General features: G+C 70.6%; 37 protein-coding genes and 3 tRNA genes (1 of these 40 running past the window's edge). 27 read left to right on the top strand and 13 right to left on the bottom strand.

Going from position 1 to position 41,851, the window contains the following annotated elements; genetic code table 11:
* Positions 1–124: 124 nt before the first annotated feature.
* A complete protein-coding gene (locus HF999_RS13200) occupies positions 125–1,339 on the bottom strand; it encodes an MFS transporter (protein WP_168546321.1) in 1,215 nt (404 codons plus the stop codon).
* Between the two features lie 95 nt (positions 1,340–1,434).
* On the opposite strand from HF999_RS13200, the gene HF999_RS13195 reads away from it, so the two are divergent.
* Positions 1,435–2,208, top strand: a complete 774-nt coding sequence (locus tag HF999_RS13195) for a fumarylacetoacetate hydrolase family protein (RefSeq protein ID WP_168546320.1) — start codon at positions 1,435–1,437, stop codon at positions 2,206–2,208.
* A 6-nt stretch (positions 2,209–2,214) separates the two neighbouring features.
* On the opposite strand, the gene HF999_RS13190 is transcribed toward HF999_RS13195, so the two are convergent.
* Positions 2,215–2,568 carry a universal stress protein gene (locus tag HF999_RS13190; protein WP_168546319.1) on the bottom strand — a complete coding sequence of 118 codons (354 nt, stop codon included), beginning with the start codon at positions 2,566–2,568 and terminating at the stop codon, positions 2,215–2,217.
* 28 nt (positions 2,569–2,596) lie between these two features.
* Positions 2,597–4,051, bottom strand: a complete 1,455-nt coding sequence (locus tag HF999_RS13185) for a sugar porter family MFS transporter (protein ID WP_168546318.1) — start codon at positions 4,049–4,051, stop codon at positions 2,597–2,599.
* A gap of 275 nt (positions 4,052–4,326) precedes the next feature.
* Here HF999_RS13185 and HF999_RS13180 point away from each other — a divergent pair, with 275 nt between their 5' ends.
* The 5 genes from HF999_RS13180 to iolG all read left to right on the top strand — a co-directional run bounded on the left by HF999_RS13180 (position 4,327) and on the right by iolG (position 9,463).
* Entirely contained in the window at positions 4,327–5,349 is a 1,023-nt protein-coding gene (locus HF999_RS13180; RefSeq protein ID WP_168546317.1) for a substrate-binding domain-containing protein, read from the top strand.
* The gene (locus HF999_RS13175) at positions 5,349–6,407 is read left to right on the top strand and encodes an ABC transporter permease (protein WP_168546316.1); all 1,059 of its coding nucleotides are present in this window, start codon (positions 5,349–5,351) and stop codon (positions 6,405–6,407) included. The genes HF999_RS13180 and HF999_RS13175 overlap by 1 nt, the downstream gene beginning before the upstream one ends.
* Positions 6,408–6,411: 4 nt before the next feature.
* On the top strand, positions 6,412–7,224 hold the full coding sequence (locus HF999_RS13170) for an ATP-binding cassette domain-containing protein (RefSeq protein WP_168546315.1): 813 nt from the start codon (positions 6,412–6,414) through the stop codon (positions 7,222–7,224).
* Positions 7,225–7,293: 69 nt separating this feature from the next.
* The gene (locus HF999_RS13165; RefSeq protein WP_168546314.1) at positions 7,294–8,469 is read left to right on the top strand and encodes a Gfo/Idh/MocA family protein; all 1,176 of its coding nucleotides are present in this window, start codon (positions 7,294–7,296) and stop codon (positions 8,467–8,469) included.
* Between the two features lies 1 nt (position 8,470).
* Positions 8,471–9,463 (top strand): inositol 2-dehydrogenase, encoded by a 993-nt coding sequence (gene iolG, locus HF999_RS13160; protein ID WP_168546313.1) that lies wholly within the window; start codon positions 8,471–8,473, stop codon positions 9,461–9,463.
* 10 nt (positions 9,464–9,473) lie between these two features.
* Here iolG and HF999_RS13155 read toward each other — a convergent pair whose 3' ends face one another.
* From HF999_RS13155 to HF999_RS13145, 3 genes are read right to left on the bottom strand one after another with little or no spacing between them, the layout of a single operon-like run.
* Positions 9,474–10,886 carry an MFS transporter gene (locus HF999_RS13155; RefSeq protein WP_246207750.1) on the bottom strand — a complete coding sequence of 471 codons (1,413 nt, stop codon included), beginning with the start codon at positions 10,884–10,886 and terminating at the stop codon, positions 9,474–9,476.
* Between the two features lie 40 nt (positions 10,887–10,926).
* Positions 10,927–11,718, bottom strand: a complete 792-nt coding sequence (locus tag HF999_RS13150) for an SDR family oxidoreductase (RefSeq protein WP_312854136.1) — start codon at positions 11,716–11,718, stop codon at positions 10,927–10,929.
* Complete coding sequence (locus HF999_RS13145; protein WP_168546312.1) at positions 11,715–12,902, bottom strand: phytanoyl-CoA dioxygenase family protein; 1,188 nt, start codon at positions 12,900–12,902, stop codon at positions 11,715–11,717. Before HF999_RS13145 ends, HF999_RS13150 begins: the two co-directional genes overlap by 4 nt.
* A gap of 147 nt (positions 12,903–13,049) precedes the next feature.
* Between HF999_RS13145 and HF999_RS13140 the strand changes: the two genes are divergently transcribed.
* Entirely contained in the window at positions 13,050–14,084 is a 1,035-nt protein-coding gene (locus HF999_RS13140; protein WP_168546311.1) for a LacI family DNA-binding transcriptional regulator, read from the top strand.
* Here HF999_RS13140 and HF999_RS13135 read toward each other — a convergent pair.
* Complete coding sequence (locus HF999_RS13135) at positions 14,081–14,821, bottom strand: GntR family transcriptional regulator (RefSeq protein ID WP_168546310.1); 741 nt, start codon at positions 14,819–14,821, stop codon at positions 14,081–14,083. The two genes, HF999_RS13140 and HF999_RS13135, sit on opposite strands and share 4 nt — an antisense overlap.
* Before the next feature lie 280 nt (positions 14,822–15,101).
* Here HF999_RS13135 and iolC point away from each other — a divergent pair, with 280 nt between their 5' ends.
* From iolC to HF999_RS13080, 11 genes are all read left to right on the top strand, one after another.
* Positions 15,102–16,079, top strand: a complete 978-nt coding sequence (iolC, locus tag HF999_RS13130; RefSeq protein ID WP_168546309.1) for a 5-dehydro-2-deoxygluconokinase — start codon at positions 15,102–15,104, stop codon at positions 16,077–16,079.
* Positions 16,072–16,986: a Cgl0159 family (beta/alpha)8-fold protein gene (locus HF999_RS13125; RefSeq protein ID WP_168546308.1), complete on the top strand. Its 915-nt coding sequence runs from the start codon at positions 16,072–16,074 to the stop codon at positions 16,984–16,986. The genes iolC and HF999_RS13125 overlap by 8 nt, the downstream gene beginning before the upstream one ends.
* Positions 16,987–17,020: 34 nt before the next feature.
* Positions 17,021–18,529, top strand: a complete 1,509-nt coding sequence (locus HF999_RS13120; RefSeq protein ID WP_168546307.1) for a CoA-acylating methylmalonate-semialdehyde dehydrogenase — start codon at positions 17,021–17,023, stop codon at positions 18,527–18,529.
* A gap of 56 nt (positions 18,530–18,585) precedes the next feature.
* Entirely contained in the window at positions 18,586–19,527 is a 942-nt protein-coding gene (gene iolB / locus HF999_RS13115; RefSeq protein WP_168546306.1) for a 5-deoxy-glucuronate isomerase, read from the top strand.
* Positions 19,524–21,482, top strand: coding sequence for a 3D-(3,5/4)-trihydroxycyclohexane-1,2-dione acylhydrolase (decyclizing) (iolD, locus tag HF999_RS13110; RefSeq protein WP_168546305.1), 1,959 nt, complete (start codon positions 19,524–19,526; stop codon positions 21,480–21,482). The genes iolB and iolD overlap by 4 nt, the downstream gene beginning before the upstream one ends.
* Before the next feature lie 42 nt (positions 21,483–21,524).
* Entirely contained in the window at positions 21,525–22,469 is a 945-nt protein-coding gene (locus HF999_RS13105) for a sugar phosphate isomerase/epimerase family protein (protein WP_168546304.1), read from the top strand.
* Positions 22,470–22,495: 26 nt separating this feature from the next.
* Entirely contained in the window at positions 22,496–23,518 is a 1,023-nt protein-coding gene (locus HF999_RS13100; RefSeq protein WP_168546303.1) for a Gfo/Idh/MocA family protein, read from the top strand.
* Between the two features lie 98 nt (positions 23,519–23,616).
* Positions 23,617–25,131, top strand: a complete 1,515-nt coding sequence (gene gltX, locus HF999_RS13095; RefSeq protein ID WP_168546302.1) for a glutamate--tRNA ligase — start codon at positions 23,617–23,619, stop codon at positions 25,129–25,131.
* Positions 25,132–25,224: 93 nt separating this feature from the next.
* Positions 25,225–25,296: transfer RNA gene (locus HF999_RS13090), tRNA-Gln, on the top strand.
* A 37-nt stretch (positions 25,297–25,333) separates the two neighbouring features.
* Positions 25,334–25,406, top strand: a tRNA-Glu gene (locus HF999_RS13085).
* A 70-nt stretch (positions 25,407–25,476) separates the two neighbouring features.
* Positions 25,477–25,549 (top strand) — tRNA-Glu (locus HF999_RS13080).
* Between the two features lie 64 nt (positions 25,550–25,613).
* On the opposite strand, the gene HF999_RS13075 is transcribed toward HF999_RS13080, so the two are convergent.
* The gene (locus HF999_RS13075) at positions 25,614–26,660 is read right to left on the bottom strand and encodes a substrate-binding domain-containing protein (protein WP_168546301.1); all 1,047 of its coding nucleotides are present in this window, start codon (positions 26,658–26,660) and stop codon (positions 25,614–25,616) included.
* Positions 26,661–26,801: 141 nt separating this feature from the next.
* Between HF999_RS13075 and HF999_RS13070 the strand changes: the two genes are divergently transcribed.
* The 4 genes from HF999_RS13070 (at position 26,802) to HF999_RS13055 (ending at position 30,074) form a co-directional block, all read left to right on the top strand.
* Positions 26,802–27,155: a MarR family transcriptional regulator gene (locus HF999_RS13070; protein WP_168546300.1), complete on the top strand. Its 354-nt coding sequence runs from the start codon at positions 26,802–26,804 to the stop codon at positions 27,153–27,155.
* Between the two features lie 106 nt (positions 27,156–27,261).
* Entirely contained in the window at positions 27,262–27,876 is a 615-nt protein-coding gene (locus tag HF999_RS13065) for an AmiS/UreI family transporter (protein ID WP_168546299.1), read from the top strand.
* 55 nt (positions 27,877–27,931) lie between these two features.
* On the top strand, positions 27,932–28,969 hold the full coding sequence (locus HF999_RS13060) for an aliphatic amidase (RefSeq protein ID WP_068521441.1): 1,038 nt from the start codon (positions 27,932–27,934) through the stop codon (positions 28,967–28,969).
* A gap of 175 nt (positions 28,970–29,144) precedes the next feature.
* Positions 29,145–30,074 carry an AAA family ATPase gene (locus tag HF999_RS13055; RefSeq protein WP_168546298.1) on the top strand — a complete coding sequence of 310 codons (930 nt, stop codon included), beginning with the start codon at positions 29,145–29,147 and terminating at the stop codon, positions 30,072–30,074.
* A 21-nt stretch (positions 30,075–30,095) separates the two neighbouring features.
* On the opposite strand, the gene HF999_RS13050 is transcribed toward HF999_RS13055, so the two are convergent.
* Positions 30,096–30,818, bottom strand: coding sequence for an IclR family transcriptional regulator (locus tag HF999_RS13050; protein WP_168546297.1), 723 nt, complete (start codon positions 30,816–30,818; stop codon positions 30,096–30,098).
* An 86-nt stretch (positions 30,819–30,904) separates the two neighbouring features.
* On the opposite strand from HF999_RS13050, the gene leuC reads away from it, so the two are divergent.
* From leuC to HF999_RS13035, 3 genes are all read left to right on the top strand, one after another.
* Positions 30,905–32,338: a 3-isopropylmalate dehydratase large subunit gene (gene leuC, locus HF999_RS13045; protein ID WP_168546328.1), complete on the top strand. Its 1,434-nt coding sequence runs from the start codon at positions 30,905–30,907 to the stop codon at positions 32,336–32,338.
* Between the two features lie 29 nt (positions 32,339–32,367).
* On the top strand, positions 32,368–32,955 hold the full coding sequence (gene leuD / locus HF999_RS13040; RefSeq protein ID WP_168546296.1) for a 3-isopropylmalate dehydratase small subunit: 588 nt from the start codon (positions 32,368–32,370) through the stop codon (positions 32,953–32,955).
* Between the two features lie 167 nt (positions 32,956–33,122).
* Positions 33,123–33,848 (top strand): HU family DNA-binding protein, encoded by a 726-nt coding sequence (locus HF999_RS13035; protein WP_168546295.1) that lies wholly within the window; start codon positions 33,123–33,125, stop codon positions 33,846–33,848.
* Positions 33,849–33,884: 36 nt separating this feature from the next.
* On the opposite strand, the gene HF999_RS13030 is transcribed toward HF999_RS13035, so the two are convergent.
* Entirely contained in the window at positions 33,885–34,553 is a 669-nt protein-coding gene (locus HF999_RS13030) for a hemerythrin domain-containing protein (protein WP_246207747.1), read from the bottom strand.
* A 113-nt stretch (positions 34,554–34,666) separates the two neighbouring features.
* Here HF999_RS13030 and HF999_RS13025 point away from each other — a divergent pair, with 113 nt between their 5' ends.
* Positions 34,667–37,957 carry an ATP-binding protein gene (locus HF999_RS13025; RefSeq protein ID WP_168546294.1) on the top strand — a complete coding sequence of 1,097 codons (3,291 nt, stop codon included), beginning with the start codon at positions 34,667–34,669 and terminating at the stop codon, positions 37,955–37,957.
* A 22-nt stretch (positions 37,958–37,979) separates the two neighbouring features.
* Positions 37,980–38,654 carry an LpqN/LpqT family lipoprotein gene (locus HF999_RS13020; RefSeq protein ID WP_168546293.1) on the top strand — a complete coding sequence of 225 codons (675 nt, stop codon included), beginning with the start codon at positions 37,980–37,982 and terminating at the stop codon, positions 38,652–38,654.
* Here HF999_RS13020 and HF999_RS13015 read toward each other — a convergent pair.
* The 3 genes in view from HF999_RS13015 to cofC are tightly spaced (each overlapping or abutting the next) and all read right to left on the bottom strand, a layout consistent with a single transcriptional unit that may run on beyond the window.
* Positions 38,637–39,590: an NUDIX hydrolase gene (locus HF999_RS13015; RefSeq protein ID WP_168546292.1), complete on the bottom strand. Its 954-nt coding sequence runs from the start codon at positions 39,588–39,590 to the stop codon at positions 38,637–38,639. The two genes, HF999_RS13020 and HF999_RS13015, sit on opposite strands and share 18 nt — an antisense overlap.
* Entirely contained in the window at positions 39,587–41,797 is a 2,211-nt protein-coding gene (locus tag HF999_RS13010) for an RNA degradosome polyphosphate kinase (protein WP_168546291.1), read from the bottom strand. The genes HF999_RS13015 and HF999_RS13010 overlap by 4 nt, the downstream gene beginning before the upstream one ends.
* Positions 41,776–41,851, bottom strand: the final stretch of a protein-coding gene (gene cofC, locus HF999_RS13005) for a 2-phospho-L-lactate guanylyltransferase (RefSeq protein ID WP_168546290.1). It continues 626 nt past the right edge of the window; only the last 76 of its 702 coding nucleotides appear in the window; the start codon falls outside the window, past its right edge; the stop codon is at positions 41,776–41,778. Before cofC ends, HF999_RS13010 begins: the two co-directional genes overlap by 22 nt.

Below are 41,851 nucleotides of genomic sequence, written 5' to 3'. Positions count from 1 at the left end.
CTGAGGGCACGGTCTTAACAAAGGGCTCCAGAACACGCCCGGTCAGGTTGAGTGCTCACCCAGCAGCGGCTACCGATACCAAGTCTGCCGAACTGATGTCGACTGACCTAGTACTTCCCATTAGTCATGTGGGGGTGTTCGACGGTGACTGCTCCGGCAGGTCCGCGGGCTTCGCGTCGGAGGGGACCAGCGGGTAGGCGAGCAGCGGCGCCAGCGCGACGATCGCGAACGCGGCGCCGAAGCTCGTCGCATGGATCAGGGCGCCGAGGATCGGCCCGGAGGCGGTCGTCGCGACGAACTGTCCCGTGTTCTGGATGCCCAGCGCACGACCGCTGTAGAACGGGCCGGCCTTCTCCGCGATGGCGGTGAACGCCAGCCCGTTGTCGGCGACCGTGACCACCGATGCGATCAGGAACACCACGACGGCGACGGGGGAGCCGATCGCGGTCAGCGCGCCCAGTCCGCCCATCGCCGCCGCGGCGGCGAGCGCGATCCACTTGATCGGGGCGGTGCGCGATCCCAGCCGGTCCGACCACGCGCCCGCGGCGATCCGTCCGAGGGCGCCGAAGAGCTGACTCGCGGACACCAGGAGTCCTGCGGTGGCCGGTGCCCAGTGCAGACCGACGATCAGCCAGGTGATGCCCCAGGTCCAGATCGCGCCCTGCGGCAGGACCAGCAGCAGCGAGACGGCGTGGATGCGGGCGAGGAAGGAGTCCTCCCGGTAGGGGTTCGACTGCGCCGCGGTCGCCGCCGGCCCGGCCTCGGGGCGGGGCGGGTCGACGATGAACGCCCACACCAGGATCAGGGACACCAGGGCCACCACCAGTGGGACCGTCATCGCTGCGGCGAGGCCGATCTTATTCGCCAGCAGGGGCATCGTCAGGGACAGGATCGCGATGCCCAGGGGTTGCGAGGTCTGCCTGATCCCCATGGCGGTGCCGCGGCTGGACGCGGGGAACCAGCCGACGACGATCCGCCCGCTGGCGCCGTTCCCACTGGCGGCCATCGCGGAGGCGAAGAAGAGGCCGATCGCCGACAGGTACAGCGGGGCGTGCGCCGCGAACGATGCGACGGTGGCCGCGAGCCCGATCACCGCTCCCGCCATGCTGATCAGCAGGATCCGCCGCTCGCCGTACCGGTCGATGAGGGCGCCCCACAGGATCGTCGTGAGCAGCAGGCCCGCGGGTGCGGCCGCGGCGAACAGCCCCGCGTTCTGCACCGGGAGACCGTTGCGGATGAGCTGCGGGATGAGGAACGCGGCGCAGTTCACGGTGGCGGTCGTGGTGATCGCGGCGGTCATGGACACCACCAGGATCCACCAGCGGCGGGCGGCTGACATCTCCGTATCAATCCCAATCAGTGGAACGAGAAGCTTACATTGTGAGATGAAGCCTAGCTGATCGAAGTAGTGCCGTCGACCGGTAGGCTCGCCCTATGCGCCTTGCACGAATCGCCAGCAGTGACGGGGTCGCGTTCGCGGCCATCGAGGGTGACCCGGAGGACGGTGCCCGGGCCCGTGAGATCTCCGAGCATCCCTTCGGCACACCGGAGTTCACCGGCCGCAGCTGGGCGCTCGACGATGTGCGCCTGCTCGCCCCGATCCTCGCCAGCAAGGTGGTGTGCATCGGGAAGAACTACGCGGCGCACGCCGCGGAGATGGGCGGCGAGGCGCCGAAGGACCCGGTGATCTTCATCAAGCCCAACACCTCGATCATCGGACCGCTGGCGCCGATCAAGCTGCCCCGCAGCTCGCAGCAGGTGGACTACGAGGGTGAGCTCGCCGTCGTCATCGGCCAGCCCTGTCGCGATGTGCCCGCCGCCCGTGCGAAGGACGTGATCCTCGGCTACACCGTCGCGAACGATGTCACCGCGCGCGATCAGCAGCGGCACGACGGTCAGTGGACCCGCGGCAAGGGCTACGACACCTTCTGCCCGCTCGGCCCGTGGATCGAGACGGACTTCGACCCGTCGGACGCGCGGATCTACACCGAGCTCGACGGCCAGATCAAGCAGGACTCCCGCACCTCGCTGATGATCCACTCCATCGGCGACATCGTCGAGTGGATCTCCTCGGTGATGACGCTGCTCCCGGGCGACGTGATCCTCACCGGCACGCCGGAGGGCGTCGGCCCGATCACCGCCGGCCAGCACGTGGCCGTCACCGTCGAAGGGATCGGCACGCTGACCAGTCTCGCTGAGGACCGCTGACGCCGTTCAGTCGGCCTTGACCGCGAGCACGGGGATCGGCGAGTTCAGGATCAGCCGCTGACTGACGCTGCCGAGAACGGCCTTGCTCACGAGCGAACGGCGGCGGACCGCGATCACCAGGCGGGTCGCGCCGCGCCGATCGATCTGGTCCAGTACCGCGTCGACGGGGTCGCGGTCGCCGCGCCCGGTCCGCTCGACGACGGTGATGCGGACGTCCGCATCGACGTCCGAGACGTCGAGCTCGACGATGCCGAGATTGACGGCCACGAGGTCGGTGCCGAGGGATCTCGCCTCCTCGATGCCGGCCCGCAGCGCGACGGGGCCCTCACTGGTGCCGGGGACCGCGACGATGATGGTCATGATGCTCCTCGTGTCGAGAACGATCCGGTCAGCGGAAGTCGCCGCGGGAGAAGGACTCCTCCAAGTCCTCCAGCGAACGGCCGCTCGTGTTGGGCAGGGTCTTGTGGATCAGGAAGCCGAACAGGGCGCACACCACGAAGAAGGTGCCGTACGTGCCGACGATGCCGCCGACCTTGATCAGGGTCGGGAAGAGTTGCCCCACCAGGGCATTCGTCAGCCACAGGACCAGTACGGACAGGCCCATGCCGAAGGCGCGCAACCGTAGTGGGAAGAGCTCGGACAGGCACACCCAGACGGGGACGTTCAGCGCCGTCTGCATGACGAGCACGAACAGGGCGACGAAGATCAGGACGGCGTACGCCTGGATCCTGCCCTCGGGCAGGAGCAGCGCCGACAGCACGGTGAGACCGTGGCAGAGCGTCACCCCGATCATGCCCAGGATGATGAGTTTCCGGCGCGGGATGCGGTCGATGAGGAAGAACAGGCAGACCGCGCTGCCGACGACCGCGGAGACGCCCATGAAGATGTTCGCGATCGGCGCGGCGGTGTCGCTGAAGCCGGCGGTCTTGAGCATCTCGGTGCCGTAGTACATGACCGAGTTGATGCCGGTGAGTTGCTGGGCGATCGCGAGGATCACGGCGGCGAGCATGATGTGACGGACCCACGGGATCGCCAGGTCCGCCCAGCCGCCGGTCTGGGCGGCCTCCTCCTCGCGGGCGAGAACCTCGACCTCCGCCATCTCGGCTCGGGCGCGGTCCTCCGTGCGGACCTGCATGAGCACGGTGAGCGCCTCGGCGTCGCGGCCCTTCGAGATGTACCACCGCGGCGACTCCGGCATCCGCAGCATGCCGATGAACAGGAACACCGCGGGGACGGCGCACACGGCGAGCATGATCCGCCACACCCCGGGGTGCCCGTCCGGGTTGGCCTCGGTGAGCGGGGGCCACACGCGCGCGATGACCGCGTTGATGACGAAGGCCAGGAGCTGGCCGACCACGATGGCCAGCTCGTTGCGGCCGCCGAGGGTGCCGCGCCGCTCCGTGGGCGCCAGTTCCGACAGGTAGACGGGGACGACGACCGAGGCGCCGCCGACCGCGAGGCCGAGGACGAACCGGGCCGGCAGCATCACCGCCAGGTCGTCGGCGAACACCGCCCCCAGCGTGCCGAGGAAGAAGACGACCGCGAGAATGATCATCGTCCTGCGGCGCCCGATGGCATCGGCGAGCCGACCGCAGACCAGCGCGCCGAGCGCGGCGCCGATGAGCAGGGTGCTGACCACGAGTCCCTCGGTCGTGGTGGTCAGCCCCAGATCGTGCTTCATGGGCTCGAGGGCGCCGTTGAGCACGCCGGTGTCGTAGCCGAAGAGCAGCCCGCCGAATGTCGCGACGACCGCGACCAGGTCCATCCGCCGCTGGTGGGGCCCGGGCCGCAACCGCGGGAGGGGTGTTCGGCCCTCCGGTGTCCTGGTACTTCCGTGCGTCATCGTCGAAGTCCTTCCCACTATCGCCGTGAGGTACATCACAGCAGATCGCAAGGGGTTTGACAAGTAGTTAGTCAAGATTGAAATGATGTCCGGACATATATGCGACGCCGGGGCGGTCCGGCGGCATCGCGCGGCGGACTGCCTGCCCGGCGACACCGCGCGACCTCGGCAATGTGCATATGTCTGAACAAACACTAGGCAAGCGCTGTGATCTGTACTACATTCAGCTCAGCGAGTGGGTCGTCTCACTCGGTCGAGGTCGAAGGGACACAGTAATGAAGAAGACCATGCAGCGGGCACGGAGGCTCCGCACGGCCCTCGCCGCCACCGCGGCCGGCACCGCGGTCCTCCTGACGGTGGTGGGTTGCTCCAGTACGGGGGGCGCGCCCCGCGGCGACGGTTCCGGCGGCCCCGGTGTCGGTTCCGCGGGGACCAAGCATCTGACCATCGCGATGGTCACCCATCAGCAGCCCGGCGACACCTTCTGGGACCTGATCCGCAAGGGCGCGGAGATGGCGGCCAAGAAGGACAATGTCACCCTCCGGTACTCCAACGATCCGCAGGCGCCGAACCAGGTGAACCTCGTGCAGGCCGCGATCGACAGCAAGGTCGACGGGATCGCGCTCACGCTCTCGACCCCCAACGCCTTCCAGGCGGTGGTGCAGAGCGCGCAGAAGGCGGGAATCCCGATCTCCGCCTTCAACGCCGGCTACAACGACTACGCGCGGATGGGTATCCAGCAGTACTTCGGTCAGGACGAGACCACGGCGGGCACTGCGGTCGGCGCGCGACTGTCCAAGGAGGGTGCGAAGAAGGCCATCTGCATCATCCAGCAACAGGGGCAGGTCCAGCTCGAATCCCGCTGCGCCGGCGTGCGAACCGGACTCGCGGACGGCTCCGTCGAGAACCTCAACGTCAATGGCGAGGACATGACGGACGTGCAGTCCAAGGTCAACGCCAAGCTCCAGCAGGACCCGAGCATCGACACCGTCGTCGCCCTGGGGGCCCCGTTCGCGCTCACCGCGAGCAAGGCCGTCGAGGGGGCCGGTAGCAAGGCCAGGGTCGTGACCTTCGACACCAACGCCGCGCTCGTGAGCGCGATCCAGAACGGCAAGGTGGCGTGGGCCGTCGACCAGCAGCCCTACCTCCAGGGCTACCTGGCGATCGATTCGCTCTGGCTGCAGATCATCAACGGCAACACCATCGGAGGCGGCCAGGCGGTCTTCACCGGTCCCGCGTTCATCGACAAGACGAACGTCGACAAGGTCGCCGAGCTCGCGAAGGGCGGGACGCGCTGATGACCACGGACGAGGCTCTCGACCTGAGCACGCACACCGCGGTCACGGACGAGCGGGTCAAGAAGCAGAAGCCCCTGCAGCGGCTGATCCTGCGCCCCGAGGTCGGCGCGCTCATCGGCGCGATCGCGATCGTGATCTTCTTCCTCATCGTCGCGCCGCCCTTCCGCAGTCCCGAGGCCTTCGCGACGGTGCTCTACGCCAGCTCGACGATCGGCATCATGGCGTGCGGCGTGGCCCTGCTCATGATCGGCGGCGAATTCGACCTCTCCACCGGTGTGGCGGTCACGTCGTCGTCGCTCGCGGCGTCGATGCTCGCCTACAACCTGCACCTCAACACGTGGGTGGGTTCGCTGCTGGCGCTCGTACTGTCGCTGGCGGTGGGCGCGTTCAACGGATACATGGTGATGCGCACCAGGATCCCCAGCTTCCTCATCACGCTGGCGACCTTCCTCATGCTCACGGGGATCAACCTGGCCGTGACGAAGATGGTCACCGGCCAGGTGGCCACCCCGTCGATCGCCGACATGCAGGGCTTCCCGTCGGCGCAGGCCGTGTTCTCGTCGACGATCCACATCTTCGGTGTGGGCCTCAAGGTCACGGTGCTGTGGTGGATCCTGTTCACCGTCGTCGCCACGTACGTCCTGATGCGCACGCGCGTCGGCAACTGGATCTTCGCCGTCGGCGGCAATCAGGATTCCGCACGGGCCGTGGGCGTCCCGGTGACCAAGGTCAAGATCGGCCTGTTCATGTTCGTCGGCTTCTGTGCCTGGTTCGTCGGGCAGCACCTGCTCTACGCCTATGACACGGTGCAGTCCGGCCAGGGCGTCGGCAACGAATTCCTGTACATCATCGGCGCCGTGATCGGCGGCTGCCTGCTCACCGGTGGCTACGGCACGGCCGTGGGCGCGATGATCGGCGCGTTCATCTTCGGCATGGTCAACCAGTGCATCGTCTACGCCGGCTGGAACCCCGACTGGTTCAAGTTCTTCCTCGGCATCATGCTGCTGTTCGCAGTGATCGCCAACAACGCATTCCGCAACTTCGCGGCGAAGAGGTGACTCCATGACAACGGACGACATTTCGGTTCAGACCCCCGAGACCGGCGACGAGAAGGTCGCGCTGATCGAGTTCAAGGACGTCGGCAAGCAGTACGGGAACATCATCGCGCTCAAGGGGATCAACCTGCGGGTCTTCCCCGGTGAGGTGACCTGCGTGCTCGGCGACAACGGGGCGGGCAAGTCCACGCTGATCAAGACGATGGCGGGCCTGCACAAGCCGAGCGAGGGCGAGGTGCTCGTGGACGGTGTGGTCACCACGCTGGACTCGCCCAAGGACGCGCTCGCGAAGGGCGTGGCCACGGTGTACCAGGATCTGGCCGTCGTCGGCCTGATGCCGGTGTGGCGCAACTTCTTCCTCGGGCAGGAGCTGCGATCGGGGTTCCTCAAGAGCCTGGACGTGCAGACCATGCGCGCCACGACGAAGGAGGAGCTGTTCAAGATGGGCATCGACCTGCCCGACGTGGACGCCCCGATCAGCTCGCTGTCCGGCGGACAGCGGCAATGCGTGGCGATCGCCCGGGCGATCTACTTCGGCGCCCGAGTGCTCATCCTCGACGAGCCCACCGCCGCCCTGGGCGTCAAGCAGTCCGGGATGGTGCTGCGGTACATCACCGCGGCGCGGGATCAGGGCTTCGGGGTCGTGTTCATCACGCACAACCCGCACCACGCGTACATGGTCGGCGACCACTTCGTGCTGCTCAATCGCGGGCGGCAGAAGCTCGACTGCACCTACGACGAGATCACCCTCGAGGAGCTCACCTCACAGATGGCCGGCGGTGACGAGCTCGAGACCCTCAGCCACGAACTGCGCAGGTGAGTGGGTGAGCGCAGCCTTCGGCCCGGGTCTCCTCGACCCGTGGTCCCGCACCGAACGAATCGAGCATCGATGACCGAGCCGATCCGCGTGGCCGTCGTGGGCTGCGGGAACATCGCCCTGGGCTTCCATATTCCCGCGTACCTCGCCGCCGACGACCGGTTCCGCATCGTCGGTATCGCCGACCCCACGCCGGAGCGCCTGGAGCTGGGCCGCGTCGCCGCCGGACTGACACAGGAACAGGTGCATGCGGACGTCGCGGACCTGCTCGCCCGCGACGACGTCGACGCGCTCGACCTGTGCACGCCGCAACACCTGCACCGTGACGTCGCGGTCGCGGCGGCCCGCGCCGGCAAGCACGTGTTGTGCGAGAAGCCGATCGCGGCCGTCCCCGCCGACGCCGAGGCCATGCGGGTTGCGGCGGAGGAGGCGGGTACCGTGCTCGCCGTCGTGGCGAACTACCTGTTCTTCCCGGAGGTGGTGGCACTCGAGGAGATCATCGACTCCGGCGAGCTGGGCGAGGTCCGGACGGTGCGCGTCGACATGCTGGGTGTGCTGGACCTGCCGGGCGCGGCCGGGTACCGGCCCACCTGGCGGCACGATCCCGCGCAGGCGGGCGGCGGCGTGCTGGTCGACATGCTGCACGGCGTGTACCTCGCCGAGGCCTTCCTCGGCGCACGCGCGGAACGCGTCTCGGCGTTCGTGGACAGCGCGACCGACGGTGACGCCGTCGACGGGCTGGCGCTGTGCCGCCTCGAGGCGGGACGCCGCAGTGCGCTGGTGAACATCGGCTGGGGAATGGGCCAGGGCGGCATCGCGGTCGAGGGCAGGCTGGGGCGTGCCGTCGCACACTATCGGGCGGACGGGACGATGCCCTGGGCGCCGTTCGAGTCGCTCACGGTCACCACGCAGGCGGGGACCCGCACCGTCGAACTCCCGGCGGGCGACGAGCTCGAGCCGCTCATCGCAGCGTCCATGCGGGCCACCGTGATCGACTTCGCCGACGCGATCACCGAGGGGCGGGCGCCCGCGGTCGACGCCGCGGTGGCCCGCCACATCCTCGAGATCACCCTGGCCGCCTACGCCTCCGGTGCCCTCGGCGCGAGCATCCCGCTCCCGCTCGACGGTGCGCTGTTCGCCGCGGGCGTGGCGGGCCTCGCCGAGATCGGGGTGCCCGACGATTCCTTCCTGCGCAGCCGCGGGTTGTTCGGGTTGGCGGCGCCGTCGAGCGCGCGGATCGGGGGCTGACGTGCGGATCGCGGTGCTCGGCTGCGGCCGGATCGGCCGGGTGCACGCGGACTCGGTGGCCGCCAGTGCCCGTGCGGAACTGGCGTGGGTGTTCGACCCCGTCGAATCCTCGGCGCGCGAGGTCGGCGAGCGCTACGGCGCGGCGTGGGCGACCGATGTGGAGACGGTGCTCGGCGCGCCCGATGTGGACGCCGTCGTGGTCGCCTCGCCCACGCCGACGCACGTCGACCTCCTCACCCGGGCGGTTCGCTGGGGCCGGACCGTCCTGTGCGAGAAGCCGATCGACCTGGACATCGCCCGCGTCGACGCCTGCCGGGCCGACCTGGGCGACCTGACCGCGAAGGTGATGCTGGGCTTCAACCGCCGATTCGACCCCTCGTTCGCCGAGGTCCGGCACCGCGTCGCGGCCAGGGAGATCGGGAAGCTGGAGCAGCTGACGATCATCAGCCGCGACCCCACCCCGCCGCCCGCGGAATACGTCGCGGTGTCGGGCGGGCTGTTCCGCGACATGATGATCCACGATCTCGACATGGCCAGGTTCTTCCTCGGCGAGGTGGTCGCGGTGTCGGCGCAGGGCGCGAACCTGGTCTCGACCGTCTTTCGCGACGCCGGTGACGTCGACGGTGCCGTCGTCACCCTTAAGAGCGCCGACGGCCGGCTCGCGACCATCACCAACTCGCGGCGCTGCGCGTACGGCTACGACCAGCGCCTGGAGGCCTTCGGCGAGCTGGGCGCCCTCAGCGCGGCCAACCAGCACCGGACATCGGTCTCCTTCTCGGGCGCGGCCGTGACGGGGGCCGAGGGGCCGGTGCTGAACTTCTTCCTCGACCGCTACGCCCCGGCCTACCGGGCGGAGCTGGAGGCCTTCGTCACCATGACCGAGACGGGTTCGCCTGCGTCCCCGGGGTTCGACGACGGCCGCGCGGCGCTGCTCCTCGCCGACGCCGCCGCCCTCTCGCTCCGGTCCGGCGCGGTCGTGGAGGTCCGGGGCTGACGGTGCGGGGTCACCGTCGGGCAGTGGCGTGTCCGCCGGCGGATGCGGGAAGTCGCAACGCGCCGACCAGGGGGATCACCAGCAGCGCGGCGAGCGGGATGAACGCGAGGCGGTAGCCGAGCTCCACCGCATCCGAGCCGGCGATGCCGATTCCCAGGCTCGCCGCGGCGGCGGCCGCCGCCACCCCGAGAGCGGTGCCCACCTGCTGCAGCGTCGCGGACAGGCCGTTCGCGGCGGGGAGCAGGCCGCGGGGCACGTCGGCGAACATGACGGTGTTGTAGGCGCTGAACCCGATCGAGCGGACCGCGCCGGAGACGACCAGGAGGATCACGATCACGGGAGCCGGGGTGGATCCGTGCACCCCGGCGAACGCGAGCAGGACCGCCGCGCCCGCCACGATCGACCACACCAGGGTGCGCCGGAAGCCGAGCAGTCGGATGATCGGCGTGGTGAGCGGCTTGACGCCCAGGTTGCCCGCGAACACGGCGGTCACCATCGCGCCTGCCGCGGCGGCGCTCCACCCGAAACCCGCCTGGAACAGCAGCACGAACAGGAAGGGCGCGCCGGTGATCACGAGCCGGTACACCGAGCCGCTCACGTTGCCCGCGCGGAAGGTCCGGATCCGCAGGACCTCGGGGGCGAACAGCGGATGCTCGCGGCGGGTCATGCCGCGGGTCGCGGCGGCGGCGAGAGCCACCGCCAGGAGGAGGAGCGCGGCGACCAGCCAGGGCCGGCCGTCGCTGAGCAGCTCGACGCCGCCGGTCAGGCACACCACCGCGCCCGCGGTCAGCAGGTAGCCCCAACGGTCGAGCGGGGTCCGCACGCGTTCCTCGATCCGCGGAATCAGGTTCGCTCCACCGATCGCGAGCGCCAGCCCGATCGGGACGTTGAGCGCGAAGATCCAGCGCCATCCCAGGACGTCGGTGATGACGCCGCCGAGGAAGGGGGCGATCACCGGGGCGATGAGGGAGGGCCAGGTGAGGTACGCCATCGCGGCGAGCAGGTCGGTGGGGTGCACCGACCGCAGCACGGCGATCCGGCCGACCGGGATCATCATCGCCCCGGCGATGCCCTGCACGACGCGGAAGATGCACAGCCACAGCAGGTCCGGTGCGAGTGCGCAGGCGATCGACGCCGCCGTGAACCCGGCCACCGAGATGAGGAAGGTGCGCCTGGTGCCGAACCGCTCCGCGACCCACCCCGCGACCGGGACGGCCACCGCGACGGCGAGGAGGTATCCGACGATGGCCGGGCTCACGCCCTCCGGGGCGACCCCGAACTCCCGTGCCACCGCGGGCGCGGCGGTCTGCAGCACGGTGCCGTCCAGGTTCTCGAGGAACAGTGCACCCGCCACCAGGAGCGCCAGCGGTCGACTGAAGCTCGCGGGCTCGGGCGACCGGATGCGATCCATGATCCAGGACATGTCAATATGTTCGGTCAAATAACGAGCTGGTGCAAGTCCGTCAGTCGTACGCGCCGCTGACCTGCTGGTCCCAGTCGATGATCGAGCCGGTGACCACGCCGCTGCGGTCCGAGAGGAGGAACACCACCGCGCGTGCGGCGTCCTGTGCGGATGCCAGGCGACCCGCGGGCAGCTCCCGCCCGGCGCGCTCGGCCCAGTCGTCGGGTGCGTCATGGAAGCGCTTCTGCACCAGTGCCTCGCCTTCCGTATCGGTCCAGCCGATGTTGAGCCCGTTGATCCGGATCCGGTCGAAGCGGTGCGCGTGCGCGGCGTTCTTCGTCAGTCCGACGAGTCCCGCTTTGGCCGCCACGTACGGGGCGAGGTAGGGCTGGCCGCCGTGCGCCGACATCGAGATGATGTTGACGACGGTGCCCGGCGCGTTGCGCGCGCGCATGTCCCGCACGGCGGCGGCCATGGTGAAGAAGGGCGCGCGCAGATTGATCGCGATGTGCTCGTCGAACAGCTCCGGCGTGGTCCCGATCAGGGTGCCGCGTGAGGTGAGTCCCGCGGCGTTGCACAGGCAGTCGATGCGGCCGTAGGTGGCGACCACCTTCTCCACCGAGGCGGTCGCCTGCGCCGGATCGGCGACATCCGTGGGGATGAACAGCGCCTCGGCGCCGGCGCCCACCAGCTCGTCGAGCAGCGCCCCGCCGGCCGCCGCGTCCCGGCCGGTGAACGCGACGATCGCGCCGCACGCGACCGCCTCCCGGGCCACCGCGGCACCCACGCCCCGGGTGCCGCCCGACACCAGCACCACCGCGTCCGCCAGCTCCGCGCCGGCCCGGGCCGTCACGGGCGGTGCCGCTCGTCGAGCGCGGCCAGCTCGCGCGCGAAGGTCTCCGGGGGCATTCCCGTGGCCAGCGCGCGGCGGGTCAGCTCCGCCTGGGTCTCGCCGTGCATGCCACCGACGGGCGGATCCCGGTCCAGGTTGGACGGGAAGGCGTAGCCCTCCGCGGCGGCGGCGATCACGTTCTCCACCGCGCCGGACGCGCCCGCGGCCGTCATCGCCTGCAACTGCGGGTAGACCGACCGCAGGATCGCCGAGCGGTCCACTGCGTCCATCGCGCGACCGAACGCTGAGCTCACCTGCAGCAGGTTCGCCATACGGCGGATGCCGGCGGACCGGTTCGAGCCCGCGGCGTGGAACAGCGCGGGGTTGAAGAACACCGCGTCGCCGGCGCGCAGCGGCAGCTGCACGTGGTGCTCGTCGAAGTACGCCCGGAACGCGGGCAGGGTGAAGGCCAGGTAGCCGGGCTCGTAGCGCTGCGAACCGGGAAGGTACAGCGTGGGCCCCGATTCCAGGGGCATGTCGACCTGCGCCACCGCGCCCTGCAGCGTGAGCACGGGGGAGAGCAGGTGCGCGTGCCGGGGGAAGCGCTGCGCCGTCGCCGGATCCATGAATCCGAGGTGGTAGTCGCGGTGCGGGGACTGTGCCGTCCCGCCGGGATTGACCGTGTTGATCGCGGAGGTCACCTGGTACATCGGACCCAGCCAGGCGGTCGCCACGAGCGCCAGCACGTCGTTGGCGTAGTACCGGGCGAACGACTCCGGGTCGCGGACCGCGTGCTTGCGCAGGGCGTTCCAGATCCGGTCGTTCGCGCCCGGCGCGGCGAAGTGGTCGCCGCCCCCGGATCCGGTCGCACGCTGCTCGGTGATCATCGTGGTGAACAGCTCCGTGGCCGCGCGCAGGCCGTGCCGGTCGTCGAAGGCGCCCTCGAAGACGACGATGCCGGGCCCGGTCAGCAATGCCCGCGCGAGCTCGTCCGAGAGGTCCTGGCGCGCACGGGGGTCGGCCGCGGCCGCGGTAGCGGCGCCACCGTAGAACAGCACGTCCCGCTCGGTCCGGTCGGCGTGGGGGTACTGCGCGATGTCCGTCCCGGACTCGAGTAGCGCGGCGAACTCGTCCAGGCGGCAGTCGGCCTCGGTGATCCGGCCCGCCCGGGAGGTTCCGGCTCGGGTGGAGGAGATGGTGGACATGGATCGTTCCTGACGTCGATGTGCAGCGGGAGTGGGGAATCGGTGTGCGCCGCGCTGTCCATGGTGTCAAGCTGATGGGGTCGTGAACACCTCACGAATCCCTCAACAATCCCTCATTCCCGCCCCGCAGCCCAGGGAGGCCGGACGGTGCGCAACCCCCACCCGATCCGCGACATCGCGCAGCAGGCGGGCGTCAGCGAGGCCACCGTCGACCGGGTCCTGCACGGCAGGCCCGGTGTCCGGGCGGGAACGGCCGCGCAGGTGCGGCAGGCGATCAGCGACCTGGATCGGCAGCGGTCCCAGCTGCGGCTGTCCGGGCGCCGGTTCATGCTGGACCTGGTCATGGAGACGCCCCGGCGGTTCTCCGACCTGACGCGCGCGGCCCTGGAGGCGGAGCTCCCGACGCTGCGCCCCGCCGTGTTCCGGGCCCGCTACCAGGTCCGCGAGGCGTGGCGGCCGGGCGAGCTGGTCTCCGCTCTCGACGGCATCGCGCGCCGGGGGAGTCACGGCGTGGTCCTCAAGGCCCCGGACGTCCCGGAGGTCGCGGCCGCCGTCGGGCGGCTCACGGCGCGCCGGATTCCCGTTATCACCGTTGTCACCGATGTCCCGCAGAGCACGCGGCTCGCCTATGTCGGCATGGACAACCGCGCGGCCGGCGCGACGGCGGCGCACCTCGTCGCGCAGTGGGCGGGCGGGTGTCCCGGAGCGCTGCTCGTGGTGACCAGCGGTCATCTGTTCCGGGGCGAGGAGGAGCGGGAGACGGGTTTCCGCACCGAGATCCGCCGGACCGATCCCACGCGCCGGATCGTCGGAATCCAGGACACGGGCGGTCTCGACGAGGTGTGCCGCCGGGAGGTGAGCGCCGTACTCGCCGCGGAGCCCGAGATCGCGGGGGTCTATTCGCCGGGCGGCGGCAATCGCGGCGTCGTCGCGGCCTTCGACGACGCCGGCCGCGCCTATCGCGCGTACATCGGGCACGACCTCGCCGAGTCGAACCGCGAACTACTGCTGGCCGGCCGGATCTCGGCTCTGCTGCACCACGACCTGCGCGCCGATGTCCGGGGTGCGGCGCACGCCGTCATGGCCTTCCACGGCGCGATCGACGGCCCCTACCGCCCGCGGCCCAGCGCCGTCCAGATCGTGGTGCCGCCCAACCTCGCCGGTGTCGACGCGCTGTTCTAGCGGCTGAACACCGAGACATCGAAAAAGTACCGCGACGCGCGGTAGACGTGGCGGCCCAACTCGATCGCGGTACCGGACTCGTTGAAGGCCACCCGCTGCATGGTGAGAACGGCCCCGCCGACCTGCTCGTCGAGCAACCGGGCCTCGTCGTCGTCGGAGATCCGGGCGCCGATCCGCTGCTGCGCGTGCGCGATCGTGATGCCGCGGCCGCGCAGGCACTGGTACAGGCCCTTGCTCAGGAGCTCGTCCGGGGCGGGGGCGAGCTCCGCCGGGATGTGATTGGTGAGGATCGCGAGCGGCACGCCGTCGGCGCTGCGCAGCCGGCGGATCGACACCACCTGGGCGTCGTGCTCGATCCCCAGCTCGTCCGCGATCTCCTCATCGGGGCGACCGAGCCGGTAGTCCAGGAGTTCGGTCGACGGGGTCTGGCCCGCCGCGATGAGGTCCTCGTAGAGGCTGGTCAGCTCGACGGCGCGGTGCACCTCGTTCCGTACCACCTGGGTGCCGACGCCGCGCTTGCGCACCAGCAGTCCCTTGTCGACGAGCGCCTGGATCGCCTGCCGCGCCGTCGGCCGGGACAGGTTGAGCCGCTTGGCGAGGTCGATCTCGTTCTCGATCCGGTCACCGGGGACGAGTTCGCCGTTGAGGACGGACCGTTCGAGCGCCTGGGCCAACTGGTAGTACAGCGGCACCGGGCTGGTGCGGTCCAGTTCGACCGAGACCGGAGCAGGGGACATGCGCTGCAGTCTAGTGCACCGATCGCCGAAAAGCGGGTGCTGATCGATGCTTGTTCGTACAATCATTCCTTGCAGCCATGGTCGCGGTATGTCAGCACATATGGACGCGGGGTTCATTCCAAACTCGGGTGTGTTCGTCGCCGGTGATCGCGGCGATCTCGCAGAATCCCCAGGTTATGGGCTATTGAACAAGATCGCCGCCATCTGTTAGATTGACAGGACAAATGAGCGGGAGTGATCCACGTCTCGTTCGGGACCAGGGCTAAGGAGGGCCTCCCACATGACTGACGCCGATACCCACGGTGCGCCGTTCGACCTGATCACCATCGGGCGAGTGGGTATCGACATCTACCCGCTGCAGGACGGGGTCGGGCTCGATCGGGTCGAGACCTTCGGCAAGTACCTCGGGGGCAGCGCCACCAACGTGGCCGTCGCCGCGGCCCGGTACGGCCGACGGTCCGCGGTCATCACCGCAGCCGGGGCCGATCCGTTCGGGCGGTTCGTGCATCAGGAGCTCACCCGGCTCGGCGTCGACGATCGGTACGTCGGCGAGGTCCCGGGGCTCAACACTCCCGTGACCTTCTGCGAGATCTTCCCGCCCGACGACTTCCCGCTGTACTTCTACCGCGATCCGATCGCACCGGATCTGATGCTCGACGATGCCGCGCTCGACCTCGACGCGATCCGCGCGGCGAGGATCTTCTGGGCCACGGTCACCGGGCTCTCCCGGGAGCCCAGCCGCTCCGCGCACCACACCGCGTGGAACGCGCGCGGCAGGTCGCCGCTCACGGTGCTCGATCTCGACTACCGGCCCATGTTCTGGGACTCCGCCGAGATCGCGAGCCAGGAGGTCGGCAAGGCGCTCGAGCACGTCACCGTCGCCATCGGCAACCGTGAGGAGTGCGAGGTCGCCGTCGGCGAGACCGAGCCCGACCGCGCCGCCGACGCGCTGCTCGAGCGCGGCGTCGAGCTGGCGGTGGTCAAGCAGGGCCCCAAGGGCGTCCTGGCGAAGACCCGCGACGAACGGGTCGAGGTCGCCCCGCACTTCGTCGACGTCGTCAACGGCCTCGGTGCCGGCGACGGCTTCGGCGGCGCCGTCTGCCACGGACTGCTCGCGGGCTGGCCGCTCGAGCGCGTGCTCCGCTTCGCCAATGTCGCGGGCGCCATCGTGGCCTCGCGCCGCGAGTGCTCGACCGCCATGCCCACCACCGCCGAGGTGGAATCCGTCATCGAGGAACGGGACAACGACCATGTCTGACACCGCCCGGATCACCGCCGGACCGCTCGCCGCCGGCGACTTCGAACGCCTGCGCGCCGCTCGGCACGAGAACCCCGACGCGATCGCCGACGTGCTCGCCGCGCGCACCCGTCGCCCCGTGGTGCGCGGCGACCGGCGGCTGCTCATCGTCGCCGCCGACCATCCCGCCCGCGGGGCCCTCGGCGTCGGCTCCGACGCGATGGCGATGGCCGACCGCTACGAGCTGCTGCAGCGGATGGCGCTGGCGCTCTCGCGGCCCGGCGTCGACGGCGTGCTGGGCACCCCCGACGTGATCGAGGACCTGGCGCTGCTGGGGCTCCTCGACGACAAGATCGTCGTCGGGTCCATGAACCGCGGTGGCCTGCGCGGCGCCGCCTTCGAGATGGACGACCGGTACACCGCGTACGACGTCCCCGCGATGCGACGGGACGGCCTCGACTTCGGCAAGCTGCTGGTGCGCGTCGACCTGGACGACCCGAGCACCGTCGCCACCCTCGAGGCGACCGCGCGGGCCGTCGACGCGGCCGCCGCGGCGAAGCTGCCGATCATGTTGGAGCCCTTCATGAGTCGGCGCACCGATGGCAAGATCGGCAACGATCTGTCGACGGATGCCGTCATCAACTCGGTGGCGATCGCCTCCGGGCTCGGCAACACCTCCGCCTACAGCTGGCTCAAGTTGCCCGTGGTCGAGGACATGGAGCGGGTGATGGCTGCGACCACGCTCCCCACATTGCTCCTCGGCGGCGATCCGGGCGGCGATCCCGCCGCCGTCTACGCGTCCTGGGCGAAGGCGCTCGCCCTGCCCGGCGTCCACGGCCTCGTCGTCGGCCGGACCCTGCTCTACCCCCGCGACGGCGACGTGACCGCCGCCGTCGACACCGCCGCCGCCCTCGTGCACGGCGCCTGAACCCGCCCGCCACTCCTGCAGAAGGACACTCTCCATGACCACCACCGAGACCCTCACCGTCGTCCCGCACTGGATCGACGGCACCGAGTACCCCTCCACCAGCGGCCGCACTGCCGACGTCTACGACCCGGCGCTCGGCGTCGTCACCAAGCGCGTCGCCCTCGCCGACCGCGCCGAGATCGACGCCGCCGTGGCCTCCGCCGCGCGGGCGTCCGAGAGCTGGGGAGACCTCTCGCTCGCCAAGCGCCAGTCGGTCCTGTTCACGTTCCGCGAGCTGCTCAACGCCCGCAAGGGCGAGCTCGCCGAGATCATCACCTCCGAGCACGGCAAGGTCCTCTCCGACGCGCTCGGCGAGATCAGCCGCGGCCAGGAGGTCGTCGAGTTCGCGTGCGGCATGGCCGATCACCTCAAGGGCGAGTACAGCGAGCAGGTCTCCACCGGGATCGACGTCTACTCCACCCGCCAGCCCCTCGGCGTGGTCGCCGTGATCAGCCCGTTCAACTTCCCGGCGATGGTGCCCGCGTGGTTCTTCCCGATCGCGATCGCCGCCGGCAACGCCGTCGTGCTCAAGCCCAGCGAGAAGGATCCGTCCGCCGCGATCTGGATCGCTGAGCTCTGGCGCGAGGCCGGCCTGCCCGACGGCGTCTTCACCGTGCTCAACGGCGACAAGGAGGCGGTCGACGGGCTGCTGACGCACCCCGATGTCGCCGCCGTCTCCTTCGTCGGCTCGACCCCGATCGCCCGGTACGTCTACGAGACCGCCACCGCGCACGGCAAGCGGGTGCAGGCCCTCGGCGGCGCGAAGAACCACATGCTGGTGCTGCCCGACGCCGACCTCGCGCTGACGGCCGACGCGGCGATCAACGCCGGCTTCGGCTCGGCGGGTGAGCGGTGCATGGCGATCTCGGTCGTCGTCGCCGTCGAGCCCGTGGCCGACGCCCTGATCGAGGAGATCACCGCCCGCATGGCGGGGCTGCGGATCGGCGACGGCCGGCGCGGCTGCGACATGGGCCCGCTGGTGACGAAGGTGCATCGCGACAAGGTCGCCTCCTACATCGACATTGCGCTCGAGGACGGGGCCGAGGTCGTCGTGGACGGCCGGGACGTGCACCCCGACGGCGATGCGAACGGCTTCTGGCTCGGCCCGACCCTGATCGACAGGGTGCCGACCAGCTCCCGCGTGTACACCGAGGAGATCTTCGGCCCCGTGCTCGCGATCGTCCGCGTGGCGAGCTACGAGGAGGGCGTCGCGCTGATCAACGCCGGCGCCTTCGGCAACGGCACCGCGATCTTCACCAACGACGGCGGCGCGGCGCGCCGGTTCCAGAAGGACATCCGGGTCGGCATGGTGGGCATCAACGTGCCGATCCCGGTTCCCGTGGCCACCTTCAGCTTCGGCGGCTGGAAGGACTCGATGTTCGGCGACACCAAGGCGCACGGCGCCGAGGGCGTCAAGTTCTTCACCCAGCTCAAGGCGATCACCAGCCGCTGGCTGGACCCCAGTCACGGCGGGGTCGACCTGGGATTCCCGCAGAACGACTGACGCGGCCCCGCCCGGGCAGCAGCATCGATACCTCACCGCAGGCGAAGGAGAACGGCGTGGCGACACCCAACGAGTGGTTCCACCCCCGTGGCGCACTGGCGCGCGAGGAGTGGGAATCGGTGGTCGACGGATCCCTGCCCGGCTGGGCGCACACGGGCATCCGGGTGGCGGACCTGTCCGGTGAGGTCCTCGCCCTCCCCGCGGGCGACATCGAACGGATCGTCGTGCCCCTCGCGGGCGGCGTCACCGTCGAGCTCGACGCGGCCGCTGCCGCCGGCTTCGACGGCGGACCCGTGGTCGCGCTCGCCGGCCGCGCGTCCGTCTTCGACGGTCCCACCGACGTCCTGTACGTCGGCGCCGGAGGCGGATTCACCGTACGCGGGCCGGCGCGCGTCGCCATCGCCGAGGCCCCGACCTCGCAGCGTCGTCCCACGCGGCACGTCGCCGCGGCGGAGGTCCCCGTCGAGGTGCGCGGGGCGGGCCGCGACACCCGCCAGGTGCACAACTTCGGCACGCCCGGCACCCTCGACGCGGCGGCGCTCATCGTGTGCGAGGTGATCACGCCCGGCGGGAACTGGAGCAGCCATCCCGCCCACAAGCACGATGAGCACGTCCCCGGCCACGAGTCGCGCCTCGAGGAGATCTACTACTTCGAGGCGGCGCCCGCCCGCGGCCTACCAACAGGGACCGTGCCCGAGACGACCGACGCCTTCGGGAGTTTCGTCACCTATTCGTCCGCGGCGGGGGAGATCGACACCAACGCCCTCGTACGCACCGGCGACATCGCCCTCGTGCCCTTCGGCTACCACGGGCCCGCGATGGCGGCGCCCGAGTACGACCTCTACTACCTCAACGTGATGGCCGGTCCCGATCCCGAGCGGGTCTGGCTGATCAGCGACGACCCGCGGCAGGCGTGGCTGCGGGACACCTGGCCCGCGCAGGGCCCCGACCCCCGGCTGCCCTACGCGGCGGCACCGATCGAAGGAGACGTGCGATGAGCACCCGGCGGATGACCGTGGGCCAGGCCCTCATCGAGTTCCTGGCGCACCAGTGGACCGTCGACGAGGTCCCGGTACCGGGGGCCGACGACGGCAGTACGGTCACGGTCCGCGAGCGCACCGTGCCGGCGACCTTCGGGATCTTCGGCCATGGCAATGTCGCCGGCGTGGGCCAGGCGCTGTTGCAGTGCGCCGCGACCGATCCCGGCCTGATGCCCTACCACCAGGCCCGCAACGAGCAGGCGATGGTGCACCAGGCCGTCGGCTTCGCGCGCATGCACCGGCGCCGGGCCACCTACGCCTGCACGGCGTCGGTGGGGCCGGGAGCGGCCAACATGCTCACGGGCGCCGCGCTCGCCACCGCGAACCGGCTGCCCGCCCTGCTGCTCGTGTCCGACACCTTCGCCACGCGCGTCGCGGACCCGGTGCTGCAGCAGCTCGAGCACCCGCACGACATCGGCATCCAGGTCTCCGACGCCTTCCGCCCGCTCTCGCGGTTCTTCGACCGCGTCCAGCGGCCCGAGCAGCTCTTCTCCATCGCGCTCGCCGCGATGCGGGTGCTGACGGACCCCGCCGAGACCGGTGCCGTGACCATCGCCCTGCCGGAGGACGTCCAGGCCGAGGCCCTCGACGTCCCCGAGGAGTTCCTCGCGGACCGACAGTGGCACGTCCGCCGGCCGCTGCCCGAGCGCGGCCCGCTGGCGCGCGCCGTCGAGGCGATCCGCGGCGCCGAGCGGCCGTTCATCGTCGCCGGCGGCGGCGTCATCTACTCGGGCGCCGAGGAGGAGCTGCGCCGGTTCGCGGAGGCGACGGGGATCCCCGTCGGGACCACGCAGGCCGGCGGCGGCGCACTGCTGTGGGACCACCCGCTCAACCTGGGCGGCGTGGGGGCGACCGGCACGGCGGCCGCGAACGCGATCGCCGCGCAGGCCGACGTGATCATCGGGATCGGCACTCGCTACAGCGATTTCACCACCGCCAGCCGCACCGCCTTCCAGGACGCCGGGGTGCGGTTCGTGAACCTCAACGTGGCCTCGTTCGACGCCTACAAGCACGGCTCCCAGTCGCCGCTCATCGCCGACGCGCGCGAGGGGATCGCGGCACTGCGCGCCGGCCTCGACGGATTCCACGTGCCGGACGGCTTCGCCGCCCGCGCCCGGTCGGTCAAGGCCGAGTGGGACGCGGTGGTCGACGCCGCGCTGGCACCCACCGGCGCCGACCTGCCCGGCCAGCCCGAGGTGATCGGCGCGGTGCACGCGGCGATGGATCCCGCGGACGTCATCGTCCAGGCCGCGGGCTCGCTCCCGGGTGACCTGCAGAAGCTCTGGCGCGTGCGGGATCCGCTCGGCTATCACGTCGAGTACGCCTTCTCCTGCATGGGCTACGAGATCGCCGGCGGGCTCGGTGCCAAGCGCGGCCTGCTGGCGGCGGGCGACGACCGCGATGTCGTCGTCATGGTCGGCGACGGCTCGTACCTGATGCTCAACAGCGAGCTGGTGACCGCGGTAGCCGAGGGGATCAAGCTGATCGTGGTCATCGTCGAGAACCAGGGCTACGCCTCGATCGGCCACCTGTCGGAGACCGTCGGCTCACAGCGATTCGGTACCCGGTACCGCACCGCCGACGAGACCGGCGGTGTCCCGGCGCCGGACCTCGAGCGCGGCGAGTTCCTCCCCGTCGACCTGGCGGCGAACGCCCGCAGCTACGGGGCCGCGGTCGTCGACATCGCCCCCGGGCCGGACTCGCTCGGGCAGCTGACCGACGCCCTTCGCGCGGCCAAGAAGGCGAACGGCCCCACCGTGATTCAGATCCACAACGACCCCTTCGTCTACGCCCCCGAGGGCGGCGGCTGGTGGGACGTACCCGTCGCCGAGGTGTCCACGCTCGACAGCACCGGCACGGCCCGCGCCGAATACCTCGATCAACAGAAGGCGCAGCGGCCCCTCCTCGGCTGAGCCGCCCGCACCGCATCCACCAACCGACGTTAGGACCACCGCATGACCGACACCCTGGGCACGACCGCCGCCGCCTCCGCGCACACCGAGGGGCTCCGCATCGGCACGGCCCCCGACTCCTGGGGCGTGTGGTTCCCCGATCACCCGCGCCAGACCCCGTGGGAGCGTTTCCTCGACGAGGTCGCCGAGGCCGGCTACCACTACATCGAGCTGGGTCCGTACGGGTACCTTCCGACGGATCCCGAGCGCCTGCGCGACGAGCTCGACAAGCGCGACCTCGAGCTGTCCGGCGGCACCATCTTCACCGGCTTCCACAAGGGCGCGGACCAGTGGGAACGCGCCTGGCAGCAGGTCAGTGACGTCGCGACCCTGGTGCGCGCCATGGGCGCCGAGCACATCGTGGTGATTCCCGACCTCTGGCGTTCCGACCTCACGGGCGAGGCCCTCGAGTCGCGCACCCTCGACGACGACCAATGGAAGGCGCTCGCGGCCGGCCACGACCGCCTGGGCAAGGCGCTCGCCGAGGAGTACGGGATCAAGCAGCAGTTCCACTCCCACGCCGACAGTCACGTCGGAACCACGGGGGAGGTGGAGCGCCTTCTCGCGGAGACGGACCCGCGCTACCTCAACCTCTGCCTCGACACGGGGCACTTCGCCTACTACGGCGGCGACAGCGTGGCCCTCATGCAGCGCCATCCGGAGCGCATCGGCTACCTGCACCTCAAGCAGATCGACCCGGCCCTGATCTGGGAGGTGCTCAAGAACGACGTCCCGTTCGCCGACGCGGCCTCCGCGATCATGGTCGAACCGCCGAACGGCATCCCGGATTTCGCGCCCGTCATCGCCGCGGCGCTGGAGATCGACCAGGACCTGTTCGCCATCGTCGAACAGGACATGCCCGGCTGCGACATCGACCTGCCGGCGGGCATCGCGACCCGCACGCGGCAGCACATCTTCGGCTGCCACCCGCTCACCCGTACCCGCTGACCGACCCGCAAGGAGTGACCACCCCCATGAGCAACGACTTCCGCGTGGCCGTCGTCGGCGCCGGCGCGATGGGCGCCGACCACGTCAAGCGCATCGCCACGACGATCGCGGGCGCCGGCGTGTCCGCCGTCGTCGAACCCGACGAGGGCCGTCGTGCCGCGGCACTCGAGCTCGCCCCCGGCGCAGCCGGATTCGCCGATCTCGATGCGGCGCTCGCGTCGGGCACCGTCGACGGTGTCCTGGTCGCGACCCCCGGGCAGTTCCACGAGAGCGCGCTGCTGACGGTGCTCGACGCGGGTCTGCCCGTGCTGTGCGAGAAGCCGCTGACCCAGGACCCCGAGTCGTCCTGGCGCGTCGTCGAGGCCGAGATGGCGGGCGGGAAGCAGCTGATCCAGGTCGGATTCATGCGGCGCTTCGACCGCGAGTACGAGGAGCTGCGCAAGGTCGTGGCCGCGAAGCCCGCCGGCGAGCTCGTGATGCTGCACGCGCGCCACCGCAATGCGAGTGTGCCCGCGAGCTATGTGCAGTCGATGCTCATCAACGACTCCGTCGTGCACGAGTTCGATGTGGTGCCGTGGTTGGCGGGCGGCGTGGTCACCTCCGTCGAGGTGAAGTACCCGCGGCGCAACTCGCTGAGCCCCGAGCACCTGCGCGAGCCGATCCTCGTGCTCATGGAGCTCGACAACGGCGTCCTCGTGGACGTCGAGATGAACGTGTCGATCCGGTTCGGCTACCAGGTGGAGACCGAGGCCGTGTTCGAACAGGGCGTGGCCCGCATCGGCGAGCCCGCGGGGCTGCAGATGTGGCAGCACGGCGCGTTCTCGGTGGCCGAGCACGCCGACTACACCACCCGCTTCCGGGACGCCTACGACCGCCAGGTGCAGGCCTGGGTCGACGCGGCGCGGCGCGGGACCATCGCGGGGCCGTCGGCGTTCGACGGCTACAAGGTGTCCGTGTGCTGCGCCGCCGGCGTCCGGGCCCTGGAGACGACCGGCCCGGTGCCGGTGGAACTTCCCGAGATGCCGGCCTTCTACGCCGAGCGCGCATAGGCGCGGGCATGATCGCGCCGCTGAACGCGCCGGGGGCCGCGCCCGGGACGGCGCAGGCGTGATGGGCCGGCCGGCGCGTGGAGACTAGGCTGGAGGGCGTGACCGAACCCTCCACGACCGAGTCGAACACCTCCGTGCGCGTGCGCTTCTGCCCGTCGCCCACCGGCACGCCGCACGTGGGCATGGTGCGCACGGCGCTGTTCAACTTCGCCCACGCGCGACACACGGGCGGCACCTTCGTCTTCCGCATCGAGGACACCGACGCCGCCCGCGACAGCGAGGAGAGCTACGCCGCGATCCTCGAGTCGCTGCGCTGGCTCGGCCTGGACTGGGACGAGGGGCCCGAGGTGGGCGGGCCCTACGGTCCGTACCGCCAGTCGGAGCGCAAGGACCTGCACCTGGACGTCGTACGGCGCCTCGTCGAGGGCGGGTACGCCTACGAGGCGTACTCGACCGCGGAGGAGGTGGAGGCGCGGCACGTCGCCGCCGGCCGGAACCCGAAGCTGGGGTACGACAACTTCGACCGCGATCTCACGGCGGAGCAGAAGGCCGCCTACGCCGCCGAGGGCCGCAGCCCCGTCGTGCGCCTGCGCATGCCCGACCACGACTTCACCTGGAACGACATGGTGCGCGGTGAGACCACCTTCGCCGCCGGAAGCGTGCCCGACTTCGCCCTCACCCGCGCGAACGGCGACCCGCTGTACACCCTGGTCAACCCCGTCGACGACGCGATGATGAAGATCACGCACGTCCTGCGCGGCGAGGACCTGCTCAGCTCCACGCCCCGGCAGCTCGCCCTGTACGAGGCGCTGGAGGCGATCGGCGTGGCTGAGCGCACCCCCGAATTCGGGCACCTGCCCTTCGTGATGGGGGAGGGCAACAAGAAGCTCTCCAAGCGCGACCCCGAGTCCAATCTCTTCCATCACCGCGACCGCGGTTTCATTCCGGAGGGGCTGCTCAACTACCTCGCGCTGCTCGGCTGGGGCATCTCGCCGGACAACGACGTGTTCAGCCTCGACGATATGGTCGCGGCGTTCGACGTGCACCGGGTGAACTCCAACCCGGCGCGGTTCGACCAGAAGAAGGCCGACGCGATCAACGCCGAGCACATCAGGCTGCTCACGCCGGAGGACTTCGAGGCCCGCCTGCGCGCCTTCCTCGTCGAGCGGGGCTTCGTCGACGGTGCCCGGCTGGGCCCGGAGTTCGCCACCGCGGCGGAACTCGTGCAGACCCGCATCGTCGTGTTGTCCGACGCGTGGGACCTGCTGAAGTTCCTGTACGTCGACGAGGCGGAGTTCCGGGTCGACGAGGCGGCCGCGGCCAAGAACATCAAGGCCGACGCCGCGCAGGTGCTGGACGCGGCCTCGGAGGCGCTCGCCGGCGTCCCGGACTGGACCACGGAGGCGATCGAGAACGCGCTCAAGGGCAAGCTGATCGACGAGCTGGAGCTCAAGCCCCGCAAGGCCTACGCGCCGATCCGCGTGGGCGTGACGGGCTCGCCGATCAGCCCGCCGCTGTTCGAGTCGCTGGAGCTGCTCGGGCGGGAGCGGACCCTCGGCCGCCTGGCCGCGGCGCGCGCCCTGGTACCCGCCGACGGTGCTGCGCCCCAGTAGGGGATTGACCTGGCGATTTGGCGTTCCCAGTGCGGCTGGGTAAGCTTGATCGCGGCTCAAAACGAGGTCGGAGACGGCCTCGGGAAGAGTCAATGGCCTATGGTGTAATTGGCAACACGGCTGATTCTGGTTCAGTTGTTCTAGGTTCGAGTCCTGGTAGGCCAGCGTGACAACGCCCCCGCGTGAGTGGGGACGTGTCCTAGCCCCCGTCGTCTAGCGGCCTAGGACGCCGCCCTCTCACGGCGGTAGCGTGGGTTCGAATCCCATCGGGGGTACGTTTCGATGCAGGTGCTGTGTTACCTTCATCGAACTGCTGCGGCGCCTCGGCGCAGCGGCACAGTTCTAGCCCCCGTCGTCTAGCGGCCTAGGACGCCGCCCTCTCACGGCGGTAGCGTGGGTTCGAATCCCATCGGGGGTACAGCGGAAAGCCCGGATCCTGTGGATCCGGGCTTTCGTCGTCAAGCGCCATGGGGCCGGGATTCTCACAGCTGATCGATCACGTCGAAGTCGCAGCCCTCGGCTCGTGCCAGGTACATCGTCTGCCGGGTGTGGCCGTCGCGGAGGCCCATGGTGCCCCGGGCACCGTCGTACCGCACGCGCTCGACGCCGGCCATGATGTCGCGCACGTCCGTGCTGCCGGCGGTGGTCACGAGGGACTCCAGCAGCAGCATCCCCTCGAAGCACGACTCGCCCATCGAGGTAGGCGTGCACGCGTCCACGCCGAACCTGCCGAAGTAGTGCGCTCCGAACTCCATCGACTCCGAGGTCACGACCGAGTCGAAGTATCCGGCGGAGGCGAACAGGTCGCCGGTGGCGTCGGCGCCCGAGGCCATGAGCATGTGCTCGTCCATCAGCGGCGAGTAGCGGACGAAGGCGCCGTCGAGCCCGGCGGCGGCGAAGGCCCGGTTGAACTCGACCGCGTCCTGGCCCAGCAGCAGCATCAGCACCCCGTCGGCCCCGGATCGCGCGATGTCCGCGATCACGGAGGAGAAGTCGTGCGTGCCGACCGGTACGAACGCGATGCCGGCGATGTCCTGGCCCAGCCCGCGTGCGAATCGCGCGCACGCCGTCGCGCTGCCGCGCGCCCACAGGTAGTCGCTGCCCACGATCCACCACCGGCCGACTCCGCGCTCGCGCCGCAGCCACTCGAGGGCGGGACGGATCTGCGCCTCCGGGGTCTCGCCGGTGAGGAAGACGCCCGCCGTCGACTCCCCGCCCTCGTAGAGCGCGGTGTAGACGTACGGGGCCCGCAGATCCAGTCGGGCCGAGAGGGCCCGCCGTACGTCGGAGGTGTGCCAGCCGACGATCGCGTCGATCTCGCCCGCGGCGAGAAGGGTGTCGATCTCCCGCGTGACATTGTCGACCCCCGTCGCGGAATCGATCGGGCGCACCGTCAGCTCACGGCCCAGAATCCCGCCCCGGGCGTTGATGTCGTCCGCCGCGAGGGTGGTGCAGCTCAGGCACGACGGGCCGAACAGGCCCGCGGGGCCGCGCCGAGGGTAGAGCAACCCCACGGTGTATTCGCTCATCGATCGCGTCCGCTCATCGGAAGTGCCGGCACCACAGACGGGTGCGCACAGGCGAGCCTACGCCGAGCGGCTTCGCCCGCAGGCGGGTTCGCGCTAGAGTGACCGTATTGCACTGGCACGGCGGACGTTCGGGAGGCGGGCATGAGCGGGCGGAGGGAGCTCACCGAGGCGCCGGATCGCACGGTCTTCGACGTGGTGTGCGAGGCCGACGATCTCGTCATGAACGTTCTCTCGCCCGCACTCGCCGAGCACGATCTCACGGTCGAGCACTTCCGTGCCCTGCGTCTGCTCGCGGCGGTCGAGGGTGCCACCGTCGGGGAGCTGGCGGCCAGGACGGGCACGACCCCGTCGTCCACCACCCGGCTGGTGGACCGCCTCGTCGAACGCAATCTGGCCTACCGTCGCCCCGCCCCCGGCGACCGCCGCAGCGTTCTGCTCTCGATCTCGGATACCGGCCGTGACGTGTGGCGATCACTCGTCGAGCGCCTCTCCTGAGTCTTCTCCAGAACTTTTTTCACCGATTCCGCTGACACGCGCTGCGGGGCTCGCCAATACTACCGATCAGAGATAGTGCCGAATCGGTAGTAAATCGGGAGTCGAGATGACCACAATCGGATTGTTCTTCGTCGGAGCCGTGCTGTTCGTCAACGGCGCCTGGTTCCTCGGGGCGATCTCCGCCCGCGAGGCGGGCGTGTTCAACCTTCTCGTCGGGGCGATGCAGGTGGTCCTCCCGACGCTGGCGGTCGTCGCCGCCGACGGTGACCTCCACGGGATCTTCGGGGCGGGCGCGAGCTACCTGTTCGGCTTCACCTACCTGTACGTCGGCGTCAACAACCTCATGGGCAATGACGGCCGCGGCCTCGGGTGGTACTCGATCTTCGTGGCCGCCATGGCGATCGTGTTCGGCAGCTTCTCCTTCGCCGCCGACCCCGTGTTCGGCGTGCTCTGGTTCGTGTGGGCGTTCATGTGGCTGATGTTCTTCCTGATCCTCGCCTGCGGGGTCACCGCGTTGACCCCGTTCACCGGGTGGCTGATCCTCCTGGGCTCGCAGCTGACGTGCACCCTGCCCGCACTGATGATCTGGCGCGGGAACTGGCCCACCAGCGGCACCGCCGCGATGTGGGCGGCCGTCATCGCCGTGGCGCTCCTCGTGGTGAGCGCCGCGGCGGCCAAGGCCCTGCCGAAGCTGCCGATGCCGGAACCGGCCCCCGCGTAACCCCTTCCATCGCACCGCAATCCCTCCGCACAGGAATCAACGAAAGGTACCCATCATGCGTCACGGAGACATCTCCTCGAGCCCGGACACCGTCGGCGTCGCCGTCGTCAACTACAAGATGCCGCGCCTGCACGACCGCGCCGGCGTCATCGAGAACTGTCACAAGATCGCCGAGATGATCGTCGGCATGAAGGCCGGCCTGCCGGGCATGGACCTCGTCGTCTTCCCCGAGTACTCCACGCAGGGCATCATGTACGACCCCGACGAGATGTACGCCACCGCCGCCGCGATCCCGGGCGAGGAGACGAAGATCTTCTCCGACGCCTGCCGCAAGGCCGGCACCTGGGGCGTCTTCTCCATCACCGGCGAGCAGCACGAGGACCACCCGAACAAGCCGCCCTACAACACCCTGATCCTCATCAACGACCAGGGCGAGATCGTGCAGAAGTACCGCAAGATCATCCCGTGGGCCCCGATCGAGGGCTGGTACCCCGGCAGCTCGACCTACGTGGTCGACGGTCCCAAGGGGCTCAAGGTCTCGCTCATCGTCTGCGACGACGGCAACTACCCGGAGATCTGGCGCGACTGCGCCATGAAGGGCGCCGAGCTCGTGGTGCGGTGCCAGGGTTACATGTACCCGTCGAAGGACCAGCAGGTGCTCATGGCCAAGGCGATGGCCTGGGCGAACAACGTCTACGTCGCCGTCGCGAATGCCGCCGGCTTCGACGGCGTCTACTCCTACTTCGGCCACTCGGCGATCATCGGCTTCGACGGCCGCACGCTCGGCGAGACCGGCGAGGAGGAGTACGGCATCCAGTACGCGCAGCTGTCGGTCTCGACGATCCGCGACGCCCGCAAGCACGACCAGTCGCAGAACCACCTGTTCAAGATCCTCCACCGCGGTTACACGGGCATCCACGCCGCCGGCGAGGGGGACAAGGGTGTCGCCGAGTGCCCCTTCGACTTCTACAAGCTGTGGGTCACCGATGCCGAGGCCGCGCGCGAGCAGGTCGAATCCTTCACGCGCGACACCATCGGCGTCGCCGACTGCCCCGTAGGCACCCTGCCCACCGAGAAGACCCGCGAGGCGTAGACCGTGCCCTTCATCACCGATCGCCTGGCCGCCGAGGGGGTCGACGTCGGCGGCCGGGCGTCCGGCCCCGCCCACTCCCGGGCGGGTCGACGCGGCGCGGATCCTGGCGCAGCTGCGCGCGAACGTCTTCGGACAGGACCACGCGATCGAGTCGATCTTCAAGACCCTCTCCGTCGTGCAGGCGGGCCTCACCGACAAGACGCGCCCGCTGGCGAGTCACCTGCTCGTCGGCCCCACGGGTACCGGCAAGACGGAGATCGTTCGGCAACTCGCCTCCGCGCTGCGGACCGGCCCGGACGACTTCTGCCAGGTGGACATGTCCGCGATGGCGCAGGAGCACTACGCGGCGTCCTTCGCCGGTGCGCCACCGGGCTATTCGGGCTCCAAGGAGGGGCTGAGCGTCTTCGACCGGGACCGGATCGAGGGCACGGTCTCGATGCCGGGGATCGTGCTCTTCGACGAGGTCGAGAAGGCGCACACGACGGTGCTGCGGGCACTGCTGCACGTCCTCGACCGGGGGCAGCTGACCCTCGCGAACGGCCAGCAGCGCTACGACTTCCGCAACTGCCTGGTGTTCATGACCTCCAACCTCGGCAGCCGCGAGCTGAGGGCCGAGCAGGAGCGCGCGTGGCACCGCGCCGGGCGGTCGGTGACCCGGGTCCTCCCGGCGGCGGCGTCCGAGCGCGTGGACCGGATCCTCGAGGGGCGCCTGGACCGCATCTCGGAGCAGTCGATCGCGCGTTTCTTCGACCCCGAGTTCCTCAACCGGATCGACGAGGTCACGCTCTTCGAGGAGCTCTCCGGCGACACCGCGCTGGCCGTCGCACGGCACGAGCTCGATCAGTTCGCCGAGCGGGCGCGCAAGCGCGGGGTCGACCTGAGCATCGACGACGCGGTCGCGAAGCACCTGGTGGACACCGGTTTCGATCCGGTCTACGGCGCGCGGTCGGTGCGCCGTGCCATTCGGCACGAGGCCTGGCCGGTCGTCGCGGAGGCGGTCATCGCCCACCGCGCCGCCCGCATGGCGGACACCACGAGCAGGATCGGTGCGGTCCTCGAGGTCGACGGTGCCGCGGTGTCCTGCCGGGTGACGGGGGCCGCGTAGCGGCCGTCGGATCCGACCCCGTCAGATCCGACGCTGGAGCGCCTCGGCCGCCTGGAGCAGATCCGCTGCCCAGCGCGCGCCGGGGCGCCGCCCCATGCGATCGATCGGGCCGGACACCGAGATCGCCGCGACCACCTCACCGCGGGAGTTGCGCACGGGCGCGGAGACGCTGGCGACACCGCTCTCGCGCTCGCCGGCGCTCTGCGCCCATCCCCGCTTGCGGACGTCCGCGAGGGTGCGCGCGCTGAACGACGGTTCGGTGCGCGGATCGCCCCAGGCGGCCAACACCTTCGCGCCCGACCCCGCCGTCATCGGCAGCCGCGTGCCGACGGGCACCGTGTCCCGCAGGCCGGAGGGCGGCTCGGCGGCCGCGATGCACACGCGGTGATCGCCCTCGCGGCGGTAGAGCTGCACCGATTCCCCGGTGATCTCCCGGAGCCGCGGCAGCACCATGGCCGCGGTATCGATCAGCGCGTCGGCGGTGCTGGCCGCCAGCTCCCGGAGCGCGGATCCGGGGCGCCACAGGCCGTCCCCGTCCCTGGTGAGCAATCCGTGCAGTTCGAGTCCCACGGCCAGACGGTGCGCGGTGGCCCGCGGGAGGCCGGTGCGGCCGCACAGGTCGGCCAGCGTCGCGGGCTCCGCGGCAGCGGCGCGCAGCACGGCCACCGACTTGTCCAGCACGCCGATGCCGCTCACCGGGGTGAGAGTTTCGGGGGCGTCGGTCGGTGCGGTATCCTGTCCCATAGTTCGATACTAGGCTCTCGCATGGTGGGATTCAACGCGCAGCCCGCGCTCACCGTCGGGGCCCGATCATGGAGCAGGTGGGAATGATGCAGCCGCGGACAATGGCAGAGAAGGTCTGGGACCAGCACGTCGTCGTCAAGGGGGAGGGCGAGGGCGCATCGCGCGAGCCCGATCTCATCTACATCGACCTGCACCTCGTGCACGAGGTGACCAGCCCTCAGGCCTTCGACGGCCTGCGTCTCAACGGTCGTCCGGTACGCCGCCCGGACCTCACCATCGCGACCGAGGATCACAACGTGCCCACGGACACGCTGGTCCAGCCGATCGCCGACGAGGTCTCGCGCACGCAGGTCGAGACCCTGCGCCGCAACTGCGCCGAATTCGGTGTGCGCCTGCACTCGATGGGCGACGGTGAGCAGGGCATCGTCCACGTCATGGGCCCGCAGCTGGGCCTGACTCAGCCGGGGATGACGGTGGTGTGCGGCGACAGTCACACCTCCACGCACGGCGCCTTCGGCGCGATCGCCATGGGCATCGGCACCTCCGAGGTCGAGCACGTGCTCGCCACGCAGACCCTGCCGCTCAAGCCCTTCAAGACGATGGCGATCAATGTCAGCGGCGAGTTGCCGCCGGGCGTCACCTCGAAGGACCTGATCCTCGCCATCATCGCCAAGATCGGCACCGGCGGTGGTCAGGGCTACGTCCTGGAGTACCGCGGCAGCGCCATCGAGAAGCTGTCGATGGAAGCGCGGATGACCATCTGCAACATGTCGATCGAGGCGGGCGCCCGGGCCGGCCTGATCGCGCCCGACCGGATCACCTACGACTACCTCAAGGGCCGTCAGCACGCGCCGAAGGGTGCCGAATGGGACGCGGCGATCGAGGCGTGGGACGCCCTGCGCACCGACGAGGGCGCCGTTTTCGACGCCGAGGTCGACATCGACGGCAGCGCCCTGACCCCGTTCGTCACCTGGGGCACCAACCCCGGCCAGGGTGCGCCCCTGAGCGCCTCGGTCCCCGACCCCGAGTCCTTCGGCTCGGACGGGGAGAAGGAGACGGCGGCGAAGGCCCTGCAGTACATGGGCCTCGAGGCCGGTACGCCACTGCGCGACATCGCGGTCGACGCGGTCTTCGTCGGATCGTGCACCAACGGCCGGATCGAGGACCTGCGGGCCGTGGCCGAGGTGCTGCGCGGTCGCAAGGTCGCGGACGGCGTGCGAATGCTGGTGGTGCCGGGCTCCATGCGGGTGCGCGCGCAGGCCGAGGAGGAGGGGCTGGGGCAGGTCTTCCTCGACGCCGGCGCGGAGTGGCGCCAGGCGGGTTGCTCGATGTGCCTGGGCATGAACCCGGACCAGCTCGCGGCCGGCGAGCGGTCGGCGTCCACGTCGAACCGGAACTTCGAGGGTCGCCAGGGCAAGGGCAGCCGCACGCACCTGGTCTCGCCGGTCGTGGCCGCAGCGACCGCCGTTCGCGGCACCCTGTCCGCCCCGGCCGATCTGGCCCCCGTCGCCGGCGCGTAGCGCCCGCCCGCAGTTCAAGGAGAACGAGCATGGAAGCCATCGTCACCCACACCGGCATCGGCGTGCCGCTGCGCCGCACCAATGTCGACACCGACCAGATCATTCCCGCGGTCTACCTCAAGCGCGTGACCAGGACCGGATTCGAGGACGGCCTGTTCTCGGCCTGGCGCACCGATCCGAACTTCATTCTCAACATCCCGCCGTACGACCGCGGTTCGGTCCTGGTGGCGGGCCCGGACTTCGGTACCGGCAGCTCCCGCGAGCACGCGGTCTGGGCGCTGATGGATTACGGCTTCCGGGTCGTCATCTCGTCGCGGTTCGCCGACATCTTCCGGGGGAACTCGGGCAAGGCCGGCCTCGTCGCCGCCCTCGTCGAGCAGGAGAACGTCGAGTTGCTCTGGAAGGCCCTCGAGAACGAGCCGGGCCTGGAGATCACCGTCGACCTCGAGGACCGGACGGTCACCGCCGGGGACTTGGTCGTCCCCTTCACGATCGATGACCCGGTCCGACACCGCCTGATGGCCGGTCTGGACGACATCGGCATCACTCTGCAGCAGGCCGGCGCGATCACTGCGTTCGAAAACCGTAGGCCCGCATACAAACCCGTGACGATCTAGCTTCTCGAGCGGCCCGCGGCGGTACCGGATCGAACCGGTGCCGCCGCTTGTCTTTCCGACACACCCGCCATCAAAAATGGCGTGGCTCTTGGACTGAATGCAATTGTACGTTTACGGTGTCCCTAGTTGGCTCACGGTGAGCCACCGACCGCAGAGGGAAGTTGTTCATGAACAAGGCAGAACTGATCGAAGAGCTCACCGAGAAGCTGGGCACCGACCGCCGCGCCGCCGGCGCAGCCGTCGAGGCGATCGTCGACACGATCGTCCGTGCCGTGCACGCGGGTGAGTCCGTCACCATCACCGGGTTCGGCGTTTTCGAGCAGCGCAGGCGCGCCGCCCGGGTGGCCCGCAACCCGCGCACGGGCGAGACCGTCAAGGTCAAGCCCACCTCCGTCCCCGCGTTCCGCCCCGGTGCGCAGTTCAAGGCCGTCATCTCGGGTTCGGCCAAGCTGCCGTCCTCGGGCCCGGCCGTGCGGCGCAGCTCCGCGACCGCGACCAAGACCACGGCCGCGAAGAAGACCGCCGCGAAGAAGACGACCGCCAAGGCCGCCGCGACCAAGGCGACGGCGAAGAAGGCTCCGGCCAAGACGACCGCCGCGACCAAGGCGACGGCGAAGAAGGCTCCGGCCAAGACGACCGCCGCCACCAAGACCGCGACCAAGGCGGCCGCCAAGAAGGCTCCGGCCAAGACCACGGCCGCGAAGAAGACCGCGACCAAGGCGCCCGCCAAGAAGGCTCCGGCCAAGACGACCGCCGCGAAGAAGACCGCGACCAAGGCGCCCGCCAAGAAGGCTCCGGCCAAGACGACCGCCGCGAAGAAGACCGCGACCAAGGCGCCCGCCAAGAAGGCTCCGGCCAAGAAGGCACCCGCCAAGAAGGCCGCGAAGAAGTAACCCGCGCGTTTGCTCGACGGCGCCGGCCCGCAGTGTTCACCACTGCGGGCCGGCGCCGTAGATCTGCCGGTACGCCCGCGCGAAGTCCCTTCTGCCGACCAGCCGCCACAGCACGCGCGCCGGCAACGGCAACTGCGCCATGAGCAGGTCCCGCTGCTCCCGCGTCGCCGACTGGAGCATGAATCCCAGGAACACGAGACGCCGTTCCTTCGGGATCGATGCATTCCCTCGATCGGCCAGGGCCCGCCATTCGTCGGCGCTCATCACCTCGCGCACGATCGGCAGGACGTACCGCTCCTCGTCCGACAGGTGCTCGGCGAGGGACTCGTTCAGGTCGCGCAGCGTCGCCGCCAGGGTCCTGCCCTCCGTGCGCCCACCGGACTCCCTGAACGCGGCCCCCTCCCGGTGGCAGCCCGTCACCAGGTCGGCGATGCGGCTGTGCTGTTCCTCCATCCTCAGGACGAGGGATCTGTCCTGCGGGGCCCTGCTCGCCAGCAGCGGCCACATCAGCTCGTCCTCGCCGACGTGGTGGTGATGCAGGCCGGTGAGCAGTTCGGTGAGCCAATCGACCAGGTCGGCGGCGCGCGATCGATCGCCGTCCGGCACAGCGGATACGAGGCCGGGCAGGGCCGCGAGGTGGGTGCGGAAGACGGTGTGGACGATGACCATCTCCTCGGTCTGCGGGCGGTTCTCCGTCGTCGTCATGGGGACTCCTTCTCGGTCGGTGCGATTGCCTGCCGACGATCGCCCTCGTGGCTTGTAGGGCACTTGGAAGGCCTATCCCGCGGCGGGCCGCGGCACCTACACTGAGCACCGTTATGGTGCAGATCCGGGTACTGGGGCCACTGGAGGCCTTCGATCGGCGGGGTCGGATCGAGCTCGGCGGCCCCAAGCAGCGCGCCGTGCTCGCCCTCCTGTTGATCGCACGCGGCCGGGTGGTATCGGTCGACAGGCTCATCGACGATCTGTGGCACGGGGAGCCCCCGCGCCGCGCGCTGGCGGCGCTGCAGGCCTACGTCTCCAACCTCCGGCGGCTGCTCGAGCCCGAGCGGGCGCCGCGGGCGCCGGCACAGATCCTCGTGAGTCGAGCGCCCGGATACGCGATCCGCCTCGACGCCGCACAGGTGGACGCGTGGCGGTTCGAATCCGTGCTGGAGGAATCCGGTTCGAGCGCGGAGCCGGTCGCGGCGCGCCGCCTCCTCGACGAGGCTCTCGCGCTGTGGAGCGGTCCGGCGTACGCCGAGTTCGCAGCGTCGTCCTGGGCCACCGTCGAGATCGGACGGCTCCTGGAACTGCACGCCGTCGCCCGGGTGCGGCAGGCCGAGGCCGCCCTGCGGTGCGGTGACGCCACGGGCGCGGTGCTCCTCGCCGACTCCCTCCGGCGCGATCACCCGCTCCGGGAGGACGCGTGGCGGATCCTGGCCCACGCGTTGTACGTCGCCGGGCGACAGGGGGAGTCGCTCGCCGTGCTGCGGGAGGCACGCGCCGTGCTCGCCGACGAGCTCGGTCTGGATCCGGGACCGGCGCTCGCCGCCCTGGAGGCCGACATCCTCGCCCAGCGGATTCCCGTCGACCTGATCCGGCGGCCCCTCACCACGCCCGAGAGCCCGCAGGCCGCACCCCCGCCCGGCGGACTGCTGGGGCGGGCGGCGGAGGTCGCCGCGATCGTCGACGCGGCCGAGACCGTCCGCACCGCACGCGAGCCCGGGCTGTGTCTGGTCACCGGGGAGGCGGGAGACGGGAAGTCAGCGCTCCTGGGACATGTCGCGCGCGTCCTCCGGGCCCGCGGCTGGGAGGTGGTCACGGGCCGTTGCCCCGAGGCCGAGGGCGCTCCTCCGGCATGGGCGTGGAGCCAGGTGCTCGGGGCCCTGGGGGAACGCGGCGAGGAGGGCCGCTGTCGTGCGCTCGTCGACCGGCTCGCGGGGGCCGAGCCGGCGGGGCCGACGGGCGCGGAGCAGTCCGCCGAGATGTCGCGGTTCCTCCTCCACCAGGACGTCGTCGACGCCCTGTGCACGGCCGCGGCGAGGGGACCCGTCGCGATCCTCCTCGACGACCTGCACCGCGCGGAGTCCGAGACCCTCAACCTCCTGATCGAGGTCGCGGCGGCGGTTCCCGTCCTGGTGGTCGGTGCGTACCGCCCCGACGAGGTCGGCCGTCACCTCGAGATCGCGCTCGGGTCCCTCGCCGTTGGGCACCCGCTCCGACTCCGGCTGCCGGGCCTCGCCCTCGACGACGCCACCGCGCTCGTCGCCGAGTTCGCGCACACGGCACCGTCGCCCGACACGATGCGACGGCTGCTCGAGCGGACGGGGGGAAATCCCTTCCATCTCAAGGAGAGCGCGCGCCTGCTGCGCAGCGAGGGCGAGCTCGTCGCGCTCTCGGCGGTCCCCGCCGGCGTGCGGGACGTGCTGCGCCGGCGCCTGATGCGTCTGCCCGATGTCGCGGTCTCCGTGCTCCGGCTCGCAGCCCTGGTCGGCCGCACGGCGGATCTCGACGTGCTCGTCCGGGCGGCGGAGGTGGAGGAGGAGGTCGTGTTCGACGGTCTCGACGCCGGCCAGCTCGCGGGCCTGTTGGAGGTGGACGCGACCACGGTGAGCTTCACCCATGTGCTGGTGCGGGACACCCTCATCGCGGACCTACCGCGCCTGCGCAGGGTGCGGTGGCACCGTCGGATCGCCCGGGCGTTGGAGGAGGTCGAGCCCTCGGCGGTGGCGGCCATCGCCCACCACCTCGGTGCCGCCCTCGGCGCCGACAACGCCGCCGAGGCACTGCGATACGCGCTCGCCGCCGCCGATCTCGCGGACGCGGGGTTCGCCCATGACATCGCCGCGGAGAATCTGCGCGCCGCGGAGCGCGCGTACCTCCGGATCCCGGGGTACGCCGACCGGGACCGGATCGCCCACCTGTGCAGGCTCAGCCGGACACTGCTCGCGGACGGGCGGCTCGAGGAGGCCCGCGAGACGCGGCTGCGGGCGGTGCGGCTCGCGCGGGGCTCCGACACGGAGATGCTCGATGCCGCGATCACCGCATGGGACCTGCCGACGCCGTTGATCACCCGCCGGTACGGCTCCGTCGACACGGAGATCGTCGATGCGGTGCGCGAGCGGCTCGAGCAGGCTGAACTGCCCCCGGACGTGCGATGCCGCCTCCTCGTCGTCCTGATCGAGGAGGTGTACGGCGAGCAGGACGAGGTCGCGACCGAGGCGGCGCGGGAGGTGCTCGAACTGTCCGCGGCGGTGGGTGATCCGCTCGTGCGCGGACTGGCGCTGGTGGCCTATCTGACCCTTCCGCGCCCCCTCACCCCGCCCGCGGAACGGGCCGAACTGGCGGACGAGCTGATCGGCCTCGGGGAGTCGGCCAATCGCGAGGTGTTCGGGCTCATCGGGCATTTCACGCACGTGCAGGCCGCGGGTGCAGTGGGGGCGTTGGACGAGGCGCGGGCTCACCTCGAGGAGATGGACCGGCTGGTGGGCATGTTCCGCTGGGGGCAGGCGATCGCCTCCGACCTGTTGATCCACGCGATGCTCGCGCATGCGGGCGGACGCTTCGCCGAGGCGGCGGAGCACTACCGGGAGGCGGGCGACGTGTTCGCCCGCCAGCGGATCGCGGACGGCGCGGGGATGATCGCGCTCGCGCAGTTCAGCGTCCGGCTCTCACTGGGGGACGTCGCGGAGTTCGTGGAGGTCCTCGGAGCGATCGACTCGTCCGCGGGGGACGTCCTGTGCGATCCGGTCGCACTGGCGCTGCTGTCGGCGGGTCGGCGATCCGAGGCGGTGCGGGTGCGGCGCGCGGTTCGCCCGGTGCGGCGGGACTTCTTCCACTCCCTGCTGCTGACCACGCGGGGCATCGCGGTCGCGGCGATCGGCGGCCAGGACGAGGTGGCCGACGTCTACGACGAACTCCTGCGCTACCGCGGCGAACTCGGCGGTGCAGACACGGGCTGTTACGTGGTCGGCCCCGTCGACACGGTCCTCGGCGATCTCGCGGCGCGACTCGGCGGATCGGAGCGCGCCGCCGATCACTACCGCGCGGCGGTGCAACTGGCGGAGCGCTGCGGGAACGAGGTGTGGGCGCGGGCCGCGCGCAACCGGCTCCAAGAGTTCTCCTAGCGGGCCGGCGCACCGTCGGACCATGACCTCGACGAACCTCGTACACCGTCTCTCAGCTGTGCTCGTCGCCCTCGCGACCGCATCGTCCGTGGCCGCCTGCGGCCTCAACATCTCGGCCGGCGACGCCACGCCGGCGCACCCCTCCGCATCGTCGGCCGCCGTGGTCCCCGGTGCCGAGACGACGATCGCCGACTACCTCCGCGACGCCGGCATCACCGAGACTCCCGTGCACGTCGACGACGCGTCGGCGCCGACGATCCAGCTGCCGACCCTGCCGGACTGGGTGGACGCGACGGAACAGGCCGGCGAGAACACCTATGCCGCTGTCAAGTACACGGGCGTCGCCGCCACGGACTACACGCCGAACGTCGTGGTCCTGCTCTCGCGGCTCACGGGGCGCGCGATCGATCACGATGCGCTCCTCGCCGTCGCGCCCGGGGAGGTGCGCAACCTGGCCGGATACGCACCGCACGGTTCGCCGCGGAAGGAGCTGTTGGCGGGGCACCGCGCGTACAAGATCGCTGCGACCTACGACCTGGACGGCATGCCCGCCGTCGTCGGACAGTCCACGGTGGTGATCGCCGGGCGCGACGCGACCTATGTCGCGCAGATCAGCGTGACGGGGGCACGGTCGCAGGAGCCGATCGTCCAGGCCACCGTCCAGACGATCGACCGGGACCTACGTATTCGCGTGTAGTGGCAGCGGACTGTCGATGTGGTCCATGGTCAGCAGGCGGCCGCCCGACGTGGTCAGCACCCAGACGCTCGCCTTGCGGTTGCGCGCGGGCGGCAGCCGGACACCGTCGGCCCCGGCCCACCACGCGGTGAGCTCCGGGATGACCCCGCCCTGACTGCACACGACCGGCACGGTGCCCGATTCCTCACCGGCCCGTGCGATCTCGCGGATCCGACGGTGCGCGGCCACGGGATCGCGCGCGTACGCGGTCTCCGACACCGTCGGCTCCAGGGCGAGGGGAAGGCCGGTCTCGGCCGCCAGGGGCTCGAGGGTCTGCGTGCACCGCACCGGGGGAGCGGAGAGCAGCCGGCCCGGGCCGAAGGCGCTCAGGAGATCCACGAGCGCCTCGGCCTGGGCCCGGCCGTTCCCGTCGAGCGGGCGCGCGAGGTCGTCGCCCTGGTAGCCCTGTTTCCGTCCGGCCTTGGCGTGCCGGACGATCAGCATCGTCGCCGTCGAATCGGGTTGCTTGCCGAAGGCGCGCAGGATCCGCTTGTCCATCGGGTAGGTCAGCAGTGCGGTGCCGGCCTTCACGGAGAGCCAGCGCAGCTCGTCCGTCTCCTCGTTCGGTGCGAACTCGCCGGACCCGGCGAGCGCCGACCAGTAGGACACGCGCTTGCGCGCCGTCGCTCCGCCCGGACCGTGCCGGCCGCGCCGCGGCACGTCGTAGGACACCTGGCCGATCCGACGGACGAAGCGCGCCGAGAAGCCGGTCTCCTCGACCACCTCGCGCAGTCCGCCCACGACGCAGTTCTCGTCGGGTTCGACATGGCCCTTGGGGAGCGACCAGTCGTCGTAGCGGGGCCGGTGCACCACGGCGACCTCGGCACCGTCGGGGCCGTGCCGCCACAGCACACCCCCGGCGGCGCGGACGACGGCCCCGTCGCCCTTGCCGGTCACCGCTGGCTCGCGCGATGCACGCGCATGAGTTCCCGCTGATGGTCGCGCACCGTCTCGCCCGGGACGGGGGACGCGTTCCAGTTGCCGTCCGCGTCGAGCACCCAGCACCGGGTGGCCGGGTCGAGTGCGGACTCGAACATGTCGGCCAGCTGCCGGGTGAGCCGCGGATCCTTGACCTGCGCCATCACCTCGACCCGCCGATCGAGGTTGCGGTGCATCATGTCCGCGCTGCCGATCCAGTACTCGTCCGCGCCGCGGAAGTGCAGGATCCGGGAGTGCTCGAGGAACTGGCCGAGGATCGACCGGACGGTGATGTTCTCGCTGACCCCGGGCATCCCCGGGCGCAGCGCACAGATGCCGCGGACCACGACCTCGACGGGCACTCCCGCCTGGCTCGCGCGGTAGAGCGCGTCGATGATCTGCTCGTCGACGACCGCGTTCGCCTTGAGCTGCACGCCCGAGGGCTTCCCGGCACGGTGCAGCTGGATCTCCCGGTCGATCCGGTCGACGATGCCCGACCGGATGCCGTGCGGCGCCACCATGAGGTTGCGGTACTCCTCCTTGCGGGAGTAGCCGGTGAGCCGGTTGAACAGGTCCGTCAGATCCGCGCCCAGGTCGGGATCGGCGGTGAACAGGCCCACGTCCTCGTACAGTCGCGCCGTCTTCGGGTTGTAGTTGCCGGTACCGATGTGGCAGTAGCGGCGGATGGTCGCGCCCTCGCGCCGGACCACCAGGCAGGTCTTGCAGTGGGTCTTGAGCCCGACGAGGCCGTACACCACGTGCACCCCGGCCTGCTCCAGCTTGCGGGCCCACTTGATGTTGGCCTGCTCGTCGAAGCGCGCCTTGATCTCCACCAGCGCCACGACCTGTTTACCGGCCTCGGCCGCGTCGATGAGGGCGTCGACGATCGGCGAGTCGCCGGAGGTGCGGTACAGCGTCTGCTTGATCGCCAGCACCTGCGGATCGGCGGCGGCCTGCTCGATGAACCGCTGCACGCTCGTGGAGAACGAGTCGTACGGATGGTGCACCAGGACATCGCCCTCGCGCAGCGTGGAGAAGACGCTCTTGGGCGTCTCGCGCTCGCCGAAGGCCGGGTGCGTCACCGGGACGTAGGGCTTCTCCTTGAGGTCCGGCCGGTCCACGCCGTACAGCTCGAAGAGGCAGTTCAGGTCGAGGAGGCCGGGAACGGTGATGACGTCCGCGGGATCGACGTCCATCTCGCGCAGCAGCAGCTCCAGCATGTGCTCGGACATGTCCTCGGCCACCTCGAGCCGGACCGGCGAGCCGAACCGGCGGCGCGCCAGTTCCCGCTCGAGCGCCTGCAGCAGATCCTCGTCGCGGTCCTCCTCGACCTCGAAGTCGGCGTTGCGGGTGATCCGGAATACGTGGTGCTCGGTCACCGACATCCCCGGGAACAGGACATCGAGGTGGGCGGAGATGAGGTCCTCCAGGGGGAGCACCGCGTAGTCCATCTGCTCGGACCGCACCGGGACCAGTCGATCCACGTTGTCGGGAACCTTGACCCGGGCGAAATGCTCGCCGCCGGTGGCGGTGTCGTGCACCGCGACGGCCAGGTTCAGGGACAGGCCCGAGATGTACGGGAACGGATGCGCAGGGTCGACCGCCAGCGGGGTGAGCACCGGGAAGACCTGGTTGTGGAAGTAGGCGGTGAGCCGCTCGCGCTCGTCCGCCGCCAGCTCCGACCAGCTCAGCACCGAGATCCCGCGCGCCGCCAGCTCGGGCCGCACGGCGTCACTGAACACCAGCGCGTGCTTGTGCGAGAGCTCCTGGGTGCGACGCGAGATCATCCGGAGCTGCTCGCGGGGCGAGAGCCCGTCCGCGGACCGCACCGACAGGCCCATCTGGTCGCGCCGCTTGAGGCCCGCCACGCGAACCATGAAGAACTCGTCCAGGTTCGAGGCGAAGATCGCGAGGAACTTCGCGCGCTCGAGCAGCGGCAGCGAGGAATCCTCGGCCATCGCCAGCACGCGGGCGTTGAAGTCGAGCCAGCTCAGTTCGCGGTTGAGGTAGCGATCCTCGGGGAGGTCGCTGGTCACCTCCACCGGCGCGGCGGGCGGCGCGGTCGGGATCGCCGTGATCCGGCCCGGGAGGGGCGTGGAGCTCTCGGTGGCGACGGTCCCCGGAGCGCCGGTCGGTTCGGGGGCGGGGGCGGAAGGCTCGGTGGTCACCGCTCCATTCTGGCGCATGGACCGCACGAGTTCGACGCGATGTCCGGATCGGCCGCGGCGAGCGCCGCCGCG

It is taken from the genome of Tsukamurella spumae (assembly GCF_012396015.1).
Taxonomy (GTDB): Bacteria; Actinomycetota; Actinomycetes; order Mycobacteriales; family Mycobacteriaceae; genus Tsukamurella; species Tsukamurella spumae.
Note: the sequence above shows the minus strand (reverse complement) of the source record. Positions and strands in the feature narration are given on the sequence as shown.

Excerpts from the sequence above, each read along its gene's own strand:
- HF999_RS13200 (WP_168546321.1), bottom strand. The coding sequence starts at position 1,339 with ATGTCAGCCGCCCGCCGCTGGTGGATCCTGGTGGTGTCCATGACCGCC.
- HF999_RS13195 (WP_168546320.1), top strand. The coding sequence starts at position 1,435 with ATGCGCCTTGCACGAATCGCCAGCAGTGACGGGGTCGCGTTCGCGGCC.
- HF999_RS13190 (WP_168546319.1), bottom strand. The coding sequence starts at position 2,568 with ATGACCATCATCGTCGCGGTCCCCGGCACCAGTGAGGGCCCCGTCGCG.
- HF999_RS13185 (WP_168546318.1), bottom strand. The coding sequence starts at position 4,051 with ATGACGCACGGAAGTACCAGGACACCGGAGGGCCGAACACCCCTCCCG.
- HF999_RS13180 (WP_168546317.1), top strand. The coding sequence starts at position 4,327 with ATGAAGAAGACCATGCAGCGGGCACGGAGGCTCCGCACGGCCCTCGCC.
- HF999_RS13175 (WP_168546316.1), top strand. The coding sequence starts at position 5,349 with ATGACCACGGACGAGGCTCTCGACCTGAGCACGCACACCGCGGTCACG.
- HF999_RS13170 (WP_168546315.1), top strand. The coding sequence starts at position 6,412 with ATGACAACGGACGACATTTCGGTTCAGACCCCCGAGACCGGCGACGAG.
- HF999_RS13165 (WP_168546314.1), top strand. The coding sequence starts at position 7,294 with ATGACCGAGCCGATCCGCGTGGCCGTCGTGGGCTGCGGGAACATCGCC.
- HF999_RS13155 (WP_246207750.1), bottom strand. The coding sequence starts at position 10,886 with ATGTCCTGGATCATGGATCGCATCCGGTCGCCCGAGCCCGCGAGCTTC.
- HF999_RS13145 (WP_168546312.1), bottom strand. The coding sequence starts at position 12,902 with ATGTCCACCATCTCCTCCACCCGAGCCGGAACCTCCCGGGCGGGCCGG.
- HF999_RS13135 (WP_168546310.1), bottom strand. The coding sequence starts at position 14,821 with ATGTCCCCTGCTCCGGTCTCGGTCGAACTGGACCGCACCAGCCCGGTG.
- iolC (WP_168546309.1), top strand. The coding sequence starts at position 15,102 with ATGACTGACGCCGATACCCACGGTGCGCCGTTCGACCTGATCACCATC.
- HF999_RS13125 (WP_168546308.1), top strand. The coding sequence starts at position 16,072 with ATGTCTGACACCGCCCGGATCACCGCCGGACCGCTCGCCGCCGGCGAC.
- HF999_RS13120 (WP_168546307.1), top strand. The coding sequence starts at position 17,021 with ATGACCACCACCGAGACCCTCACCGTCGTCCCGCACTGGATCGACGGC.
- iolD (WP_168546305.1), top strand. The coding sequence starts at position 19,524 with ATGAGCACCCGGCGGATGACCGTGGGCCAGGCCCTCATCGAGTTCCTG.
- HF999_RS13105 (WP_168546304.1), top strand. The coding sequence starts at position 21,525 with ATGACCGACACCCTGGGCACGACCGCCGCCGCCTCCGCGCACACCGAG.
- HF999_RS13100 (WP_168546303.1), top strand. The coding sequence starts at position 22,496 with ATGAGCAACGACTTCCGCGTGGCCGTCGTCGGCGCCGGCGCGATGGGC.
- HF999_RS13075 (WP_168546301.1), bottom strand. The coding sequence starts at position 26,660 with ATGAGCGAATACACCGTGGGGTTGCTCTACCCTCGGCGCGGCCCCGCG.
- HF999_RS13070 (WP_168546300.1), top strand. The coding sequence starts at position 26,802 with ATGAGCGGGCGGAGGGAGCTCACCGAGGCGCCGGATCGCACGGTCTTC.
- HF999_RS13065 (WP_168546299.1), top strand. The coding sequence starts at position 27,262 with ATGACCACAATCGGATTGTTCTTCGTCGGAGCCGTGCTGTTCGTCAAC.
- HF999_RS13060 (WP_068521441.1), top strand. The coding sequence starts at position 27,932 with ATGCGTCACGGAGACATCTCCTCGAGCCCGGACACCGTCGGCGTCGCC.
- HF999_RS13050 (WP_168546297.1), bottom strand. The coding sequence starts at position 30,818 with ATGGGACAGGATACCGCACCGACCGACGCCCCCGAAACTCTCACCCCG.
- leuC (WP_168546328.1), top strand. The coding sequence starts at position 30,905 with ATGCAGCCGCGGACAATGGCAGAGAAGGTCTGGGACCAGCACGTCGTC.
- leuD (WP_168546296.1), top strand. The coding sequence starts at position 32,368 with ATGGAAGCCATCGTCACCCACACCGGCATCGGCGTGCCGCTGCGCCGC.
- HF999_RS13035 (WP_168546295.1), top strand. The coding sequence starts at position 33,123 with ATGAACAAGGCAGAACTGATCGAAGAGCTCACCGAGAAGCTGGGCACC.
- HF999_RS13030 (WP_246207747.1), bottom strand. The coding sequence starts at position 34,553 with ATGACGACGACGGAGAACCGCCCGCAGACCGAGGAGATGGTCATCGTC.
- HF999_RS13025 (WP_168546294.1), top strand. The coding sequence starts at position 34,667 with ATGGTGCAGATCCGGGTACTGGGGCCACTGGAGGCCTTCGATCGGCGG.
- HF999_RS13020 (WP_168546293.1), top strand. The coding sequence starts at position 37,980 with ATGACCTCGACGAACCTCGTACACCGTCTCTCAGCTGTGCTCGTCGCC.
- HF999_RS13010 (WP_168546291.1), bottom strand. The coding sequence starts at position 41,797 with ATGCGCCAGAATGGAGCGGTGACCACCGAGCCTTCCGCCCCCGCCCCC.